Consider the following 57,671-nt stretch of genomic DNA (forward strand, 5'->3'; position numbering starts at 1 on the left):
AGAACGCTTCTTCAATCGCATCAAACAGATGCGGGGCCTAGCAACCCGATATGACCGACGTGCCGACAACTATCTCGCCGCTCTCAAACTTGCAGCGACGAGGATATGGATCGCATCAGCTAATGAGTCCGCGTCCTAGATGGAGCGCGTCACAGACGGCTCGATAAAACCGCCGGCTCCTTTCGAGATCTGACACCCGAAGATGCACATGATCAATCACGCGGCCTAGATGATACATCATCGTCCCCTGAAGCTAATGGATTAGGCGTTCATCGCGCTCATAAATCCACTATGAAAAGCCTGGATCATGCCAAAGTTCCTTCGGGGCGGTCAGGATGGCTGTCTGCGGCCGCCGTCAAAGATCGGTGCGGTGTCGAAGCCTTGCGTTCTACCATTGTTTCAAGAACCATCATTAAAGTATTGGCCGATCTTCCGCCTTGGAGTGGCCGCCGCGGCATAGGCGTTCAGCAATTGATAACCTTCTTTATTACGCCCCTCGTTAAATACTAGGTGTGGTGCCTGCCGATGTCAGGGCGGTTAAACTTGGACATTTCTTCCTTACCCCACGGAACTACCCCAGTTTGGATTAGTTACTGATCGCCCACCTGTTCGGGCTATGGAGACGAGGGCTCGCCATCTACCCTGGACGAGCCTTTGCCTTCCGAAATTAGCCCAATGTTTGGGCTGCCGAAACCGCAGGCCCAAGGCTTACCCCTCTGCGGGAGAGGTCAGCGCTCCGACCCGCCGTCGTCGCTGGCCTCGTTGTAGGACGTGGATGTAAGGGAGAATGGGGCGCCCCCGCTCAGTGCAACTACGCCCCCGCGCTCCATCACCGGGAGCATCCAGAACGACCGTGACAGCGATCTGAAACTAGATACGCAGCTGGGCGGCAAAGCCATGGCGGACAACCAGGAATAATGATGATGTCCGGACGGTGTTGCTTTGAACAAACGGATAGCTAGCACGTAGCGACTGTGCGAATGATGATTTTTATGGAGACTCCCATGCGCATTCCTGCACTCCTTGCTATCTTGGCAACTGCGACTCCTGTTGTAGCAAAAGATCCAGCCATAGAAGTGACGCAGACCGACGGGGTTGTGCATTCCTTCCGGGGTTTGTCCCTGAAGGGTGACAGAGTGACTTACGCAGTTAAAGCGTCAGATACTGGCTCGATACGGTTTGAGTTTGGCGGGAACAATGAAAATTGCGGAGCTGAAATCCAGACCACTTCACAGCTAGGGTACCTTCCTAAATTGGATCGCTTTCCAAGTGAGAGAGCTTTCAAGACGATCCATGGGGAGACCTTCACTCTTTCCTTCTTCCAAAACCGCATTGCCCGGATGAACGGAGTCGAGTGTGCATTTTCTTTCTCTGTTGAATGAGAAATCACTCGCTCTGATCGAGACCCTCCGGGCGGTGGGCTACTTCACATCGGAGCCCCAAGCTTATGGCCGATGTATCATCTGCGACATACCTGGTCGTGCCGGCCGCGCCAGACGCCATCCGCACGAATACGGAGGGAATTTCCCGGATCGTCGCATTGTAGCGATGCGGATCGCGACGCACCCAGAAGCCGTCGGGGATCAATGTAGATGTGGCGCTCTGATGAACCTGCGCTGTGCCATCGTCGCCAGTGGTTCTTGCGATCGCGCCGGTAGGAGCGGGTGCCGTCTATCGTGGTTGCGCTTCACGGTCTCGATTGTTGATGTCCCAAAGGGAGCGGGTTGCCGTGGTGCGGTATACGGTGTTTCGCCACCAGGATGTTCGGATCATTGTTGGTCCCGGCGCATATCTCGCCTGAGTGCTGGTAGGTAGAGGTCGCGAAGGCCTAGCGCCTAAGCCTTCCCATCTGGCCGTCTTGCAGGCTTGCCACGGCGGAGTGTTGCTACGGTACTTGTGTGGGCCTTCTCGCCGGTCTGCCGATCAGCGGCTTGATGGCAACGAGCGGCTTAATCGTCCTGAGCTTCGTCAACGACGATCTCGTTCTCGATAGTGAGCGGTGATGCTTGGCCAGCTCGGAACACTAACGAGAAACCAGCGGCACGAAACTGACGGCTGACGCATTAACTCCTACGCTTCTCTAGCCGTGAACTTTGCAGTCGCTGATCAGTTAGATTCTTCTTCTAGGAGGAGACCGCGATGAAGCTCGCTCTGGCAATATTGATCTTAGCCGTACTCGTTTCAGCAGTCATAAAGTTCGGGCTACCGGACCATGAGGCAGAGCAGCAGCCATCGCCTCGTGCGATCGACCAAAACAGATGACCAGCTGAAATGCTCTCGTTCGAGCTCTTACGGAGAATGGCACGGCAACGTTTTCAAACAGATTGTGACGTCCACTCCCCATATGGTTGTCGGCAACACTCCGCAATTTTTCGAGCCTCCCGACGTTTCTGAAAGACGAAGCCCTGATTGCAATGGCCGCGGAGCAAACGCTTGCCGCTGCGCAAGTCGGCGAGCCGAAAAGCCTAACATCCTGCGCTGGGGCGATGAAGTGGCTGGAGAGCACCAATATGCCGGAATGTCGCCGTCATCGAAATTTTCTTGCGAGAAAGTGAATGTGATGAGGTGGCAGAGATCCTCGTGGGAGGTGGTGTCCAGAGGATCATTCACGCTGGACGCAAAGCCACGGCGAGCGACAGCGATCGCGTATTCTTCAATGGGACCCGGATCTGCAAACCCTGAGCCCCACAAAACCTGGCAGCAGCTGTGAAGGCTGACTTCAGGGTTCGCCTGTCGCCGCAGCTTGAGCGGTGCCCTAAGACGGCCAGCGTCATCCCCGGACCTTTATTAGGGCTCGTAACGCCTCATGCTCAGGCCCAATAGGTCTAAGTTCGAGGAAGGCCTCGACGGCGCTGGTTGTCTCGTGTCCGCCCGACGCAGGATTGGAACGATGCAGCACAAAGCGGCCACCGTGCTTGCCGTCCCCGCACAAGAACCAACGGTCGCCGTTGGAGCTCGCTGCAAATTCGATCTGCGCTTTCGATTTTTCGCTTTCCGACACAGGATCGTTCAGCGAAGGCGCCTGCTCGGACGAGATCGTTACTTGATCCGTCGGCTCACTTTTCAGGCCGGTGGTACGGGCGGCCGGGTAGTCCTCCAGCGCGATCATCCCAGACCGGATCTGCTCGATGAGAACGGTCTCGGCTAAGTGGTTCGTCCCCACCTCGGGCTTCAGGTCGAGCGTGGCATAATCCGCTCGCCTCAGAAGCCTTCGCAAAAGTGCTTGCTTCAGGTCGGATATGTTCACCAAAGCCAGCCCTCCCCCATCAAGAACATGACAAAAACAAAGCTGATCACGGTGACGGCTACTGGAGCCGCATTGGAATAGCCAGACAGAAGATTTGTAGGAGTGGCAGTCATATCCGATCCTTCCGATTTATGCGCCGAGACTGCACTGGTCCGACCAAAGCGGTGTTGCCACACCAGCTCCGGTCAAAGGTTGCAATCAAGCCGCTATTGCTGTCTTTCGGCGTCGCGTTGGGCGGACTGGCTTCGGCTCGATCGGCTGCGCCTCGCGCAACTGGCGCAGACGCGCTGTTTTCCGGGTCCGGTCGGCCGCTTCCGTTTCAATGATCTGGCGAGCGACCTCACTCGTGGTCGCGGCCTTGTCTCGTGCGGAGATCTTTTCGGGCTTGAAGAATGCCTGCTTCGTCATGTTCATGATGATCTTCTTTCGGTCTGGTCCTCGGACGTATCCAAGAAGCCGGGTAGCATCAGAGCCTTGGCCCGGTCCAAAAACAAAAAAGGCCGGGCGCTAACCCGACCTCTCACAGTCACTCAGCTCTGCTGCCAGTACATCCGTGGTCAGCGGGGCGAATGAAAACTTTAAGCTGCCTGAAGATTTTCGGCGGAGCTTTTCCCGGACTTGCGGTCGGTGCGCCCGACGGCGGATGAATGGACGAACACGTCCGTGCTGCCATTGTCAGGTCGGATGAAGCCGAAGCCCTTGGTGGTATTGAACAATTTGACGGTGCCAGTAGTCATGACGATTTCCTTTCAGAACAATCGTTGTGGTTCCCGAGATGCTTTGCGGGATAAGATCGATGATTTGAGAGGAAATCCGACGGGAGCCAAGCTCCGGACCAACGTCACAACCAATGGTCGATGATCAATATATGGGCACAGGTTCTGGTTTTACAAGGGACGCATCGGATTTATATCCTGTTCGCGTGTGATCACAGCATTTCCGCCTGTCGTTCAGGTTTCATCAGCCAATGAAGGCGATGTCCATCGATTGAAAGGCGCCCGTGGGGTCGAGCCTCCCGGCGACGAACCGACGAGGGTATGCGTCGGGTCGTAGAGATATCAGGACACGATCCTCGCCCCGAGGCCAAGAACCCGGACACTTTCGGCAAAGAGCGTCGCAAGATCCCGACAGCTCCCGCACCGCAATGAGATGGTCTCCAGCGGAGGCTGCGTTTCTCCTGTATCGCGCGCATTATAGGCGACACCGTTCGAAACCCCGGCACTAAGATCCTTCAACAGCGACAGCGTATCGGTCGAATTTTCCATGTCGAAGCCCTTGACCCACTGCTGCAATACGCCAAGGATCGGGATACTGGACACCCCTGAGGGCGCCAAGGTCTTTCCAATCCTATCCTCGTAGCGGAAGGGATAGCTTGCGCCCGACGCAGCGATATCGAACACGGGCCAGGCTGGTGATTTCAGATCGACATCCGCATGGCTGACGATCTCGAGCTGTTTGGTCGGCTCCGAGAACGTCACGGTCGCATCTGCGTTCCCGAACACATCGGTTGTCCAGAAAACCCTGTTTCCGGGAGAAGCTGCAATCTGGTGCCTTTTCAGCAAGAGCTCCGGCCCCTCGCGCGGTCGCAGCAGTAGTCGGTAAGGAGAGAGCTGAACGGGGCTACGGTAGCTGTAAGTCGTCCGATGGCGCGCGATGGCCCTTCTCTTTAACTTGTTGATGGGCCAATTACTCGCCTGACGCTGCAAACCGATGCGGTAAACAGGTCGGTGCTACTTGACGTCCTTTACGGGGCGGCCGTGCCGGTCTCGGCCAAACTCGGCCTGGGAAAGCCAACAGGTACTGTAACAAGTGCTCGCTGCGAATTACCAGTGAATCCTGTCGTGGGCGTTATCTAGGGCATGATCCTGGTCAAACGCGTTTTTCTCCCCATATAAGGTACTCGCTGTTCTTGTGCATTAGCAACGCCCTCGTGAGCGGATGCTGGCGGTCCCACGAAACCTCGTCTGGACTGGCGCTTGGCACAAGAGAGAATAATTCATGCGTATTGCGCAAGTGGCACCCCTAGCGGAATCCGTTCCGCCTCAACTCTATGGCGGCACCGAGCGTGTCGTCTCCTGGCTCACCGAAGAACTTGTCGAACAGGGCCACGATGTCACGCTGTTTGCCAGCGGAGACTCGGAAACCTCTGCTGAACTCGTACGGGCTGTCCCCCAGGGTTTGCGACTACGAGGCATTCGGGATCACACTGCTAGCCTCCTCGTGATGCTGGACGAGGTTCGCCGCCGGGCATCGTCATTCGATGTCATCCATTTCCATATTGATCTGCTTCAGTTTCCTGCTTTTCGGGATTCCTCCACACGCTGTCTAACGACATTACACGGCAGGCTCGATCTACCGGATTTTCACCCAGTCTATCGCGCATTTACAGAAATGCCGCTCGTTTCCATCTCCAATGACCAGCGTTTGCCGCTTCCCAACGCGAACTGGTTGGCCAACATTCAGCATGGTCTTCCAGAAGGGCCTGCGCCTTCCAATGCGCATAGGCGTGATTACCTAGCCTTTCTGGGCCGCATAGCGCCTGAGAAACGGCCGGATCGAGCAATTGAAATTGCCAAGCGGACGGGCATTCCGCTGAAGATCGCTGCAAAAATCGATCCAGCGGACCAAGACTACTTCGATCACGTGATTCGTCCGCAGCTTGACGACCCGCTGATCGAGTTCATTGGGGAGATCGGCGATCACGAAAAGCGCGACTTCCTCGGAAACGCGATTGCTCTGCTATTCCCGATCGATTGGCCCGAGCCATTTGGCCTGGTCATGATCGAGGCCATGAAAGAAGGCACGCCCACCATTGCTTGGCGTCGGGGCTCGGTTCCAGAGGTCTTGGATGAGGGGGCGTCAGGGTTTATCGTGGAGTCAATCGAAGAGGCCATTGTAGCAGTTCGCATGGCTGCTATTCTTGACCGCAAGACAGTGCGACAACGGTTTGAGAATCGGTTCACGTCCACTCGGATGGCGTCGAATTACGTCGCCGAATACGAACGCCTGACGGAACAGTCAGCGACGATTCCACATCACCATCGGGTTGAACACGATCTCTCTATACCTTTAGCGCCACTGGCTTCTACCATAAAGTCTACTGGTGGCGTCAGCCTATCCTCAGTTCATAGGTCCATCTCATGACGGTAGCTAATGTTGCATTAAACGATGGAGCGCACGCCTTCGACACCGCTCGCTACGATATTGAAGTGGAGACCTCGCTTGTCGGTGGGTCGTTACAAAACCTTAAAGACGGGAATAGCTTTGCCGTCCTGAACAGCCACGGCGATATTGGCGGTACGGATGCTGCAGAAGGCTTGTTCTACCGCGACACGAGATTTCTGTCGAAACTGGAGCTTCGTTTTCAGGGACGGAAACTTTTACTGCTCAATTCGTCCAGTCACGACGACAAGGCGGCGCTTTCTGTGGATCTCACGAATCCTGAAATCGATCAGGATCTAGAGGTTGTCCCACGAGAAGCAATCTTTCTCGAACGCACCAAATTTCTGTTCGAGGGGGTGTGTTACGAGCGGCTCAGCGTACGAAACTTCACGGCCTCCCATCGCACGCTGACAATCGACTATACTTTTGATGCCGACTTTCGCGACCTGTTTGAAGTTCGCGGCATGAAGCGGGAAAAGCGTGGGCAGGAGACGTCCCAAGTCGTCGCGCCGGATAGAGTTGAGTTTCAGTACACGGGCCTCGATGCGGTGAAACGGCGAACGTCGATCGTCTTCGCACCAGTTCCGAAACGTCTGGAGCAAAACCGTGCGACGTTGGAGCTTGTGCTCGGACCGGGTGAAAAGAGCTCGATCTTTATGACTGTTGCTTGCGAGGAAGGCGGGCAGGCGCTAGTGCTGGATTTCTTCCGCGCCTATCGTGCTAGTCGTCGCGCCCGACGCACCCAGACGCGACGTATTGCGACGGTGGAGAGTTCAAGCGATCTCTTCAACGAGGTCGCGTGTAGAGCCACCTCCGACGTCTATATGCTGATCACCTCGACCCCACTAGGCTTATATCCGTACGCGGGCGTTCCGTGGTTCAGCACGATTTTTGGACGCGACGGGATTTTCACAGCAATGTTCATGTTGTGGATGGACCCGACGATTGCCAAGGGCGTCTTGTGTACGCTTGCTGCGATGCAGGCCCAGGAAGTTGATCCCGCAGCGGATGCGCAACCGGGCAAGATCCTTCACGAGATGCGCCATGGCGAGATGGCAAATACTGGCGAGGTTCCTTTTGGCCGCTACTACGGCAGTGTCGATTCAACACCTCTTTTTGTTATGCTGGCGGGCATGTACCTGGAGGCGACTGGTGATTTGGAGACGATCGCCGAGATCTGGCCGAACATCGACGCTGCGCTGCGCTGGATGGACGACTATGGAGATCGCGACCGTGACGGTTACGTTGAATATCAAGCCGAAACGAACGGCAGCCTCAAGAACCAGGGCTGGAAGGACTCCCACGACTCCATCTTTCACGAAGATGGTACCGACGCAGTTGGATCGATCGCCTTGTGCGAGGTTCAGGGGTATGTCTTTGCAGCCAAGCGGTTTGCAGCGCAGATGGCTGAGAGGCTTGGGCACCACGTTTTGGCAGGAAATCTGAAACAAGGCGCCGAAGACTTGCGTCTCCGGTTCGAAGCCGACTTCTGGGACGAGGAGCTAGGGACTTATGTTCTGGCGCTCGACGGGATGAAAAGACCTTGTCGCGTGCGCAGCTCTAACGCCGGGCATGCCTTGTTCACGGGTATCGCTTCGCCGGCAAGGGCGAAGCGGGTCGCGGCCGCACTTCTGAGCAAGGAAGGATTTAGTGGCTGGGGCATCCGAACCCTTGCCCAGGGCGAAGCTCGGTTCAATCCAATGTCCTACCATAACGGCTCTGTATGGCCGCACGACAATGCCGCCATCGCCATTGGCCTCGTGCGTTACGGTCTTAAGGAAGACGCGGCGCGCGTTTTCCAAGGTCTTTTCGATGCGGCCAAAGAGCAAGAGATGCGGCGTCTGCCAGAGCTGTTCTGCGGCTTCATCCGGAAGCCGGGTCGAGGTCCGACGCCATATCCGGTTGCCTGCTCTCCGCAGGCATGGGCCGCCTCAGCTATCTTCGGCGTTCTGGGGGCGTGTCTTGGTCTTGAGCAGGCTCACAGCGATGATGAGATCCGTTTCCGCAATCCGATCATGCCTGCATTCCTCGACGAGATCGTGCTGCGGAACATACAGATAGGCTGCTCTCAAGCTGATTTTCGGATGCATCGATACGGGAATGACGTAGCGACGAATGTTCTGAACCGAAGAGGAAACGCCAGGATCCTCATTGTGAAGTAAGCCGGTCATTGAACGGCAAGTTTTATATTAGGCTCCCCAGCCGCTGGCGCGGCAATAGGAGCATCGCTTCAAAGGCAGTCCTTGCGGCGGTGGAGCAGTAGAGCAGGAGCCAACCATGACCAAACCCTGCTTCCGCTTGGTGCGGGTTCTGAATTATTCTTCAGATCCGAGCGGCCTGTGGTAAACGACGCCTTCCCGACGTAGCCCCGCTTTTTGGATGAAGATCGTGGCCATAGAATAATCATCACGCACGAGTCCGTGCTAGTACAATTTTGCGTTAGAGGAGATTAAATCATGGTAGGCAGATGGGATGTTTCTTTTGAAGAGTGGCACGCTCTTCTGCATCTTTTCAGAGCTGAAGACGTGGCGCTCTCTACGGACAGCGAACAAAGGCTCCTTCGTCTCGGGTTGATCGATCAAGGCGACGGCACCGGACTCAGCGCGGCTGGGAGGACGCTTATAGAGCACGAGCTTCTGTTGGAGCGGAGAAACCGCCTTCAGTACTGATTGCGGTCTGGTCTGAGCAAAAGTTCCAACCGCCTGAAATCCATGTTCGATGGCGACCAGCAATCGCTCGCCCCTCCCTTCAAGAGGGGACGCTTCAAAGCATTCAGCTATGACCAGCCGCTAGAGCCCAGCATTCGCGCCATTCCAAGCCCCGGCCATACGCCGTGTCATAGTTTTTTCGCCGTCGAAAGCGAAGGACAGAAGCTGCTTTTATGGGGCGATGTCGTGCATGTCGCGCCGGTATTGTTTCCCGATCCGGCCGTCACCGTCGCCTATGACAGTGATCCGGCTGAGGCAAGTGCGGAGCGAGCGAAGATCTATGCGGATGCGGCGCGTGAAGGCTGCTTGATTGGCGCGGCACATGTCTCCTTACGGGCCTCGGCCATGTCGTGGCCAACGATGGTCACTTCCTCTGGCTTTCGGGGAAACTATTCGGCAGCCCCGATAAAGACCGACTGACAAGTGGGAGCTAATACCTGAATGGCGAAAAAATACCATCGCCATTCGGGCCAAGCAGGTCTTGAATAGACACGAACCTAAGACCCTTCAATGCCGATTTTCACTTAGTGCTTGATTGTCTATCCTGGAATTTGTTCCCCTCTCAAAGTGGTATCATCGCCTATATTCGGTCGTGACTACAGACGTTGTGAACCGCGACATGGCCCATTGCCTGTGAATACTGTTTATAAAAATACGGTAGCGCACAGAGATGTGCTTTCAGACGTTGAACCGCTGCAGCTACCGTCGCATTCGATTGGCCGGCAAGCCCTTTCCCGGAAAGCACCCCAGATTTGACGCCGGCACTTAACAGCACGCTTAAGGTTACGCCAACCATATCGGCGACATCAGAGGCGACATAAAGAATCTTATAAAAACTACCCTGTAGGCTTTGACGTAAGGCAGGCAGAGCAATGCAAATCGATTTACAAACCCTTTGGTACCTAACCGTCGGAACGCTGCTGGTGTCAGCGTCGCTTCTCCTTTGGGAAAGGCAGGCACATCCAGGTCGCGCACGTGTGCTCGGTATTTTGGCCGCGGCACTCTTCGCGTTCGTTCTCGGGTGCGTGCTTGCAATGAACCGCACCCACTTTGAGGCCGCGCTCGGCATGGGGGCGGTCAACATCCTAATGATGTTGGGCTACCTTCTGGTCCTTAACGCCGTCGCCGGCCTCGACGGTCACCGGTATCTCTGGTCGTCAGTCGCAGCCCTAAGCTTCCTAGCCACCGCCTGGGCGATCGCTGGCACGCACTTCCCGGCCGCCTTCTGGAACCATGTCTCGTCTATTCCCATCGCGCTGACCTGCGGCCTGACAGCATGGATACTTCTGCGCAGCCGCACAGCCCAGCGATTGCGCTCACGTCCGATCGCAGTATCGATCTCGGCCGTCCATGCCGTGTTCTACCTCGGCCGAGCGTTCATTGCCCCTGTTCTCCTTCAGCGGTACGGGCAAGATATTATCTCCATCGTCGGGAAGGCGACGATGTACGAGGCCGTCTTGTACTCGGTAGCGATGCCGATGTCCTTTCTGATGATTATTCGAGAGGAGGAAAAGCTCCATCTGCTCCGCATGTCACAAACCGATCAGTTGACCGGGCTTGTAAACCGTCACGCCTTTTTTGAGCAGGCATCTCGGATCCTCCGGGCGCGGCATTGTGACCCCGTCTCATTGCTCGCCTTCGACCTCGACCACTTCAAGGCGATTAACGACCGTCATGGGCACCCGACCGGAGATAAGGTTTTGCAGCTGTTCGCCGAAACCGCCCGCGAACAAGCGGGGCCCGACGCGCTTATTGTCCGGCTGGGCGGTGAGGAATTCGCTGCGCTTCTGCCGCGGTGCGACCATTCCCAAGCTCTCAGTCGCGGCTCGGCGATCGCAAGCCGGTTCGCCGACGCAGCTGCTCGGGCAGAGGGTTTGAAAACCGGGGCCACCGTCAGTATCGGCCTTGCTGCACCGGACTGCCACGACCTCGCCGGGATGCTTGCAAGCGCCGATGGCGCGCTGTACCGGGCGAAAGCCCTTGGGCGGAATCGCGTTGAGACCGCACGGCCAAACGAATTGCCGCTGCACCCCTCAGCCGATCCCTCGCATCATCAGTTGCGGGTAGCGGCGATGGGGGCGTCCTGATTCGTAGCGTTTTTGGACAAGCGCGCCTTGAAGGTATCGTAACCAACGACCTGCAATCCCTCGATTAGATGAGGCGTAATGGTTAGATTGTTCGCGCTCGGATGTATTTCAGCAATGAACCGAGATTGCCGCCCGAATGGCGGCAATCTCTATTGATCACGGGTACGCCGTCGAGCCATCGGGCTTGCGGGTTACTTTTCGTTCCCAGTGAATATAGTCGTCACTCTTCAGCACTTTCTCGTCGATCTCGACGCCCCAGCCGGGGCGATCCGGTCGAAGCTCTATATGGCCGTCGACGGGCATGTAGGGATCGAGCGCCCAGGGAGCATGCACATGCGGCTTGAACTCCAGCACCTGGAAATTCGGCTGCGCCGCGCAGAAGTGCACATTGACGGCGGTTGCCAGCGGCCCCATCGGGTTATGCGGGGCAACCGTGACGTAATGCGCCTCCGCAATTGTAGCGATACGCCGCATTTCCGACACGCCGCCGACAACGCAGATATCCGGCTGAATGATGTCCGCACCCTGATTGGTGAGGAGGTTGAGGAATTCGAAGCGATTGTACAGCGACTCGCCGGTGGCAAGCGGTACGTTTACCTTCGACTTCAACTCCTTCCATGCCGGGATATGTTCCGGACGGATGGGCTCCTCATAAAAAAACGGATCATTCGAGGCGATGGCGGCGGCGAGCTGGACAGCCTTGTAAGGCTCGAAGATTTTTGCATGCGCATCGAAGGCGAACTCGAATTGTGAAGGCGTGATCTCGCGGATGCGACCGAACCAGTCGCCGGTCTCCTTCACCAGTTCACCCCAGCGGCCTGAGTGCAGGTCGCGGCGATAGGGACTGAGTTTAAAGGCGGTATAGCCATAATCAACATTGAGCTTGAGCGTCTGCTCAAGCACCTGTTCGGGATCAGGCGCTGTATAGACACCGCAATAGACCCGCACCCGATCACGCACGCTGCCGCCGAGCAGCATGTAGACCGGCAGACCTGCAGCCTTGCCGGCGATATCCCACAATGCGTGATCGATTGCGGAAATCGCGGCAAGGCCCAAGGCTCCGGGAGGAAAACGGCATTGCTGGTTAAGCTTCAGTACAAGGAATTCGACCCGGCGCGGATCCTCCCCCTCGATCTGGTGGAAGAGGTAGTCGAGAAGCGGTGGCAGCGCCCAGTCGGGGCCGTGATTGTAACATTCCCCCCAGCCAGAAATGCCTTCGCTCGTCTCGATCTTCAGAAGAAGGCGCGGGCGCTCGTCCACGCGCTGCATGTAGGTCTTAATACCAGTAATATGCACGTCGTTTCTCCGCTCAGGCAGCCAAGGCTTCGGCTTTGACACGATCGACGATGCCGCGAAGAATGTTTCGCTCCTCATCGTTGAGAGCGACCACACCTGGAAGACGCACCGGACCGACATCGGTGCCAAGCATGCCGAGCGCTTCCTTGACGACCGTGACATTGGCGCCGTTGTTATATTTAGTCCGCAATATCTCGAAACCGGCAATGCCGTCGATCAAACTACGGGCACGGGCATAATCACCCGCTTCGAGGGCCTGATGGACGGCATGCGAGCGTTCCGGAAAGACGTTGACCAGGCCGGATGTGAAGCCGCGGGCACCCATGGCGTAGAAAGCAGGCGCCCAGCCTTCGGCGAGACCGCAGACCCAGATGGCTGGCGCATCCTGGTTCGAGCGAATGACCTCCGACAGAAGCATGAGGTTCTGCGATGCGAACTTGATGCCGGCGATGTTTGGATGAAGGGCGAGTTTGCGAAAATCGGCAACAGAAAAGGCGTCACTGCGCACATAGGCAATGACCGGCACTGTAGAGAAATCCGCCAATTCGAGGAAATAATTGGCCTGATAGGACGGCCCTGCAAACGGATCCATCGGATGATGCCCCATGATGGCATCGGCACCGGCGGCGATTGCATCCTTTGCCAGTGCTTTCGCCTCTGTCAACGAGCGTCCAACCGCCGCGCTGACGAGAGACTTACCTGCAGCAGCCTCGACGGTCGCCGCATGCACTTCGCGCACTTCATCCATGGTCAGGGTGAAAAACTCACCCGTATTTCCGGCAGCCATCAGGTTATGCACTCTAGCTCTGGCAAGCCCCTTGATGAGGGTTTTCAGTCTTGCGGAATCGATGGAGCCGTCGCCTTTGTAGGGGGTAACCGGCACACCGGAGATCCCGGTCAGCGCCTTCCTCACGGCCTGAAGTTTCTCACTCACGTCAGATTTCTCCCTTTTTCTTGAAAATAATGGCGAGATACGTGTCGCCCGATCGGACAACGTGATCACGCATGGTGCGCTCCGCCTTATCGGCGTCTCCAGCGGCAATCGCCTCCGAGATTGCGACATGCTCATCGAGCGCCTTTTGCCGTTCGCTTGGGTCAAGATGGATGACCCGGCGAATGCTCGCATCATAAAATTGCTGGCGTTCGATCAGCTTGGCGAGATAGCTGCACTGCGAACTCCGGTGGATGTGATCGTGGAACCTCTCGTTGAGAGTGATCAGGCTATCCGCATCTCCCGATACGGTTGCTTCCTTCATCCGGTTGGCGATCGACAGAAGCTCCGTCCTGCCCTTCTCATCGACGCGTTTTGCCGCGAGGTGCGCGATCATCGATTCCAGTGCGGCACGCGCGAGGATCATCTCCTCCGCCCATGAACTGCTGAATCTGATAACGACGCCGCGCCGCGGGAGAGCCTCTACCAGACCTTCCGTTTCAAGCTGGCGCAGAGCCTCCTTGATCGGGGTCGTGCTGACACCGAACTGCTCTGCGAGATGTCGTTCATTGATTTTCTGGTCCGGCGCAAAGCGACCGGAAATGATCGCGCTACGCATCGCACGATGCACGTGATCGCGCACCGTCATCTGAAAGCTGGCGTCGATCTTTTCAAACTCGGCATTGCCTGAAGCAGGCATGTTAGCAGTCGCCATATTTCGAAAATCCGTTGACCAGGATCAATTTGTGTGAAACTTGATATATCAGATTTGATATCCGTGTCGATATGAAATTTCGAATTGGCGAGGTTGAGGAGCCTTGGGAGGCTTATATGAAAACGCTCAAACGTACGCTGCTGACGTGCGCCCTTACGGCTGCGGCCCTGCAGCCGGCTACCGCGGCGACACCGAAAGACGAGCTGGTTGTTGCCATCATGATGACGACCATGAGGGGCCTTGATCCGCATGAGATCAACCAGTTGGAGGCTGCAGAGGTCGTGGCAAACCTCTATGATCGGCTGATTTCACTGCCCCCGGACGACATCACCAACCCGCAGCCGTCTTTGGCTGAGAGCTGGACAATCTCCGAGGATGGAAAGACGTTCACTTTCAAGATTCGCCGAGGCGTCACTTTTCACTCGGGCAACCCTGTCACGGCACGAGACGTGGAATGGTCATTGCATCGGCTGGTCAAACTCGGACTGGCACCTTCTACCGATCTGCGTCAGTGGGGATTTTCGGCAAAGAATGTCGATCAGCTTATCCGGGCAGCCGACGATCAGACACTCGTTTTAGAGACGCCCGAAGTCTGGAACCCGAACCTCATCCTGTATTCGCTGGCCAGCTTTTCCACGTCGATTGTCGATAGCGCCTTCCTTGCTGCCAAGGAGAAGGATGGCGATTGGGCGAGAAACTATCTTCAGATCGCCGACGCCGGTTCAGGCCCCTATTCGCTTGTTACCTGGCGCTCCAACCAACTTCTGATCGCCGATGCCTTCAAAGATTACTGGAAGGGCGTACCCGCCATGAAGCGTGTCTACTTGGGGCACGTGCCGGAATCCTCTGCTCAACGCCTGCAGATCGACGCGGGCGATGTCGATGTTGCGACACGTCTGTCATCGACGGATCTTTCCGGCCTCGAAAGAGATGGCAAGGTGACCGTGCAGAAAGTGCCAGGCTTCGGATTTTATTATCTGGCGCTCAACCAGAAGGACAAAATCCTCTCGAACCCGAAGGTGCGCGAAGCGTTCCGTTACCTCATCGATTATGACGGCCTAGCCGGTTCGGTGATGAAATATTACGGGATCAAGCAGCAGACCATTATTCCGGGTGGGCTTCCCGGCGCATCCACTGACATGCCTTATAAACTCGATATCGAGAAGGCGAAGGGGTTGCTTGCCGAAGCGGGTTACCCTGACGGTTTCTCGAAGGTCTATTTCGCTCAGCCTGGCACCCCGGAATCCGAAGTCGGCGTTTCGCTCCAGAACAATGCCGCGAAAGCCGGCATCAAGCTCGACCTTCAGATAGGCGACCAGATCGGAAAATTCAGGTCCCGTCAGTTCGAGTTATTCTCATCGCGAACAGGCGAGCGGTTGCCCGATCCGCATGCCGTCCTTCTATCATACGCCACCAATGCCAACAATGCCGATGACGCGAAACTGGCTGGCCTGGTGGCTTGGCGATCCGCATGGGACGTGCCCAAGGAGATCCAGAACATGGTCACCGCGGCAGCACACGAGACCGATCAGGAAAAGCGCGATGAACTCTATGCGCGGATCAACGAAGCCTATCTGCGGTCTTCGCCGGCACTCGTCACATCATTTCAACGCACCGACCCGAAAGCGGTCCGCAACGAGGTGAAAGGTTATGTCGGGCACCCGACCTGGCTTACCCGCTGGGACACCGTGACCAAGGGCGAGTGACGGTAAAAAAATTCAAGGACAGTGGCATGAGCATTACACAAACCTCCGATGCCCCACCGAGCAGGAAATCGCCGCTTCCTAAAGCTGCGGCCAAGATCGCAACATCCTTTGTCGTGATCCTGACAACGCTGCTTGGACTGATGATGATCACCTTCACGGTGGGCCGAATGGTTCCGGCCGATCCCGTAATCGCGGTGATCGGCGATCAGGCGGACCAAGCGACCTACGACCGCGTCTATAAGGAGATGGGCCTCGACCGGCCGATCTATGTACAGTTCGGCAATTATCTGAATGACGTGGTACGTCTGGATTTCGGCCAGTCGATCATCACAAAACAAGCCGTTTCGAAAGACCTGGCCCGCGTCTTCCCGGCGACCATCGAGCTGGCCACCCTCGCGACGATCATCGGCGCTGGCCTCGGGATCCCGCTCGGTGTGGTTGCGGCGGTGCGCAAAGGGACATGGGTTGACCATCTCGCCCGCGTGGTTGGTCTTTTGGGTTATTCGACTCCGATCTTCTGGCTCGGCACCATCGTTATCCTTGTCTTCTACGCCTACCTGGGAGCAATTCCGCCAGGTGGCCGCATCTATCTTTACGACGAAGGCATTGTGCAGGCGCGCACCAACTTCATCCTGATCGATTCTGCGCTGGGCGGTCACTGGAATGTCTTCTGGAGCGCGCTTCACCACATCATCGCACCGGCCGTCATCCTCGGTTATGCTTCCATGGCCTATCTCAGCCGTATGACGCGCAGCTTCATGCTGGAACAGCTCCGCCAGGAATACATTCTGACCGCACGTGCCAAGGGTCTCGGACAGAGACCGATCGTCTGGCGGCATGCGTTTCGCAATATTCGTGTCCAGCTCCTGACTGTTATTGCGCTTGCCTATTGCGGCCTGCTCGACGGTACGGTGCTGATCGAAACGGTGTTCGCCTGGCCCGGCCTCGGCTCCTACCTCACATCGGCACTCTTCTTCGCCGACATGAACGCCGTGCTCGGAAGCGTGCTTTTGATCGGCATCATCTCGATCGCCATCAACCTGCTCTCCGACATCGCTTATCGCTTCATCGATCCGAGGACCCGCTAATGGCCAAGTCCGGTACTTTTTCAAACCTCCACGACTGGCTGATCAGCGAAGACTTCACATCGTCTCGACAGTCACGTCTGCACAGCATCTACCTTGGCTGGCTCAGCCTCGTCGCCAATCCGCTCGCCTTCGCCGGGTTCGCCGTTGTCCTTCTGCTGATTATCGTCGCCGCAGTGGCGCCGGTTATCGCGGTGCATGATCCGTTTGCGCAGGACTTCCTGACGGCGCTAAAGCCACCGTCCGCCACTCACTGGTTCGGGACCGACGAATTCGGACGCGACGTCTTTTCGCGGCTCATCTATGGAGCACGCACCACGCTCTACATCACCATTCTGGTCACGATTATCGTAGCCCCTATCGGTTTCGTGATCGGCGCAACGGCCGGTTATCTCGGCGGATGGATCGATGTCGTGCTGATGCGCATTACCGACATCTTTCTCTCCTTCCCGAGCCTAGTCCTTGCGCTGGCCTTTTCGGCGGCACTCGGTCCCGGCATAGAAAATGCGGTCATTGCCATCGCTCTCACCGTCTGGCCGCCGATCGCCCGCCTTGCGCGCGCCGAAACGCTGACCTTTCGCCACGCCGATTTCGTCATCGCCGCCGAACTTCAGGGCGCCGGTACGGGACGCATCCTGCTGCGCCATATCGTGCCGCTCTGCGCGCCTTCCATCATCGTGCGACTGACCCTCAACATGTCGAGCATCATCCTGACGGCCGCCGGCCTCGGCTTCCTCGGGCTTGGCGCACAGCCGCCAATGGCTGAATGGGGCGCAATGGCTGCTTCTGGCCGTCAATACCTTCTCGACGCATGGTGGCTGACAACGGTTCCAGGCATTGCGATCCTGACCGTCAGTCTTGCCTTCAACCTGCTCGGCGACGGGCTGCGCGACATCATGGATCCCCGCAATGGCTAACACATTCGATACCATTCTGACGGTCGAAAACATGTCCGTCGAGTTCCCGACCCTTTCCGGCGTTACCACCGCCGTGCGTGACGTATCCTTCACCCTAGGCCGCGAGAAAATCGGAATTATAGGCGAATCCGGGTCCGGCAAGAGCACGACGGGCCGCGCCATCATGCGCCTTCAGCCGCCGCAGGCGATCGTCAAAGCCAACCGCATGCAGTTCGAGGATGTCGACCTCATGACGGCAAGCGAGGAGGAGATGCGCTCCATTCGCGGACGGCGCATCGCCATGATCCTGCAGGACCCGAAATATTCACTAAACCCGGTAATGACCGTGGGCGAGCAGATTTCCGAAACGGTGATCTTGCACGAACGCGCTACTCAGCAGGAAGCGCGCAACCGCACGCTTGCAATGCTGGAACGTGTCAACATTCGCGATCCGGAACGTGTGTTCGATCTTTATCCGCATGAAGTGTCTGGCGGCATGGGCCAACGCATCATGATCTCGATGATGCTGATCGCCAAGCCATCGCTGATCATCGCCGACGAACCGACTTCGGCACTCGACGTGACTGTCCGCCAGCAAGTCCTATCGATCCTCGACGACCTTGTTGTGGAACGAAACATCGGCCTGATTTTCATCAGCCACGATCTCAATCTGGTGCGCAGTTTCTGCGACCGTGTCATCATCATGTATGCCGGCCGTGTCGTCGAAACGATTTCCGCAGCCGATCTCGATCAGGCGCGACATCCTTATACGCGCGGTCTTTTGAACGCCCTTCCAAGCCTCGATCGTCCCAAGGACAGGCTGGAAGTTCTGCGTCGCGACCCGGCATGGCTGGAGAATTGAACATGACCATGATCAAGGCCCAACATCTGGCTGTTTCCTACGGACATGGCGAAACTGCCCTGAAGGTTGTCATGGACGTGTCTTTTGAGGTGCAGAAAGGTGAAACCTTCGGCCTCGTCGGGGAAAGCGGCTGCGGCAAGTCCACCATACTCGGCGCGCTTGCCGGCCGCAATAAGCAATGGACCGGCTCGATCCAGATCGACGGCGAAGCAATCGGCCAGAAACGCACCAGCGCTCAGCTAGCCAAGCAGCAACTGGTGTTTCAGGACCCGTTCGGCTCCATCCACCCGCGCCATACGATCGGCCGCACCCTTTTGGAACCGTTGGAAATCCACGGCAAGGACCGTCGGCAGGAGCGTATCGAAAAAGTGCTGACCGATGTCGGCCTGCCGCTAAATTTCCGCTACCGTTATCCGCACCAGCTTTCCGGCGGTCAGCGGCAGCGCGTGGCGATCGCTCGCGCCCTCATTCTCGAACCAAAAATCCTGCTGCTCGACGAGCCGACTTCCGCACTCGACGTCTCCATTCAGGCCGAAATTCTGAACTTGCTCAAAGACCTGCGGGAACGCGAGAAACTAACATATATCCTCGTCAGCCATGACCTTGCGGTCGTCGCACATCTCTGCGACAGGGTTGCGATCATGCAGAGTGGCGGTTTTGTGGAGATTGCCACCAGGCAGCAACTGCTCGAAAATACGGTGCAGCATCCCTATACGCGCGTTCTGATGGACGGCAGTCGCGGTTACGTGGCGACAAACAGGCAAGACCAGTCTCAGCTCCGCTCGCAATCCCCGGTGAGGACCTAGATTTTGCCCACAGATTGCCGCCCGCCCTGGCGCAGCTCAAAGCTGATTTCCCCTGATCCGTTAACGAATGATCCAGAACCCAATCCTTCCCGATTTTCACCCCGACCCTTCGATTTGCAGGGTGCGCGATGACTATTTCATCGCGACATCCACCTTTGAGTGGTACCCCGGCGTACAGATTTACCGCTCGACGATCTCCAGTCATGGAAGTTGGTAAAACGTCCTCTTGAGCGCGCAGACCAACTCGATCTGCGCGACGTAGAGAATTCGTGTGGCGTCTGGGGCGCCGTGCCTTACTCATAAAGATAGCCGCTTCTGGGTCATCTATACCGTGGTCAGGCGCAAGTCCGGTTCGTCAGGGATTGTCACAACTACCTTGTCACCGCAGAAACGATCGAGGGGCCTTGGTCGGCGCCGATCTATCTCAATTCCTCCGGTTTCGATCCTTCACTGTTCCACGACGACAATGGCCGCAAGTGGCTGCTGAACCTGACATGGGACTACCGCGCACGGCCGACACCGTTGGCGGGATCGTGCTTCAGGAATACGACGCGACACAAGGCAAGCTGGTGGGACCGATCACCAACATATTCCAGGGATCGTCGCTTGGTCTTGCTGAAGGTCCGCATCTTTATCGACGAGATGGTACCACCTGTTGGTTGCAGAAGGCGGAACCGGTATGCGCCATGCAGTCACCATGGCGCGATCAAGGGAGATAACAGGCCCATACGAGGTTCATCCTGACACTCATGTCTTCACAAGCCGCTTCAACCCGGACGTCGTTCTGCAGCTCTCTGGCCACGGTGACATCGTCGACACCCCGGACGGTGAAACCTACATGGTACATCTTTGCAGCAAACCACTGCCGGGCGTCAGGCGCTCGGTCCTCGGCCGAGAGACCTCCATCCAGAAATGCGTCTGGGGTGAAGATGGATGGCTTCGCCTACACGCAGATCCGACTGATCCGGAAACATCAGTGCCAGGCCCCGTGGATTGAAGGCGAGTGACGCGGAGGCGACTCCAGTTCGCTATACTTTCGATGCGCCACAACGACTGCCAGCCGATTTCCAATGGTTGCGCAGCCCCCTGCCCGATCGACTGTTTTCGCTTTCCGATCGTCCGGGCCATTTGCGGCTGACCGGGCATGAATCCATCGGATCAACGTTCGAGCAGGCACTTGTGGCACGCCGTCAGACCGACTTCGACTTCGATGTCGAAACCGACGTTGACGCCGAACCCACCAGCTATCATCAGATGGCGGGACTGGACGACTACTATAACGGCTTTGCATACCTGCAGATACTTTCCTGCCCGGGCGGATGGCCCCAAGGCAACACAGAACTGATGCTCGAGCAATCCGTGGCAGCACCGCAAGAACCTGTCCGCATGAAGCTTGAAGTCCGCGGCGCCGCGTCACGCTTCTACTACTGGCATGACGGCCGGACAAGAATCGGCCCTGTTCTCGATCAGTCTGCGTTGTCCGACGAAAACGGCGAAGGTGAATACGCCAACTTCACCGGCGCATTTTTTGGCATGGCCGCAAACGATACGAGCGGTCAGGCAATGCACGCGGATTTCTCGTATTTTTCTTACTCGTCTTGGTCTTGAGCGGAATGGAACTGGTGACCCGTGTTTTGCGAGCTAATTCTTAAGCATTACATCGGCTTTGGGCCTCCGCATCGTGCTGTATTGAGAACAGCTTTTGCCAAGTTTCAACCTCAGCCGCTGAACCCTGCGACCGCCATAGGTCAGCGGCAGGTCTGTTGCTGACATATCGCTAAGCGCGATTGAGAAAAGCGTTGAGCATGCTTATTGCTCCAAGAGTTCAATGAAGGGTCGCGCCGACGGGATAGCCCAGATAAGGCGATGTGGTATCTCGAGAGAAGCTCAATTGCTGTGGCGGATACATCTTCTGCGATAGATAGCTCAGACTGTGCAAGATCCCCCGCGATAGTCAGAATAGCGGATCCAACTGCGCGCATTGTCTCTTTGACCAGCCCTTTATCTTCCTGCGCGGCTCCGCTCTGTGAGGTAAAGCCGCTTTCTTGCAAAAACTCATCAATCAGCCCGGACTCATCACCGACATTTTTCTCAAATCTCATGGAACCATCGGGCCGCAAGCGCGTTACGCGGCGTGATGTGAGACATTATCAAGAAAAGATCGGCATTTCGAATGTTGCAAGCGAACCCGGAATACGGGAAAAGCATCCGTATTTCCAGGAGCGCTAGCCTAAGGCCAGTACCGCACGTCGATACAGCGAGACGTTCATTCGTTTACGCTAAAGCCACCAAATCATCTCTCATTAGCCCCGCTCGACACAGGTTCGGTTCCTGTATCAACTTGACGGGCCAGGGATCAGGCTCAAGAGCCCCATGATCCGCAATATTTACTCCCAATCGAGAAATACATGACAACCTACGCCACCGCGCCCTCCAAGCGAACCCTAGGTCTCGACCCTGCGGTCGCCTTCAGTCTGGCTGGTGCACTGGCGTTCTTCGTCATCAGTGCCGCCGTTTCCTGGTATAACGTGCAGACATTGCGTTCCAACAATGAGCGTGTCGTCCATTCACACGAAGTCATCGTCGGGCTTTCAGATCTGCTCTCCCTGATCCAGGACGCAGAGACAGGGCAGCGTGGGTTTGTTCTAACCAACAGCGAGCGGTATCTTGAGCCATATAACGCGGCGATCACCGCAATTCCCAAGCGTGTCGAGACAATCGGGGACATGATCAGCGACAATGCATCTCAACAACAACGTTTGGCGATGCTCCGGTCTCATGTCGATGCAAAGCTCTCCGAACTGCGCGAGAGCATCGACCTGAGACGGACACAGGGCGTCGATGCGGCTCTTGCTGTAGTCAACTCCGACCGCGGCAAGGCCGAGATGGATGCGGTTCGCGCTCAACTGACTTCCATGCGGCAGGAAGAAGCCCGCCTGCGAGCTCAACGTTTAGCCGAAATGGAAAGTGCCTACACGACGGCTTTTGCTAGCAGTATTCTTGCTGGCCTCCTTGGTATACTTCTTACTTTGGCGATCGCCGCCCTGTTGCGCCAATCAACCCTTTCGAGAAGACGTCAGGACTGGCTACAGTCTGGTGAAGTAGGCCTCAATGCCGCGGTCACCGGTGATCGGCGCATCGAGGAGCTCGGCGACAACATTCTGGAATTCCTTGCTCGCTATACAGGTGCCGTCGCCGGCGCAATCTTCGTCCAGGGCGAAGATGAGTTTGAGCTCGCCTCCACTTGGGGTGTTCGGGAAAACGCAAGCGTGCCAGATCGATTCAAACCGCGTGAAGGCCTTTTGGGGCAGGCGGTTTCGGGAGCCAAACCGATCTTGGTCTCCGACGTGCCAGACGGCTATCTCACCTTCGGATCAGCACTCGGGACCAACAAACCCAAGCATCTCCTGATTTCGCCTGGCGGTGTCGATGGGGCAGTAAACTCCGTGATTGAACTGGGCTTCTTGCGCGCAATCGATGAGAAGATCCTTACCCTTCTCGATCAGGCATCTGCGTCGATTGCCACTGCTGTTCGCTCAGCGAAGTACCGCAGCGACCTACAGAATTTGCTGCGCGAAACGCAAAGGCAAGCCGAGGAGTTGCAGGTCCAGGGCGAGGAGCTACGAGTCTCCAACGAAGAGCTGGAAGAACAGGGCCGGGCGCTGAAGGAATCGCAGGCCCGGCTAGAACAGCAGCAGGTGGAACTCGAGCAGACCAATTCCCAGCTCGAAGAACAGGCCCAGCAGCTGGAAGGTCAGCGCGACGATCTCGAGAAGGTCAATGCCTCGGTTCAGCTGAAGGCGCGCGAACTCGAGCAGGCGAGCCGTTACAAGTCGGATTTCCTCGCCAACATGTCTCATGAGCTGCGCACGCCGCTCAATTCCTCACTGATCCTGGCCAAACTTCTCGCCGACAATCCGGACGACAACTTGACCCAGGAACAGGTCAAATACGCCCAGACCATCCAGTCTTCCGGCAATGACCTGCTGACCCTGATCAACGACATCCTCGATCTGTCGAAGATAGAAGCCGGTCATGTGGACATCACTCCGGAGCCGGTTTCCCTCGAAAGGATGGCGGGAAGTATCCGACAGCTGTTCGATCCCGTGGCCAGGTCGAAGGAACTCGAGTTCGATATCGAAATGACCCCGGAGGCACCTGCGGTCATTGAAACCGATCCGCAACGGCTCGAGCAGGTTATCAAGAACCTGCTGTCTAACGCCTTCAAGTTCACCGAAAAGGGCAAGGTCACCCTCGCCCTTCGCAGCGCTGGCGACGGGCAGCTGGCACTGGCTGTATCGGATACGGGCATCGGCATTGCCGAGGAGCAGCAGAACAGCATTTTCGAAGCCTTCCATCAGGCAGACGGAACAATCAGCCGCCGCTTCGGCGGCACGGGATTGGGACTGTCGATTTCGAGAGAACTTGTCCGGTTGCTCGGCGGCACCATTCACCTGACCAGCCGTCACGGCCAGGGAAGCACGTTCACCGTCATCGTGCCAGTTTCCTATGATCCCTCCCGGGTTCTCCCCCGGAATATTCGAACGGCCGAAACGATCGCCGCACCACGGCCTGTTGTCGAGGAAGCACGCCCATCCAGCATCAGTCGCCATGAGATCGTCGAGGACGATCGGGCAGCGCCGAGCGATGGCAGGCGTACCCTGCTGGTGATCGAAGATGACGATACGTTTTCGGCGATCCTCCGTGACCTCGCCCGCGAAATGGGTTTCCGGGCGCTTGTTGCGGGCACGGCCTATGACGCCCTGGACCTTGCAAGGCAGCATATGCCAAGCGCCATCGTCCTAGATGTCGGTCTGCCGGATCAGTCGGGACTGTCGGTGCTCGACAGGCTCAAGCGCGACGTGCGCACACGCCATATTCCAATCCACATCGTCTCCGCCGACGACTACGCCGAGACCGCACTGTCGCTTGGCGCTGTCGGCTATGTCATGAAACCGGTTCAGCGCGAACAGCTCGTCGAGGTTCTGCAGAAACTGGACGCCAAGCTGTCGCAAGGTGTCCACCGCGTTGTGATCGTCGAGGACAACGAGGTGCAGCGACAAGCCGTGGCGAAGCTGCTCACCTCCCATGATGTCGAGACGATCGGGGCGGGCACGGCGGCCGAATGCCTGACGCTTCTGAAGGAGCAGACGTTCGACTGCATGGTACTCGACCTCTCGTTACCGGACGCGTCCGGCTACCAGCTTCTGGAAACCATCAGCGCCGACAGCAGCCATTCCTTCCCGCCTGTGATCGTCTATACCGGCCGGGTACTGTCTGCAGACGAAGAACAGCGACTGCGCCGCTACTCAAAGTCCATCATCATCAAGGGTGCGAAATCACCGGAACGGCTTTTGGACGAGGTCTCGCTGTTTCTGCATCAGGTGGTTTCGGATCTGCCCGATGAGCAGCAGAAGATGATCCGCAAGGCGCGCAGCAGGGATGCGTTGCTGGAAGGCCGACGGATCCTGATCGTCGAAGACGATGTTCGCAACGTGTATGCTCTGACCAACATTCTCGAACCGCGCGGAGCCGTCATAGAGATCGCCCGCAACGGCCAGGAGGCGCTCGACAAGCTTGGCCAGTCGCAGGGCGATGCGGCCAAGGCCATCGATCTCGTCCTGATGGATGTCATGATGCCCGTCATGGACGGACTGACGGCTACCCGCACGATCCGAAGAAATCCTGACTGGAAGAAGCTGCCGATCATCACGCTCACCGCCAAGGCGATGCCTGACGACCAGCAGCGCTGCATCGAGGCCGGAGCCAACGATTACATGGCAAAGCCCCTCGATGTGGAGAAGCTGCTCTCACTCGTACGTGTGTGGATGCCGCGGTGATCGAGACCTTCGAAAAAGTCGAGGACATTGAAATCCGGCTTCTGCTAGAGGCGCTTCATGTCCGCTACCACTATGACTTCCGCAACTATGCGATGGGGTCGATCAAGCGTCGGTTGAGGCAGGCCCGTGATCAGATGGGTTTTGCGACGATCTCGGCCCTGCAGGAGCGTGTGCTGCATGACGAGACGATGCTTCCGCGTCTCCTTGGCTATCTTACGGTCCAGGTCAGCGAGATGTTTCGAGATCCCGGCTATTTTCGCGCCATCCGCGAAGATGTCGTTCCCCATCTAAGGACCTATCCATCGCTGAAGATCTGGGTTGCCGGCTGCAGCTGCGGCGAGGAGCTTTATTCGCTGGCGATCCTGTTTCGCGAGGAGGGTCTTGAAGACCGGACCATCTTTTACGCCACCGACATCAACCAGGATGCGCTGCGAATGGCCGAGGCCGGCGTCTATGAGTTGGACCGGATCCAGCTGTTCACGGAGAACCATCGCAAGTCGGGCGGCAAGTCCTCACTTTCCGACTATTACAGCGCAGGGTACGGCCGGGTCTCCTTCGACCGAACGCTTCGAGAACGTGTCGTTTTTTCCGACCATAGCCTCGTCACCGATGCGGTATTCGGCGAGATGCACCTAATCTCCTGCCGCAATGTGATGATCTATTTCGACCGGCCGCTGCAGGATCGAGCGGTCGGTCTTTTTAAAGATTCGTTGGCGCGCAAGGGTTTCCTGGGGATCGGCGCGAAGGAAAGCCTTCGATTCTCGGCGCATGGCGAAGAGTTCAAAGAATTCGTGCGCGAGGAAAAAATCTATCAGAGGGTGAGCAGATGAGCGCTGCCTGCCCAAGGGCAATCGTCATTGGCGCTTCGGCTGGAGCACTGGAGGCGCTTACCGCCATCCTGCCGGATTTGCCAGGCGATTTTCCGTTGCCAATCATTATCGTCGTGCATATCCCGCCCGACAAGCGCAGTGTTCTTGCCGAGCTGTTCGGGGCGAAATGCCGGATCGGGGTAATCGAGGTTGAGGACAAGGAACCATTGCGGGCCGCGACCGCCTATTTTGCACCGCCGGACTACCATCTGTTGGTCGAGGACTTCGAAACGCTGGGCCTCACCAATGAGGAGCCGGTTCTTTTCTCCAGGCCGTCGGTCGATGTCTTGTTCGAAAGCGCCGCCGACGTCTTTGGTGCGAGTTCAGTCGGCATCCTGCTGACCGGCGCCAATCAGGACGGCGCAAGGGGCCTTTTGGCGATTGCGAACGCCGGCGGGCACGTGATCGTCCAAGACCCTGAAACTGCTTTTGCTGCTGCCATGCCCGAGGCAGGCCTGGCGCTCTGCCCCGATGCGACAGTCATGTCGCTTGACGGAATATCCCAATACTTGAGGAGGATCGGCTGAAATGAGCCAGGTTTCGTTTCTGTTGGTCGATGATCTCGAAGAGAACTTGATCTCTCTCGAGGCCCTGCTGCGCCGGGAAGACCTGAACCTGCTCAAGGCTCGCTCCGGCGATCAGGCATTGGAGCTTCTCCTAGAGCATGATGTCGCGCTGGCGCTGATTGACGTCCAGATGCCAGGCTTGAATGGCTTTGAGCTTGCCGAACTGATGCGCGGGAATGAGCGCACACGCCGGGTGCCGATTATATTCGTCACGGCCGGCAACACAGCGGACAGCCGCTGGCGGTTTCAGGGATACGAGGCGGGCGCCGTCGATTTCATCCAGAAGCCGATCGAACCTGATATCCTTCGCAGCAAGACTGAGGTTTTCTTCGAACTCTACCTACAGCGGCAACAAATCGCCGCCCAGCGTGACGAACTGCAACTGCAGGCCGAAGCATTGAAGGATGCCGATCGACGCAAGAACGAGTTCCTGGCAACACTTGCCCATGAACTGCGCAACCCGCTGGCTCCCCTGCGCAATGGGCTAGACATTTTGAAACGCAACCCGAATGGTGAGAATGCAGGCGAAATCCGCAACATGATGGACCGACAGTTGGTTCATCTCGTTCGGCTGATCGATGATCTTCTTGACGTGTCACGCGTCAGTCAGGGAAAGATCGAACTTCGAAAAGCTCCGGTCAGGATCGACGAGATCGTCAACTCCGCGACCGAAGCCAGTCGTCCTCTGATCGACGGGGCAAGGCACGCCTTGACGATCGATTTGCCGGTCGGCGCGCAATGGGTTGATGGCGATCAGGTCCGCCTGTCCCAAGCCCTGTCAAACCTGTTGAACAATGCCGCCAAATACACTCCGCGGGGCGGGAAGGTCACCCTCACCGTGCGAACGGAAGGCGACCAAGTGGTCATCGTGGTAACCGACAACGGGGTCGGGATTCCGGAAAACATGCAGGCCAAGGTCTTCCAGCTTTTCACCCAGATAGACGACCATCTAGAACGCTCCCAGGGCGGGCTCGGCATCGGCCTTGCCCTCGTCCGGCAGCTCGTCGAAATGCACGGTGGCTCGGTGGAGGCATTTAGTGCGGGGCCGGGGACCGGCAGCCGTTTCACGATCAGGCTCCCCTCGTTGCCTGCATTGGAACTTCCCGCAGAAACGGAACAGCTATCGACCGGCATCCCTTCGTTCAGACCGCTGAAGGTGCTTGTCGTTGACGACAATCCAATTATCGCGGACACGTTGGGGATGATGTTGGAAGATATCGGCCACGAATTCGAGGCAGTCCACGACGGTCGGGAGGCGCTTGATGCAGCCAGGCACTACCATCCTGACGTCATTCTCCTCGATATTGGTCTCCCCGGCATGAATGGCTATGAGGTTTGCCGCGCGTTTCGCAGCGAGGCTGAGTTTCTGACCACGCCCATAATCGCGCAGACCGGCTGGGGCCAGGATCGCGACAAGGAACTAGCGACCGAGGCCGGCTTCAATTTCCATCTGACGAAACCCGTCCCACTGGAACAGTTACAGAAGGTGTTTTCGAGACTTGCAAATTAGTTGGAGGCATCACCCGCAGAATAATTGCAGGTCGTATTTAAGCTCTTGATGAAGATCGAAATTTTGGCCCACCTATTCTTCATGAACTGAGAGGTAGAGGATCGGTGCCTTCGCTCAGGATTGCAAGATACCGTCTATAACTAAACACACGGGCACGCTTGCGGCCAGTGACCTCATCAACGATGCCCAATCGCTCCAGATCTGCGAGCGCGGCGTTAACCGCGGTGCGGACAGACCTGTTATCTGAACAATCTGGTTCGCCGTGTGAAAGGGGTTTTTCTGGAATAGCTCGTGAATGCGAAGGACCGACCCTGCTCTGTCACTTTCCATCGTGATCTTCTCCCGATCTTCCTTGAAAAGATCGACGATCTGCGTGGCAGCCTCAAATGCCTGATTGGCAGTGTCGGCGACGCCTGCGAGAAAGAAGTCCAACCAAGCTTCCCAGTTTCCGTTTTCGCAAACCTCCTGCAGCAACCGATAATATTATCTCCGATGGGACTTCAGATAGAGGCTGAAGGTAGAGAAGCGGCTTTTGCAGCGCGCCGTTCATGCAAAGATACAGGGTTACAAGCCCGGCGGCCGATACGACCATTACCATCGAGAAACGGATGGATTGTGTCGAATTGCACGTGCAACAGGCCAGCCTTTATCAGCTAAGAGATCAGATTGGATGAAACGCATGCCGCCCCCGCGGAATAATCTGATCGATCATCTTTCTATCGACAGCGCGGACACAAATCCAATAAATGGGAGTAGCAATTTTCAGAAGTTTAAAGTCTGAAATGAGACCTGACAGCAATGAGCGACCCAAAGCCGATGACGACCACAGGCAGACAACGTGCCACCAATTTCGAACTGAGGCATTTGAGATACTTCATCGCTTTGGTTGAGGAGCGAAATTTCGAGCGCGCGGCAGCAAGGCTCGGCATTGCACAACCCGGACTCAGCCAGCAAATCATCGCTCTGGAGGCAATCGTAGGCCTGCCGCTGCTCGATCGCACCAAGCGCGCTGTCAAACTGACCCCCACCGGGAATGCACTGTTCGAGGATGCGGTGAAGATCGTGGCGCAAGCCGATGAAACGCTTTCCCAGCTCAAGCGCCTCGGCCGCGGCGAGACGGGCAGGATCACCATCGGCTACGTCGCGTCTGCGGCCTATTCTGGCATCCTGACGGACACGCTCGCCTCCTTCCGGCGTGCCCTGCCGGATATCGAACTCCACCTACTGGAACTGGAAATGCGCCAGCAGCTGGAGAAGATTAGGCAAGGCGAACTCGATTTCGGCTATATCCGCCCGCCCGCGCCAATCCCTTCGGAACTCAACGCCACGGTCGTCCTGAAGGAGCCACTGGTCGCCGCGCTGCCGGCCACCCATCCACAATCATCCAGGGCTGCAATCCGCCTTCGCGATCTTCAGGAAGAAACGTTCATCACGCCGCGCCAGCCGAGCGATATCGGCTTCCATGCCAATACGCTTGATGCCTGCGGCGAGGCGGGTTTCAAGCCGAAGATTAATTCGAACGGCCGCGACTTCACGACCATCGCCAGCATGATCGCCGTCGGTATCGGCATCGCGCTGGTGCCGAAGAGCATGGATTGCTTTCGGCTTCCCGGCCTGCGCTACGTGCCGCTGATCGACAATGACGTGACGACCGATCTCGCCGTCGTGTATCGAAAAAGCGACGTCAATCCGTCGGTTAGGGCTTTCATCGCCCACCACAGAAGTCTTATGCGCGGACAGGGGAGTTCTGGGGACCGTAGTGAGGATTAATGCTCTTGAGCCAAACCGAACCTTCGACCCGGCATCGCAGATCTGCTAAGTATCTGCAAATTTCTGAATTTAGAGCGAAAACAGGACTCGGCGTAAGGCATTTTATGAGACCTCGAGGTCTCGGGAGCAGACGTTGCAGACTGACTTCTCAACGAACCGGTCATGGCGCGTCCTTGACTGTGTAATCAGACTGGTTTGACGCTCACCAATCACTCCGTTCCGGGCATCACGGGCCTAGCTGCCACCCTCACTTTATGAGGGCGGCAGCGATGACGGAAGCCTCGTTCGACGTTGCGTCGAGGACGCATGGTGTCATCAGCGCGGCCAGAATGAGGAGGGCAGCCATCAGCATACTTGTCAGAGGATGATCAATCCTCATGCGAGATTGAGCTCTACGTCGATATTGCCACGAGTGGCCTTCGAATAGGGGCAAAGCTGATGGGCATCATGAATGATCGCCTGTGCGACATCCCGATCCATGCCCGGCAGGCTGACATTCAGGCGGGCCTGCAGAAAGAACTCGCCCTCGCTCGTCCCGAGGTGAACCTCCGCATCGACGGCGACATCCGCCGGCAGCCGCAATTGCCGCGTTCCGGCAGCGCGGGTCATGGCGCCGATGAAGCATGCCGACCAGCCGGCGGCGAACAGCTGTTCCGGGTTGGTACCGGGGCGACCGCTTCCCGGAGAAGAAAGCTTTACCTCCAGCGCGGCATCGTCGCTGCGTGCGAAACCTTCGCGTCCACCCGTGGTGTGGGTCCGTCCGGTATAAAGAACATTGTCGATCTTCGGCATGGCAAAACTCCTTTTAAGCCAGGCCAGCGTTGTTCGCTGACAGGGAGGTTTTTGGCCCGCTGGAGTATCTGCGCTGTTTCAGGACAACCGGTGAAATGTAACAAACAGTATATGGGACCCGGCAGATCCAAAAATGAGCGCCGGAACACCGGCGCCAGTCATCATCGCAATGTCAGTTCCACGGCAAGCCCGCCGCCGTCGCGATTATAAAGCTTCACTTTGCCGCCAAGGGCCGTGGCCAGTTGCTGGGCGATCGCAAGCCCCAGTCCCGTGCCACCGGTCTCGCGATTGCGGGACTGTTCCAGCCGCACAAAAGGCCGCATAGCGGCCTCCAGCATCTCGTCAGGTATGCCCGGCCCCCGATCGCGAATGCTCAGGACCGTTTCGCCATTTTGCTTCCGCTCGACGCTCAGCTCCGCCGCACCGGCAAACTTGACCGCGTTATCGATGGCATTGGTCAGGATACGTCGCAACGCATGCGGCTTGGTCGTGATCGTGCCCTGTACGGGGCCGATCACTGTCACCGCCTTGCCCGTATCCTGATAATCATAGGCAATGCTGTCGATGAAGGACGAAAGGTCGATGCGCGACGTCTTCTCGCCATTGCCATGCGAACTTCGCGCATAGGCGATCCCATCTTTTACCAGCATTTCGATCTCGCGCAGGTCGCTGACCAGCTTGTCGCGTTCCGGGCTCTCATCCGCCATGTCAACGCGCAGCCGCATACGGGCGATCGGCGTCTGAAGATCGTGGGAAATGGCTGCAAGGATCTGCACCCGCTCCTCGAGATGATGGGCGATCCGGTCGCGCATGGCGTTGAATGCCCGCGCCGCATGGGCCACCTCGCGCGGACCGGTCTCGCTGATCGGCTTGCCCTTGGCATTCGGATCAAGCGCATCGGCGGCGGCGGCGAGATCGCCAAGCGGCCGGAATGCCTGACGCACAACAAGCCAGGTGCAGAGGACGAGCAGCAGCATCTGCACCGTAAAGACATAAGGCAGCCAGCTGGCCAGCGGCATCACACCGCGCGGTGTCACGTCGATCGTAAGCGGGGAACCGTCGGAAAGCGTCAGATGACCCTGTAGCCTGCCATTCTCACCGGGAATGGCTTGTACGGTCAGTGGGAATTTTTGACCCGCGGCGTCCTCGATCCGAGCGGCGATGTCGGCTCCACGTCCCGACATGTCGGGGACACCAGGAACACCGGTTCCAAGCTCCAGCCGATAGTTTCCGCGGCTGAGACGATCGAGCCATGCCGGACGTTCTGCCGCCGGCAGCCGGTCGATCACCGCGATCGAGGTTGCAAGGTCGCTTTCGAGCGTACCGAGCATCACGGCCTTGGCAGATGTATAGCGCTCGAAAAACAGGATGCTGAAGGAAAGGCCGTACGCAATAGCAAGGCCTGAAAAGAGGATGAGAAACAGGCGCGCGCGCAGGGTGCCCGGCCAGAAGGCGAAAGACCGGCTCGCCTCGTCCGCCGCCGGCTCTGTCATGTCCTGGGCTCCGAAATTTCCACCGGCACCGCAAAGACATAACCTTCTGCACGTATAGTCTTGATATAAGTCGGCTCGCGCGCGTCGTCGCCCAGCCGCTGGCGGACGCGGCTGACGAGAAGATCGATCGAACGGTCAAACAGTTCCGCATCGCGGCCCTGCGTCAGGTTCAAGAGCTGGTCGCGGTTGAGAACACGCTGCGGATGGTCGATGAAGACGCGGAGCAGCCGATATTCGGCACCGCTCAGGGCAATCTCCGTGCCTTCGGGATCGAGCAGATGGCGGCCGACGGTATCGAGGCGCCATGTTCCGAAGGTCAGGATCTGGCCCGCCTCGCTGATCTGCAGGTTTGGTGGCAACATTCTCGTGCGGCGAAGAACGGCCTTGATGCGGGCCAGGAGCTCGCGTGCAGCAAAAGGTTTCGGCAGATAGTCGTCCGCACCCATTTCCAGCCCGATGACACGGTCCATCTCGTCGTCGCGGGCGGTCAGCATCAGGACCGGCGTCGCCTTGTGCTTGCCGGCCCGCAGCTCCCGGCAGAGAACAAGCCCGTCATCGCCCGGCATCATCACGTCGAGCACGATCAGATCCACCGCATTGGCATCCAGGAAGCTGCGCATCTGCCGGCCATCGGCCGCGACGCTGGTGCGCAGGCCGTTTTTCTTCAGATAGCTCGACACCAGTTCACGGATCTCGCGATCGTCGTCGACGATCAGGATATGGTCGATATGCTCCATCTCGGGTTCTCGCATCCTTTGTCTTTGCTGCGTGTCGAGGCATTTCCATTTAGCGCTGGATGCGGCCGCCGCGAAGCCGGGAAATGCACCGCAGCAACCTGTTCAGCCGGAAATTCGTGGCGTCTAGAATTTCGCGACGTCGAGCACCGCGCGGGCGAATTGCGCCGGCGCTTCCTGCGGCAGGTTGTGACCGATGCCATCGCCGATCGTGCGATGTTCGTAGCGTCCTGAAAACCGGGCGGTATAGGCGGATGGATCAGGATGCGGGGCACCATTGGCGTCACCTTCCATGGTGATGGTGGGAATGGTCACGACCGGTGCCTTGGCAAGCAGCGCCTCATAGGCATCGTATTTCGCCTCGCCGGCAACCAGTCCGAGCCTCCAGCGATAATTGTGGATGGTGATATCGACATGGTCGGGACTGTCGAATGCGCTGGCGGAGCGGTTGAAGGTTTCGTCATCGAACTTCCAGGTGGGCGACGCCGTCTGCCAGATGAGACGCGCAAAATCATGGGTATGCGCGGCGTAACCGGCACGGCCGCGTTCGGTGGCGAAATAGAACTGGTACCACCAGGCAAGCTCGGCCTTGGGCGCAAGTGGAGCGCGATTGGCTTCCTGGCTGCCAATCAGGTAGCCGCTGACGGACACTAGCGCCTTGAAGCGTTGCGGCCAGAGTACGGCCATGATATCCGCAGTCCTCGCACCCCAGTCATAACCGGCAACGATCGCGGTCTCGATCTTGAGCGCGTCCATCAGCGCGATCATGTCGACCGCAAGTGCAGCCTGCTGCCCATTGCGGGGCGTTTCGGCAGAGAGAAACCGTGTCGTGCCATAACCGCGCAGATAGGGAATTATGACCCGATACCCGGCATCGGCAAGGATCGGCGCAACATCGACATAGCTGTAGATGTCGTATGGCCATCCGTGCAGCAGCAGGACGACGGGACCATTTGCCGGGCCATCCTCTGCATATCCGATATTGAGGACACCTGCATCGACCTGCTTCAGGGCAGCAAATTTCGTATGGCCACCCGGCCTGCCTTGCGAATTGCCAGATGATCCGGCTGCGGCGGATTGAGCATTGGCCAGCGAAGTGGCGCCGAGCTCGACGGCTGCGACGGTCATGGCTGCCAGGCCAAAGAAGCGGCGGCGTTGAAGCTGAAACATATCGGTCATGGGTTTTCTCCGGTTCGCGTTGATGACGATCCCCAAGAAACAGCCTGTGTGTATTGTCGATATGTCCTGCGACCTGCTCAACTGCAAGCAACTGTAGCGGCACGCCGCCGAGATACAGTTCGATACAAAGACCTCGCCTCGCCTGCGCGAAAAGACGACGAGATGGCCGGTCCCGCCCGCCTGATCGTTTCTTATTATGGCGGCGGGGTCGCCTCCTACACTCCGATACATTTCTTCCTGAAGCCGGACACATCCCGGATACCTGCGCCCGACCAGATTGGCGCAGTTGCCGATCACGCCCATGTCGGCGGCGCCAAGATCCACCAAGGGCTTCAGAGGACATGATCATGACGCTTCTCGTCATTGCCTATCTCGGAGGGGCGCTCACCATCCTGAGCCCCTGCATCCTGCCGATCCTTCCCTTCATCTTTGCCCGTGCGGGACAGCCGTTCCTGCGCAGCACGCTGCCCATGCTGGCAGGCATGACCGCGACATTTTCGCTCGTCGCGACACTCGCTGCGATCGGCGGCGGCTGGGCCATCGAGGCCAATGAATTCGGGCGGCTTGCCGCGCTGTTGCTGCTTGCGCTGTTCGGCCTCGGCCTCATCTCTCCCCGCATCGCCACGATCCTGAGCCAGCCTGTGGTCGGACTCGGCAACCGCCTGATGAACGCGGCCGGAAAGCCGGGCAGCGTTCCCAGGGCCGCGGGCTCTCTGCTTCTGGGCATTGCCACAGGCCTCCTGTGGGCGCCCTGCGCCGGGCCGATCCTCGGTCTCGTGCTGACCGGTGCCGCCCTGCAGGGTGCCAATCTTGAAACCACTGTCCTTCTCGTCGCCTATGCTGCAGGGGCTGCGACCTCGCTCGCCCTCGCACTTTTCGCAGGCGGGCGGATCTTTGCCGCCTTGAAGCGGTCTCTGGGTGTCGGCGAGCGTATTCGGCAAGTCCTTGGCGCAGCTGTCATAGCAGGTGTCGGCGTCATTGCGCTCGGCCTCGACACCGGCCTCCTCGCCAAGCTTTCATATGCCAGCACGTCTTCCTTCGAACAGGCGGTTCTCGATCGTCTCCACACCCGGCAAGCCGAAGGCGGCATGGAGGTCGCAAGCGCCGACAATTCCATTCTCGCCCGCAACGGCAAGCTGTTTCACGCCGACCTTCCCGTCGAAGGACGCGCACCTTCACTGGGCGGTGCCGTGGAATGGCTGAACTCGCCGCCGCTTTCCACCGAAGCCCTGAAGGGCAAGGTCGTGCTCGTCGATTTCTGGACCTATTCCTGCATCAACTGCATCCGCACCGTTCCCTATGTCCGCGCCTGGGCCGAAAAATACAAGGATCAGGGTCTCGTCGTGATCGGCGTGCATGCACCGGAATTCGCCTTCGAGAAAAAGATCGACAATGTCAAAAAGGCAATCTCCGACTTCAAGATCGGCTATCCCGTCGCCATCGACAATGATTACAGGATCTGGCGTGCCTTCAATAACAGCTACTGGCCAGCCAGCTATCTGATCGATGCCAAGGGCAATATCCGCTACCACCATTTCGGCGAAGGCAATTATGGTCGGACCGAACAGGCGATACAGGATCTGCTAAGAGAAGCCGGCAGCGACGTAGCCACCACTGCGCCCGTCAAGCCTGAGGCAAAAGGCGCAGAAGCGAGTGCCGACCTGAAGGATATCCGCTCCGGCGAGACCTATATCGGTTACCGGCAGGCCACCGGCTTTGCCTCGAACGAAGGCCTTCGTCCCGGCTCTTCCGGTACCTATTCGATTGAAACGCCAAGCCTCAACGAATGGGGTCTCTCCGGCAGCTGGACTGTCGGCGCGGAAGAAGCGACCCTCGACAAGAGCGATGGCGCGATCACCTACCGGTTCAGCGCCCGCGACCTGCATCTCGTATTGGGGCCGGACGGCTCTGGAAAACCGGTCCGTTTCCAGGTGATGATCGACGGCCACGCGCCCGGCGCCGACCACGGCACGGATACCGATGCCGACGGCAATGGCACGGTCACCTCCACCCGCCTCTACCAGCTCGTCCGTCAGTCCGGCGACGTCACGCCCAGAACCTTCACCATCCGTTTCCTCGATCCGGGCGTACAGGCCTACGCTTTCACCTTCGGCTGAACCCCTTCCCTCACCTATTCCAACAACAAAGGATCACGACATGAACCGCCGTTTTATCTCCATGGCAGCCATCGCATTTGCCACCAGCGTCATCGCCTTGGCCGCACAGGCGGCGGAGGTGAAGAACATCGTCATCGTGCATGGCGCCCTTGCCGATGGCTCCGGCTGGCGCAAGGCAACCGAAATCCTCGTGGACCGCGGCTTCAACGTCACCATCTTGCAGGAGCCGATTACCTCTCTTGCCGACGATGTCGCCGCCACCAACCGCGTGCTGGATCTGCAGGACGGGCCGTCGCTCCTCGTCGGCCACAGCTATGGCGGCATGGTCCTCACCGAGGCGGGCAACAATCCGCATGTCGCTGGCCTCGTCTACGTGGCCGCCTTCCAGCCCGATACGGGAGAAAGCCTGTTTGATCTGGCAAGCTCAAAACCTGCCAGTGGAATGAACATCCGCGAAACGAAGGACGGGAAATATCTTTACCTGGACCCCGCGGCATTCGCGGGTGACTTTGCCGGCGACCTTCCGAAGAAAGACGCCGAATTTCTCTCCAGATCGCAGGTCTTCGCCGCCAAGCAGGCTTTCGCGGCGAAGATCAGCGAGCCGGCCTGGAAGACGCGCAAGAGCTGGGCGGTCGTCGCCACCCATGACCGTTCGATCAATCCCGATCTCGAACGCGACATGGCCAGACGTGCCGGCAGCGACGTGACCGAGATTGAGGCAAGCCACGCCGTCTTTGCATCCCAGCCCGAAAAGGTTGCCGATGTGATCGAGAAGGCAGCAAAAGCCCTTTCACACTAAGACCCCGCAGATCTCCGATCAAACTGAGCCGCGCCCAAAAAGGCGCGGCTTTTGTTACGCTCCGAGCGGCGCACCAAGCAGAAAACGCCGAGTAATGCCGATGGCCTCGAGGAAAGCCTCGTCATGGCTGACCACCAGAAGCGCACCGTCATAGGCGACCAGCCCCGCCTCCACGGCGGCGATGGAGTCAAGATCGAGGTGATTGGTCGGTTCGTCGAGAACAAGCAGTTGCGGCGGCCTTTCTCCACCGAGGACACGGGCCAGGCCGGCGCGCAGCATCTGCCCACCCGACAATTGTCCCACTTGCCTGAGGCTGGCATCGCCACGAAACATGAAGCGGGCGAGAGCCGCCGGCAGGCATTTTCGCTGGCTCCCGGATTGAGCCGCATGAAATTGTCCCGGATCGACAGCTGCAGGTGCAGCAGGCTGACCTTCTGGTCGAGAAAGGCGCATGGCAACTCGACCCTGACGGACCCTGAAAACGGTGCCAGGCCTCCAGTGATAACGGACAGCAGCCTCGTCATGCCCGTGCCGACCGAGCCGATGACGGCAAGCCGCTCGGGACCAGTCATTGTCAGCGAAACATTGGAGAGGACTGGGGCATCGCTTGCATAACCCGCAGTCACCTTGTCCAGCCGCAGCACCGTCCTCGACGCCACAAGACCCGTGGATGGCAGCGAAACCTTGAAGGGATCGAGAACCTCCAGGCGGTCGCGGGCAGCAGACACATCGGCCCTCGCCTCTCCCGCCATTCGGCTTGCGGCCTCGGCTTTTTCGCCACCAGTCTGCTCCGCACGCATGGCGCGGCCGGCAGCCGAGATTTGCGGCATGCCGCCCTCTGCCGCCTTCCTTTTTCCTGCGCAATCGCGACGCGCCTGCCGCTCCGCTGTCTCCTGTGCTTTGCGCTCGACGTCGCCGAGCCGCTTCTGTGCGTCGGCCAGATCATGCCGGGCCGCGGCAAGCTCAAGAGCCTTGCCTTCCCGGTAATGGCTCCAGTTTCCGCCATAACGGCTGATGGCGAGCGATGTCAGCTATACGATCGCATCGACAGTTTCCAGAAGCTCCCGATCGTGGCTGTCGACGATCGCGCCCTGGCGCCAGCCGGCGAGAAGTTCGATCACTGCCGCCCGCCCGTCCCGGTCGAGATTGTTGGTCGGCTCGTCGAGGATCAGGAAATCAGGTGCGTGATAGACCTGGGCAGCCAGTGCGGCACGGGTGCGCTGGCCGCCGGAAAGCCGAGCGAGCGACGTCGACAAAGGAATGGAGAGGACGAAACGCGCAAGCGCCGCTTCGATAGTCGGCTCCAGCATCCAGTCGATATCGGCCAATTCCTCGAGCGTTGCGTGCCTGCCTGAGCGCGCTCGAGTAGTGCCAGCGCATGACGGACACCGAAGAGATCGGCGACGGTGGCCCCTTCCGCGACCTGTACGCTCTGACGCAAGATGTGGATGCCTGCGGGTGCCGTGACCGATCCCGAAGCCGGCGGCAGTTCACCGGAGATCAATTTCAAAAGCGTTGTCTTGCCGACACCATTGCGGCCGACGAGCCCGGCCCGTTCGGGACCGAAAACGATATTCAGATCGGAGAAAAGCGGACGACCGTCAGAAGTGGACCAGGACAGATTGGAGAGGATAATGGAATGCGGCATGGACAAGGTTTTCCCGTATGGCAAGGCAAAGCGGCGTTGCGATCGGGTTGAAATCCATTGTCGACCATCCTGTTGGTGCTGCAGGCGGTGGTGATCTAGCGCGTAAAGACGGTGGGTTCACGGTATACGGCGACGCTAGTCCCAGGCGACCTCCCTGACCAGATCGACCAGCGCCCGCAGCTTGGCCGGAATATGGCGCCGGCCGGGATAATAGAGGCAGAGACCCGGATAGGGAGCGATCCAGTCGTCCAAAACCTCAATCAATGTGCCATCAGCAAGGTCCGCGGCGACCTGCCACGCATTGAGATAGGCAAGGCCGGCGCCTTCCCGTGCGGCCCGCAGCATCAGGTCGCTCTCGTCAAGCGTCAGCAGGCCCGGAACATCCAAGGTGAAGGCCTCGCCGTGCCGTTCGAATTCCCAGTGATAGAGAGAACCGCTCGCCATACGCGCCCGGATGCAATCATGGTTCTTCAGATCGGCCGGCACTTTCGGCCTGCCATGCCGCTCGAAATAGCCGGGAGAGCCGACGATAACGGGGCGAACGGAGCGGCTGATCGGCTGGATGATCATATCCGGCGGCACGGTTTCGCGAATGCGAATACCGGCATCGAAGCCCTGCGCATTGATATCGACCAGCGCGCCCTCCGTGACGATTTCGACCGCCATTTGCGTGTGGCGCCGCCTGTACTCCAGGAGAACTGGATTGAGCACAATGCGCGCCGCACCGACGGAGGTGTTGATCCGCAGCGTGCCGCTCGGCTCGGTGCGATGTTCATCCGCCAGATCGACCGCCTTGCGGATTGCCGCCAGCGCCGGTGCGATCTCGGCCACGAACTGCTCACCGGCGGAAGACAGGACGACGCTGCGTGTCGTCCTGTTGAATAGCCTCACGCCGGTGCGGGCTTCCAGAACCGCGATCTGCTGGCTGAGTGCGGAGGAGGATATGCCCAGTTCACGCGCTGCGGCGCGAAAACCGCCATGCGTGGCCACAGCAACGACCGCCTCGAGTTCGGCCAGTGTCCCACGCAGCATTGTCCGCTATTCCTTATCAGATTGTCCTTTATCGCCCAGCTTATCAGATCAATGTCGAACCGCCAGATTAAGCCCATCATTTTCAAGGAGAAGACGATGCGTATCATCGACAAGATCTATATCGACGGCCAGTTCATAACCCCGCATGGCACGGAGATCGCCGATCTCCAAAATCCTTCGACGGAGGAAAAGATCGGCACGGTGCGTCTCGGCGACGTCGAAGATGCCAAGGCCGCGATCGCCGCGGCAAAGCGCGCCTTTCCGGCCTTTGCCCGGACAGGCAAGCGGGAGCGCATCGCCATGCTTGAACACCTGAGCGACGCCGTTGCCGCACGAAATGCGGAACTAACTGAGGCGATGGCGACGGAATATGGCGCCCCGCAATATTTCACCGGTTTTGCCGTCGTTCATGCAGCATCCAGTTTTCGGCACATGGCCGAGGTGCTCAAGGATTACAAATTCACGCGGCGGATCGGACGGGCTGAGGTCACAATGCAGCCCATCGGAGTAACGGCCGCGATTACCCCCTGGAACAGCAATTACGGCTTCATCTGCGCAAAACTCGCAACCGCAATCGCGGCCGGCACGACGATCGTGATCAAGCCGAGCGAGATGAGCGCGGTCCAGACCCAATTGCTCACCGAATGTCTTCATGAAGCAGACCTTCCGATGGGTGTCTTTAATATCGTCAATGGTCGCGGCGACGTTGTAGGAGCGGAATTCAGCCGGCATCCCGATATTGCCAAGGTGACGTTCACCGGCTCGACGGCCGTTGGTAGACAGGTGCTGCGTGCCGGTGCGGAAACCCTGAAGCGAGTGACGCTTGAACTCGGCGGCAAGGGGCCAAATATCATCCTTGACGACGCGGATCTCAACCGCGCCATTCCCACGGTCTTGCAAGTTGGCCTGATGAACAGCGGCCAGGCCTGCATTGCCGGCACCCGCGTTCTTGTGTCGGAAGCAAGAAAGGCCGAAGTGATCGAGCGACTGCGGGTAGAGATCGCAACCTTCAAGCCGGGTATGCCATCCGATCCGGCCGTGATGATCGGCCCGATGGTAAGTCAGAAACAGTATGAACGGGTACAAGCTTATATCAGACTGGGGGTCGATGAAGGAGCAGAGCTCATCGCCGGCGGCCCCGGCCGCCCACAGGGCATCAGCCATGGCTGGTTTTCGCAGCCGACGATTTTCGCGAATGTGACGAACGATATGCGGATCGCTCGCGAGGAGATCTTTGGACCGGTGCTTTCTGTCCTGTCTTACCAAGATGAGGAAGAAGCAATCCACATCGCCAACGACACGAGCTACGGGCTTCAGGCATATCTGCACGGCACGGACATGGAGCGAATGCAGAAACTGGCTAGCCGCCTGGATTGTGGCCGCGTCGTCATCAATGGCGCGCCCCACGAGCCGTTGGCCCCGTTTGGCGGTATGAAGCAATCTGGCATCGGCCGCGAGTTTGGCTCTTTTGGGCTGGATGCTTTTCTGGAGCCGAAGGCGGTATTGACTTAAGGCCGCACGGCGATTTTGTACGGCAGAAGCACCACTCGGTCGGTTGGCCCGAGTGGTGCTTCTCTTTGGCCTTGATAGGAATCGAACTCTATTTCCAGAACGATATCAGGTAACTTATTTGTTTTGGCGATGAAATGAGCTAAGGACAGTAATTTATATGACTTTCAGCGCTGTGAACTCACAAGGTTCGCCGCGGCTTCGTTGGCCGCAAAAAGTGCTGTTTTGACCGAATTTTCCTGAAGCAATCTTGCGGCCAATACGCCGATAAATTCGTCGCCTGCGCCATGCGTGCTGACCAGTTTGACTTTGATTGCCGGGATCGACGCCTCTTCGCCGTCGCGCATCGCGTAGGCAACGCCCGCTCCACCAGCCGTCACAACGGCAACCGGAAATGATTTTGCAAGAACGCGCGCTGCCGCGATCGCAGCGTCGAGCGTGTCGACCTCGGCATTACCGGCCAGCGCTTCCGCCTCGACCGCGTTGACGACCAGAACGTCGATTAACTCCGCCAGTTCAGGCGACAGGTCCCTCACCGGCGCGGCATTCAGAACAACCTTACCGCCTGCTTTTTTCATCGCTGAGGCAGCAAGCACATTTGCCGGATCCGGCACTTCGTTCTGCAGAACGAGGATATTGCCCGCCTGAAACAGCGATGCAGCCTGCTTCACATCGGTTTGCCCGAGCTGAAGATTGCTGCCCGAGACGATGACTGCGCCATAATCCCCTTCGGAATCGAAAATTGCCACGCTCATGCCAGAGGCGGCGCCTTCGATCACCCTGACATGATCCAGTTCCACCGCGTTTGCGGCAAGATTGGCGGTCAGAGTGCCGCCAAAATCATCGTCACCCACGGCACCGATCATTACAGACCGCACGCCGGCCTTCGCGGCAGAAACCGCCTGGTTTCCACCCTTGCCGCCGCAGGCCGGGTTCCAGGCGGAACCGGTCACCGTTTCGCCCTTGCGCGGGCGCGCCGGACCTTTGACGATGATGTCGTAATGCAAGCTGCCGAAGACGACGACGGCGGGGATGGATGCAGTCATAGAAATTTGTCTTTCCGTTTGGAGGCGACGGCCGCCATGGTCTTTTCGAGATGGTTTTCTGCAGCGGTGTAATCGCGCTGCGCAACAGCCACGAATACGGCGTCGAGAATATTGAGCTGGGCGATGCGGGCGGCGGCGTTCTCGCCCATCAGCGGCGAACCCTGCGCTGTCGAACAGAGAACGACGTCGGCATGCTGCGCCAGCGGCGATTCATTATAGTTAGTGATTGCAATCGTGCGGGCACCGTTGCGTCTGGCGATCTGCATCGCCTCGATAACCGCCATCGTATTGCCGGAATGCGAGAACCCGACAGCAATATCGTCATTGCCGAGCAGCGATGCGGACATCAGCATCATGTGGGAATCGTCATAGACGCTGGCGCGCACGCCGATCCTCAGAAACTTGTGGGCCGCATCGCGGGCGATCTGCGCCGAACCGCCGACACCATAGAAATCGCGCTGACGCGCACCATGAATCAGGTTTGCAGCACGATCGAACGCTTTGACATCCATGATCGACAGGGTTTCTTCCAGCGCCTGGATCGACGTCCTGAACACTTTCTGGATGATTTCCTGGGACGTGTCCTCGATGGACAGTTCCTGGTGCATTTCCGCCGTTGGCAACCGGTTATACTGGGAAACCGCATTGCGGAATTCGCGATAACCCGCGAATCCCAGTTTCTTGGTGATCTTCACGACCATGGCTTCCGAGACGCCAGCATCGGTTGCGATCTCCTTCAGCGACGTGTCGTCATTGAAGCTGCGCAGTGCAAAGACGGTCTCGACCACCCTTGCTTCCAGCGGCGTCAGCAGTGGCAAGCGCATGCGAATGCGCGGGCCCACTGCCTTCGGATCCATGTTGTCGGAATTCATCCCCGTCCCCTTGTCGCGCGATCGATCATCATTGCGACAAGAATTATAAGGCCGGTTGCGAGAAGTTGATAGAAAGCCTGAACGTTCATCAACGTCAAACCGTTGCGCATGGCACCGAGAATGATGGCGCCGAGGATGGTGCCGACGATCGATCCCTTGCCACCCATCAGCGACGCACCACCGATGGCGGCAGCTGCAATCGCATCGAGTTCCCACAGATTGCCGAGGATAGGCTCTGCCGCGCCAAGGCGGCCGATCAGGATGAAAGAGGCCAGCGCGGCCAGAACACCGGAGATCACATAAGCGGTAATCTTGGTGAGCGCGATCGGCACACCGGCGACATAAGAGGCTTCTTCGTTGCCACCGACGGCGAGAAGATATTCACCAATCGGCGTCTTCTTGAGCAGGACCCAAGCGCCGAAGGCGACCACCGCAACGATGATGACCGAGTTCGGGATGCCGGCGACATTGCCGTTGAACAACGACCGGAAGCTATGCGGCACGCCGAGAACCGGATTGCCGCCCGTATAGATCAGCGCGATGGCGCGGTACGTGCTGAGCGTTCCGAGCGTGACGATGAACGGCTGAAGGCCGACATAGGCAACCAGCACGCCGTTGACGAGACCGCAGAAGGCACCGATGCCGAGACCGGCAAGCAGCGCCACCGGCACGGGCACGCCCGTGACAAGAAGAGCGGCCGTCAGCACGGCGGAAATCGCAGCCGTCGGGCCGACTGAAAGGTCGATGCCGCCGGAAATGATGACCAGCGTCATGCCGAGCGCGATGCAGGCATTGATGCTCGACTGCTGCAGGATGTTGATGAGGTTACGCTCGGACAGGAAGCCCGGCACCAGCGCCGCAAACACTGCCATGATGATGATCAGGCCGATGAGCGTACCGGCATCACGCAGCGAGAACGAGCTGAAGAGTTTCGAGGAACGCTTGGGCGTTTCGGCGGCGATATCAGACATGGGTGTGCTCCTGCGTCGAGGAATAGGTATTTGGCTCGGCATCGCCGACGGCGTGCGAGACGATGGCCTGTTCCGTCAGCTCGTGTCGTTCCAGCTGGGCGGCGATGCGGCCGTTGCGCATGACGATGACCCGGTCCGACAACCGGATAACCTCGGGAAGTTCCGAGGAGACGACGATGACGGACTTGCCTTCGGCGGCAAGGTTTTCGATCAGATGATAGATTTCGGACTTGGCACCGACATCGATGCCGCGTGTCGGTTCGTCGAACAGCAGGATTTCAGATCCGGCGGCCAGCCAGCGGGCGATGATCGCCTTTTGCTGGTTGCCACCGCTGAACAGCTTGATCGGACGATCGATCTGGAACGGCCGCAGGTTGACCCGCTTCAGCAATGTTTCGGCAGTATTGTTAACCGTCGAATGGCTAACGACGCCGACCTTTGCGAATTTCCGCAAGGACGGCAGCGCCATGTTCAGCGACACCGGGCGCATGGGGATAATGCCCTCGCGCTTGCGCTCTTCCGGCAACAGACCGATCCCGGCAGAGATGGCGGAGCGCGGGTTTGTCAGCTTCAGCGCACGGCCGTCGATGCTGATCTCGCCGGATCCGATCTTGTCGACGCCGGCCAGAAGACGCAGAAGCTCGGTACGGCCGGAGCCGACCAGGCCGGCAATGCCGACGACTTCGCCGCGTCTTACTGTGAAGGAGACGTCGCGGACATGCGTGACCGCGGAGGAAAGGCCCCGCACTTCAACGCGAACGTCCTCCTTCACAAACGAATTATGTTCTTCCTGCATCAGCTCGCGGCCAACCATCATCGCGATCACGTCCGACTGGGCGGCGGTGCGCAGGTTGACCGTGCCAACCACATTGCCGTCACGCATGACGGTGCCCTGGTGGCAGATGCGGAAAACCTCATCCATCTTGTGCGAGACATAGATGATCGCCACGCCGGAGGCCGCCATCTTCTCGATGATAACCGCGAGGCTCTCGAATTCGGCCGGCGTCAGGCTGGACGTCGGTTCGTCCATTGCGACGATCTTGGCGTTTTCCAGCAGGGCGCGGGCGATCTCGACGATCTGCCGCTGCGCCACCTTCAGGTTCTTGATCGGCGTCGAAGGGTCGATCGACGGGTCGATCATAGCAAGCGCTGCGGCCGCGCGCTTTTCCTGCTCGCGACGATTGACCAGCAAGCCGCCGGCAGTCTTCAGCGGATGGCCAAGAAACATGTTCTGCGCCACGGTCAGATTGGGGATCTGCTGCAACTCCTGATGGATCATGGCGATGCCGGCGCGGCGGGCATCCTCGGGGCTCTTGAACGTGGCAAGCATGCCATCGACGTAAAACTCGCCGCTGGTCTGGCGCGACACACCGGACAGAATGCGCAGCAGCGTCGATTTGCCGGCGCCGTTTTCGCCGAGAAGAGCGCGAACTTCACCGGGCTTTATGGAAAAAGTCGCGTCCGAAAGCGCCTTTACGCTTGGAAAGGTCTTGGTGATGCCCTTGAACTTGAGGCGAGCCGTTGTCGTCATCTCGGTGCTTTCATCAAAGGAGGGGAACCGGTCTCGGGAGGACCGGCTCCTGTTGCGATTACTGAGCGGACGCAGCATCCTTCATCAACACGGCGCGGACATCGACGCCGTCGCCCTTATACTTGGCAAGGTTGTCCTTGGTGATCAGCGCCTGCGGCGTGGCGACGACACGTGCCACTTTCTGGCCTGCGACGAGACGAAGTGCCGTTTCCATCGCCACTTCACCGGTCAGGATCGGGAAGCTGTCGACCGTACCGGTCAGCTCGCCGGCTTCGATCGACTTGTAGGCGTCGGAAATGCCATCCGTGCCGAACACGGCGACCTTGCCGAGCAGGCCCGCAGCCTTGACCGCCTCGATGACGCCGAGTGCCATGCCGTCATTGTTGCAATAGAAGCCGACGAGGTCGGGGTTCTGCTGAAGAATGTTGGTGGCGGCATCGTAGGACTGCTGGCGATCCCAGTTACCCGGAACGCTGGCAACGACCTGGAACTTGGAGTTCTCGCCGATCGTGGACTTGAAGCCCGCCGTGCGCTGGACAGCGGCAAACACGCCGGCCTGGCCTTCGATAATGGCGACCTTGCCGCCTTCGGGACGGTTGTCGATGAACCACTTGGCAACACGTACACCGTTGTCGCGCTGGACGTTGCCGACATAGTGCTCGGCCTGCGGCACGACGGCATCGTTCACGTTGACGACGGGGATGTTGGCTTCCTTGGCCTGTTCCATGACCGGCTGCAGGTTGGCATCGGTCTGCGGTGACACGAGAATTACGTTGAAGCCGGTGGTGACCATGCCTTCGGCAATCGTCAGCTGACCCAGCTGATCGCCTTCGCTCTGCGCTGCCTGATAGGCAACGGTCGCGCCGGCCTTCTCACCGAACTTCTCGTAACCTTCGCCGAGTGAACGCCAGTATTCGTTGGTGAGCGTCTTGGAAACGCCGCCGGCGCGCGTGCCCTCCGGAATTTTCGGAAACGCGCCGTATTTCGCTTCAAGCTGCGACCAGTCAACCCGGTCCTTTTCGGTATCCGAGTTGAGCGGTGCAAGCTCCTGCGCGAAGGCCGCGCTTGCCATCAGCGCCAGCGCCATGCCGGCAATCGCAGATTTCAGGTGTCTGTTCATGGTATCCTCCCAGGTGTGGTTGTTGGAATAGAAGATGTCTCTTGGAGCCTCTTCAAGCGACGTCGCCGAGCATTGCCTCCTGAATAATCGACTGCGCGGTGACGGCATCCTGACGGTCGATCGCGCTGCCGAGGCGGTTGTCGCCTTCGAGGCGATCAACGACCTTCAGCATGCGCTTGACGGTCTGAACGTTGACTTCGCATTCATGAACCGGATCGAGGCCGGTCATGTCCGGGAAAGTGTCGAAATAAATCGCACCATCGTAGCCGTCACGACGGATCTGGCGCAGCAGTTCGATGGTCTGGATCGAGTGCACCGCACCGACCATCAGACCGTCATCGCGCTTGGCATAACCGTCATTGAGGTGAACGCCGAGCAGACGGCTGTGGCGGGCGATCATGGCAGCGGCGAAAGCCGGCTGCTCGTCGGCATAAAGCACATGCGCGAAATCGAGCGTGACGCCGAGGTTGGCACATCCGGTTTCTTTGATGGCCAGAAGCGTCGTGGCGCAATCCGGCATCAGGCTGTAGGAGCGCGGCTCGTTGGGCTTGTATTCGATCGAGATCAGGCAGTCGGCGTCGTGCTCGCAAACTTCACGAATTCCGTCGATTTCGTGTTGCCAGATGCGATCATAGTCCGCCTGGAAGGCGTAATCGAAACCGTCTTGGCCAAGCCAGATGGTCATCAGGTTGGAACCTGCTTCGCGGGCGGCATCGATGCCAGCCTTGGTCAGGTCGATCGCTTCACGGCGAACCGATTTGTCGGGATGGGTGAAGGCGCCGAGCTTGAACGCCGGATTGGTGTAGTAGCGCATGGCAAAGCCGTTGATTGCCAGGCCCATGTCTTCGAGCTTGCGCTTTAGCTCAGTCGGCTTTTCACCAACGTGATCAGGATAATTGAGGTCCAGATCCGTCAAGCCATCAACCTTGGCGGCACGCGCTGCCATCTGCAGGACCGTCGGCTTGCCCTTTAGGTCCGGCCATTCGCCGGCAGGGTTCGAAGCGAAGGAGTTGAGGCGGGTGGCAAAACGGAGGTTCGACAATGTCTTTGGCCCTATCTAAAATGATCAGATAGCCAAACTTCACAAATTCATTATGATTTGTAAAGCGAAATAGTTTCTGCAATGCAACATGCGTGTGCGGATTGTGTTCTTAAGATGCAACGCATGCCCGCAATTCAAGCAATTATGTGCGGCATTTCGTGCTGACTGTGGTCTTTTCCAGCGAGAGGCTGGTCACGAGTGGCTGAGCCACGAGAGCTATGCGTTGACGAGATAGTTCCGCTACTGGACTGCCTACGGAGAGCTTCGCCATGCGGCCTTCAAAGGCTTGCGCGAGTTCCCCTCCACTTACCGTAGCGTGATTTGAATGGGGTTGGCTTGAAAACCGGCCATTTCTACGCGCCGCTTAAGGAGTGGCGCTTTGCCACCAACACCTTGGGCAGGCGGCAACGGACGATCGAAGTAATGCAGGGCATGCTCAAGTGGAACCCGAACGACAATCAGGGGACTCGCTTTTTGATAACGTCAGAGTATCTGCGCGCCGGTGAAGCCACGCGCGCATCCCGTATCCTGAAAAAGGAAGGGGATCACTTTCCGCCCTATCAATACGAGGCCGCGCTGATCGAAATCGCTGCCGGCCGCATGGTACAAGACGCAACGACCCTCAGACGCGCCTTTATTGCCACCGGCTACATCGCCGAGATTCTCTGCGGGATGACAGACCCATTGCCGCTGGCGATCTGGCTTGGCTCGAACCTGGCGGAGCCGGAGGTTGCGCGATCTTATGCCGAGCATTAGGCAGATCTTTGGCACATGACCCCGTCGGCCTCCAGTTCCTGCGTTGGGTACACATGCATGCCAAGATAATGTCCGAACGCGCAGCAATCCTCGGCATTAAGGAAGCTCTCCTGTGGGAGCGTGACGGAGAAGCGAGACGGAAGCTCCTCGACAGGGAAGACATGCTGCGGGATTGGATTGACGACCGGTTGTCGTTGGGAATCGTTCCCAAGCGGCAAGACCGGCACAATCGGCTCGTAGAACCTTGGGTCTACCAACATTAGAAAATTCGGCCGTGTGTTTTCCCCTGCCTTTCAGAGAAACGAATCCTCGGCTCGTTGTTTGAATTCGCTATGCTTTGATCTGCCTGCTTGACCGTCCATCATCGATCCCTCTCATTGTTGGTGTGACGGCAACACCATGAACGAAAATTGACGCAACGACGATTAAAAGCACGGTCGCCCAGACGGTCTCCGCACCTTGGAATTCCGCATGAGCAGTCGCATAGACAAGATAATAGATAGACTTAAGACCGCGGATGCCGGATACAGCGATTATGATCTCCTCTTCGTGAAATTGGCCTGATCCTATAAAAGATATCCAACCCAACAAAGGGCGAACCAGAACGCGCGAGAACAGCGACAACGATCAGCCGCCAATGATGGTGAGCCAGAAGCCGGCCACGTGCTGCAATGGATCCAAGGCAGACCAGGAGTACCATCACGAGCAGTTGCTCGATCTGTTCGGCGAGGTCATGAAGCAGTTAGGGGGAATGCAACGATGCATCTGCTCTCCGTGAGTGTTAAAGGTGATAACTCGGCCTGGACCTCACAAACCGCATCGGTGATCGATGACTATATTTTCCGTCCGACACATCACGTCTTATCGCTATAAGCGGCCGGTCGAGTTCGGAGACCACAAGCTGCTTTTCAGACCAAGGGACAGTTTCGATCAGACATTGCTCAGTTCCCGTCTCCTGATTGACCCGGAACCAAAATACATTCGCTGGATCCACGACGTGTTTGGAAACTGTGTCGCGGTGATCGGGTTTGCGCAGCCCGCAGATGAGCTTCGTTTCGAAACCATCATTCGGCTTGACCATACGCCTTACGTCGCAATCGATCTGCAGATTGACGAGGAGGCTTTGACCTATCCTTTTTCATACGACACAGACGAAGCGCTTGACCTAGAGCGAACCATCCAACGCCACTATGCCGACCCGGATGACCAGGTAAGCAAATGGGCGCGGCAATTCGTGCGGATCGGACAGTCCACCGACACTGGTCATCTACTGATGACGATGTGCTACGCCATTCATGAGGGTTTCGTCTATGCCCGACGACACGAGCATGGAACGCAAGCGCCGACCGAGACACTTAGGCTTCGTCGAGGGAAATGCCGCGACTTTGCGCTTCTGATGATGGAGGCCGCAAGATCACTTGGGTTCGCGGCAAGATTCGTCACCGGCTATATTTACGTTCCAGACCGTGACGGATCGACCACTCTCGGCGGCGGCTCCACCCATGCGTGGTGCCAGATTTATTTGCCCGGCGCAGGTTGGGCGGAGTTTGACCCCACCAATGGTATCGTCGGCAACCGTGATCTCATCCGTGTTGGCGTGGCGCGCGATCCGAAGCAAGCGATGCCTCTGTGGGGAAGTTACGACGGAACAGCCGCCGACTACGAGAGCATGTCCGTCCAAGTCAATGTCACCACGGACGCTCGTATCTTAGCCGAGATCAGCTGATCGGAACGCATTGCTCACCCCAACGTTGCAGCACAACCCAGTCTCACGGCAATTCGCCGGCGCGAAGGAATTTTATGATGAAAATACGTGCCGGCTTCCATCTTGGATATGAGTGCGACCGACCCACCCCAATGTTACTTGTCCTGAATATTCATCCGTCCCGGCGCGCGGATCTACTGACCGAGCAGACATTGAATTTCGACCGAGCGATCGAGGCATGGGGTTATATCGATGGCTTCGGCAATGCCTGTAGCCGAATTGTTGCGCCAGCCGGGCTTACGACGATATCGACTGAGTTCGAGATCTATGACGGCGGTCTGCCGGATCCCATTCCGCAAAATGCCTTCCAGCATGAGATCAAGGATCTGCCCGACGACGTCTTGGTCTATCTACTTGGCAGCCGCTATTGCGATACCGATCATCTGGCTGACTTTGCGTGGGCGCAATTTTCTTCCACCCCGTTCGGCTGGCCACGAGTGAAGGCAATTCTCGATTTCGCGCACGGCCATATCAAGTTTGATTATAAGAAAGCTGATCCCCTTCGGACGGCTTTTGGTGGATATACGGACCGCGTGGGCGTTTGCCGTGACTTCGCCCATCTCGCCATAACGCTGTGCCGTTGCATGAATATACCAGCCCGTTACTGCACCGGATATCTCGGCGATATCGGCGTGCCAAAGGACCCGAATCCGATGGATTTTAGTGCCTGGTTCGAAGTTTACTTGGGTGGACATTGGCATACAGTCGATGCCAGACATAATACGCCGCGCGTCGGCCGAATTCTGATGGCGACCGGTCGTGACGCAACCGACGTGGCACTTACAACCGCGTTCGGAACAGCGAAATTATCCCGTTTCGAAGTTAAAGCCGAGGAGGCTCTCTGAAGGTGAGCAGACATAATATAAAATCCTGGTTGACCGATATGGACGGCGTACTGGTGCATGAAAACAAGGCAATCCCAGGCGCGGTCGAACTCATACAGCACTGGCGAGCGACCGATACACCGTTCCTGGTCCTGACCAACAATTCGATCTATACGCCTCGCGATCTTAGTGCCCGGTTGCACAACAGTGGACTGGAGGTGCCGGAAGAGCGCATCTGGACCTCGGCGTTGGCAACGGCTGCTTTTCTTAAGGACCAGACCCCTGCCGGCAAAGCATTTGTTATCGGAGGAGCCGGGCTGACCACTGCCATCCACGAGGCGGGCTTCATCATGACCGACACCGATCCCGACTATGTCGTGCTTGGCGAAACCCGTTCCTACTCGTTCGAGGCAATCACCAAAGCCATTCGTTTGATCAATATGGGTGCCCGGTTTATCGCAACAAACCCTGATGCCACAGGACCGAGCGCCGAAGGCGCTCTTCCCGCAACGGGCGCCGTCGCGGCACTGATCACGCGTGCGACCAGCCGCGAGCCTTATATAGTCGGCAAGCCAAACCCTATGATGTTCCGTTCTGCCCTCAACAAACTCGGCGTGCATTCAGAAGGTACCGGCATGATTGGCGATCGCATGGATACGGACATCGTTGCCGGCATCGAGGCAGGCTTGCACACCGTGCTCGTCCTCAGTGGCATTGCCGACAGAGCAGAAATTGCGCGCTACCCGTTCCGGCCAAAGCTAGTGATTGATTCGGTTGCGGATTTGCTCGCCCACGTCTCGTAGCACGGGATGGGCACGCGTCTAATAATAAAGGGTTCATCCTCACTTTCTGCAATTCAGCGGCATCATTCTCGCCCTCATCAGTTCCGGGCCGGCGCGACCGTACATTGCTCGCTTCAGTACCTTGAGGCGGTTGATCTGACCTTCGGTTTGACCGTTGCTCCAGGGGAGTTCGATTGCATTTTTTACGGCATCAATATCATGGCGCAAAACGCTGGCGAAACGCATGATTGCCGTTAACTCGGTGTCGATGGCATCGTCGGTCCATTCATCCAGTGCCTGCGAGCTCGTGCTGCGCAAGATGCCGTTGAAGCGCATAGCCAAGCCACGCAAAATCGCGAACGCTCGAGAGCCCTGCTTCAATGCATTGACCTTTCTGGCCTGAAGATCTGTCAGCAGGCCGCGCGGTTTTATGCACAAAGCTGCGGCCACCACGGAGGAAATCATATGGCCTGTATCAGGATCGCGGACGGGTTCTGAAACATCCATTTCCGGAGGCGGCTCGTCGAGATGAATGTTCTCGGCCTCGCGCCACACCTTCAACAGCCGCTCCAGATTGGAGCGGCTGCCGGTATAACCGCGGTTCTTGATGTCGTAAAACAGATGGCGCCCAACCCGATTTCCATCTTTCCAGCATTCAGCCAGGAAAGCTTCAAAATAGAGTGGCGATGTCTGATTCAGCGCTGCCCGGTTTCTGTCTCGAGGTGCGCTGGAAGTCAGCCAATTCGCGATGCTGCGACGCTCATATCCGGTCCGCCTTGCGATCTCACTGTAGGTGAGTCCCTGCTGCCGCAAAGCTTGAAGCATCTCGAATATCTCCTGACGAGATTGCCTGTGCGCCAAGCGGGCACGGCGTTGTTGTGACCTCGCGCTGGCGATAGCATCTTCGGAGAGTATCGGCCTAACATGGGCGTGACCATAAACGCTGATCTGCTCCTTGATTGCCTCCCTCAGATTTTGAACCAGATGAAAACGGTCAGCTACTTGGCGGGCCTGAGGCGCGCCCTCTCGCGCTGCCTGAGCATACAAACCACAGCGATCTCGGCTCACGACCTTGATTGTCGGACGCTCTTGCAACCAAGATCTTGCGCTCTCGACGCTGCGGTCTTCCAAACATCGACAACCGAATGACGCTGAACAGCGACATCTTCGAGAAACGAATTCACAGAGCCATCACTAAGGACTATATTATCTTCGCGAAAATAGTATAGCTTGCGCCCAGATATGGGCTTCCCGCGGCCGGGTGCGCGCAAGCCTCACTATACTAGAATTGCATAAATGATATAAAGGCAGCACCATGAAACAAATCGACATGGTCTTCCGCACTATGATCGCGGAGCTTCAACAAAGAGCGTTCGACGACGCCTGGTCCGAGGATTTCCCACCAGTTGGTCGTTTCGTCTCCGTCAAAGTCGACGATCGCAAATACTGGTATTTCGATCAACCAAATGGTGAGGGCGGGCAAAAAAGAAAGTACGTAGGTCCCGCCGATGATCCCGACATCTCGGCGCGGGTTGAAGACTTTAAAAGAGAGAAAGCCGACTACAAGGGCCGCCGAAAGATCGTGTCCGTTTTGACACGAGATGCGGGTTTGATCGCTCCGGATCCCTTCACTGGTGATGTCGTTGAGGTGCTCGCTAAAGCCGGCCTATTCCGACTGCGAGGTATCCTCGTTGGAACAGTCGCGTTCCAGTGCTATTCATCCTATCTGGGTGTCCGTCTACCAATGGCCTCAGTCCTTACCGGCGATGCTGACATTGCCCAGGATTATGCGATCTCCGCGGAAGTCTCGGACACGCTCCCCCCAATCCTTAGCCTCCTGCAAGATCTCGATCCCTCATTTCGAGCCGTCCCCCACATCTCTGGTTCGCCGCGATCAAATGCTTTCCGAAACCTGGCCGGCTATCGCGTCGAGTTTCTAACGACAAACAGAGGGAGCGAGGAATATGCCGACGAGCCGGCAAAAATGCCCGCCCTCGGGGGCGCCGCGGCGGAACCTTTGAGATTCATGGATTTCCTGATCCGTGATCCGGTACGCTCAGTCCTTTTATACGGTCCCGGCATCACGGTCGTTGTCCCATCGCCCGAGCGATATGCCGTGCATAAAATGATTATTGCAGGTCGGCGCCAAAATGATGCTGGTGGCGAAGCAAAGCGCCAGAAAGACATCAAGCAGGCTGAGCTTTTGCTGCTTGGTATGCGACAATTCTACAGGCGGGACCTCATCGCGACGGCATTCGGTGAAGCCTGGGGGCGGGGTCCGTCATGGCAGGCGGCAATCATCGAAGGCATGGGCATGATGACGGAAGAAGCACAGCTTGTAACCCAGTTCAATCTGAAGCACGGGCGGGAAATGTTAGCGTCGCCAGAAGCCAGGGAACGCTATGGCCTCGGGCATGATGAGGATTGACCTTAAACCAAGCCAGCAAGACCGCTGGCTTCTTCGTTTCAAGTGAAGCCGGACGTCGGCTGCTGGGGGTCGGGGACCGCGCAGGTACCCGTCGCATGGCCAACCGACACTACCAAGCTTTCCGCTATTAGAAATCCTCCCTTCAGCCCGCATGTCTCATAAGCGGGCGATGTCACTTTAACTTGAATTCGGATGCGTGGGAGACTTCTGCCTTGAGGATCGATCTCAGGCCACGGCTTCGGCTGCAACTTTCCACTCTGCGATCGCCTGGATACGGTGAACGCGGTTTTGGAATGCGGAGCGTTGCGAAAGGGTTTGGACGAAGTGGTTACGAACGGAGGAGAAGACAGACACGAAGCGCTGAAGGCCTCCTGGTGATCGGAAACCCTGCATCATCCGCTCCCGCCTTCGCAGCGGCACATGAGAATTCTCGGCCCGGTTGTTCAAACCTTTGTGGGATCGGTGTTCGACCTGCGGCATGACCTGTCGCCGGGCTGCTCCATAGGAGCGCAATTTGTCCGGTATCATACGCTTCGGTGCGATACCCTGCTTCTTCAGAAGGCGGGTCAGCAATCGCCTGGCGGCCTTGGTGTCACGTCGGGGCTGGACGATTTCGTCAAGCACATACCCATCGTGATCGACGGCCCGCCAGAGCCAGTGTTTCCTGTCAGCAATGGTGATGACGACCTCGTCCAGATGCCACACATCGCTCCCGTTGGGCTTCTTGCGGTGAAGGCGACGCGCATAATCCGGGCCGAACTTCTTTCCCCAGCGGCGGATCGTTTCATAGGAGACGGCGATGCCGCGCTCCAGCAGCAATTCCTCGACAAGGCGCAGGCTTAGCGGAAACCGAAAGTAGAGCCAGACCGCGTGGGCGATGACCTGGGGTGGGAAGCGATGGCGCTTGTAACTGACTGGCGAGATGGTCATGCACGTGCGTCTATCGCAACCGCTCCTCACAAGGCGTTACGGTGACATCGCCCTTCCCGGATGTCTGTCTCGATAACGCCCGGCGCGACGGCATTGGCCCGAATACCACGGCTGCCGTACTCGACGGCAATCACCTTTGTCAGTTGCGTGATCGCGCCTATGCTGGCGGCATAGACCGCCGTATCCTTCATAGCCACTAGAGCAACGATCGATGCGACGTTGACGATGACACCGCCATCGCCTTTGATCATGGCGCGCACAGCCTCTCGTGCATGCAAGCCGGCTGTGCCGGCTTTGCCCCGAGAGTTCCCGGAAATCACCTGGACATTACCCTTGATGACAACGTCAAAGATCACGTCGCAGCAGGCTTCGACTTAGCCATAACGATCGGTGAGGTGATCGCTCAGGATATGATCGCGGCTCCGCTGGGAGGCGAGTTAAGACAAATCGTCGTGGCATCACCCGCGTATCTCTCTCGTCATGGCGTGCCGGCTCATCCTCGCGCCCTTCTATCGCACGAATGCATCGGCTGGCGCTGGCCTGGACAACAGCACCCATTTACTTGGGAGTTTTTCGAGGATGGCCGATGGTTTTCGGTCAACCCAACCGGCAGTCTTATCGTCAATGATAAGCCTTTGGCCCTGCGGATGGCTTTGGTCGGCCATGGAATAGCCTTTGCCATAGAAGATACCTTGATCGCAAGGACCGGCATATCGCCACCGTATTGACCGGGGTCCGTAACAGCCATGCCCCCGCCGGTCCAGGAGGAGGCGGTGATGGCGACCGACATCGTCGCCATGCTCGAAACGCTCGATCGTGGCACCCTTGGTGGCCCGCAACGGTCGCGGACGTCACCGATAGTATTCGCGACGAGCGGTAGCACGTCCTTCCACTCCATTTCCACAAAGGTATCATCCAGCCGGCGACGTCCCGGCTTCGGACCGTGTTCGAGCCAGCTTTTGCGGACGGCCGGTTTCAGGATGCGGGCACGATGGCGGAACACATTCGTGAAATTGCCAAGGATCGGAGAGGATTCAGGATCGGCGGGGTGTGGGCGAATGTCGAGATGTTCTCCGTCCCACCGCGCCGAAAACGCGCCCCAATGTGCCGCATGGGAAAGATAGTCAGACACGGGCAACCTTTCATCAGATCGTACCGGTAAAATCGGCGCCTCTATTACTTGGTTGCAGTCTGGTCGACGGGGATCGATATGACCAGTATCCGTGTATCATCAAATTGATAATTATAACCTATCCAATGGCACAACTCAGACAGACGATGAGCTTGTGTATCTGGCACTCACCACTTCTTTGCAGGTTGCCCCGAGCGAATATCAGAGATGTTTTATTTTCTCGTAATCAGCCAGATCAAATAGGGCGCTCCCACCATGGCGGCAAAGAGACCCAGCGGAAGCTCATAGGGGAAGGTTGCCGTGCGTGCGCCAAAATCGGCGAATGCCATGATGACGGCACCCAGGAAGAAGGAAGCTGCAAGATGACCCCTCGCCCTGATGAACCCCGCCCGCGCGGCAATATGGGGCGCGATCAGGCCTACGAAACTTAAAGGGCCGACAAGTACCGAAGCTGCTCCGGTCGCCAGCCCACAGAGCGCGAGCGTGACGACGCGGCTTGCGGCGATCGGAACGCCGAGACTGCGTGACATTGTTACGCCGAGGGGCAGAAGGGTGAGCCATCTGACGAGAAACATCGATGCCATCATTACGATAATCGAAAGGCTGGCGAGAAAGATGGCCATTCCCGGCGTGACCGACGCTGCGCTCCCGCCAATCCATGCCAGGATCTGCCAGGCTCTCTGATCGCCGGCGGCTATCAGCACGGCAAGGACTGCCGAACTCAGGGAACTGATGGCGATGCCGGCGAGCAGCAGCTTATCCGATGGAAGGGTTTGTCGACGGGCAAAAGCCAGTACCGCCGAAATGGCCGCAAGCCCTCCAAGGGCCGCGCCTGCCACCATCGAATAGGGCCCGCTCATGGGAAACAGCGTCAGGACGAAGGCGAAGCCAAGACCCGCACCACCGCTGACGCCGATGACTTCCGGGCTCGCCATGGCGTTGCCCGTCAGGCGCTGAAGAATGGCACCGGAGAGCGCAAGCAAGCCACCGGCCCCTGCCGCGGCAACCAACCTTGGCAATCTCAACGAAGATAGATCGGCCGCCGTCTGGAGGGTAAGCAAGGTCCAGCCATGCCCGTCATTTCCGACCAACAAGGCGATTGTAACGACAAAC

The 57,671-nt window shown here is 58.0% G+C and carries 47 protein-coding genes and 7 pseudogenes (1 of these 54 running past the window's edge); 28 read left to right on the forward strand and 26 right to left on the reverse strand.

Annotated features, from left to right (window positions below; all coding sequences use genetic code 11):
* Together MRBLMR1_RS08645 and MRBLMR1_RS08650 are read left to right on the forward strand one after the other, a co-directional pair.
* Positions 1-139 (forward strand): annotated as a pseudogene (locus MRBLMR1_RS08645) (IS5/IS1182 family transposase); the annotation flags it as partial.
* Positions 140-1,004: 865 nt separating this feature from the next.
* Entirely contained in the window at positions 1,005-1,382 is a 378-nt protein-coding gene (locus tag MRBLMR1_RS08650; protein WP_183686984.1) for a hypothetical protein, read from the forward strand.
* A gap of 1,388 nt (positions 1,383-2,770) precedes the next feature.
* Here MRBLMR1_RS08650 and MRBLMR1_RS08655 read toward each other — a convergent pair.
* The 4 genes from MRBLMR1_RS08655 to MRBLMR1_RS08670 form a co-directional block, all read right to left on the reverse strand.
* Positions 2,771-3,247 carry a hypothetical protein gene (locus MRBLMR1_RS08655; protein ID WP_500064111.1) on the reverse strand — a complete coding sequence of 159 codons (477 nt, stop codon included), beginning with the start codon at positions 3,245-3,247 and terminating at the stop codon, positions 2,771-2,773.
* Between the two features lie 198 nt (positions 3,248-3,445).
* Positions 3,446-3,661 (reverse strand): hypothetical protein, encoded by a 216-nt coding sequence (locus MRBLMR1_RS08660; RefSeq protein WP_500064112.1) that lies wholly within the window; start codon positions 3,659-3,661, stop codon positions 3,446-3,448.
* Positions 3,662-3,825: 164 nt separating this feature from the next.
* Positions 3,826-3,984, reverse strand: coding sequence for a cold-shock protein (locus tag MRBLMR1_RS08665; protein ID WP_500064113.1), 159 nt, complete (start codon positions 3,982-3,984; stop codon positions 3,826-3,828).
* A gap of 321 nt (positions 3,985-4,305) precedes the next feature.
* Positions 4,306-4,953: a transglutaminase family protein gene (locus MRBLMR1_RS08670; protein WP_500064114.1), complete on the reverse strand. Its 648-nt coding sequence runs from the start codon at positions 4,951-4,953 to the stop codon at positions 4,306-4,308.
* 292 nt (positions 4,954-5,245) lie between these two features.
* Between MRBLMR1_RS08670 and MRBLMR1_RS08675 the strand changes: the two genes are divergently transcribed.
* The 4 genes from MRBLMR1_RS08675 to MRBLMR1_RS08690 all read left to right on the forward strand — a co-directional run bounded on the left by MRBLMR1_RS08675 (position 5,246) and on the right by MRBLMR1_RS08690 (position 11,204).
* Positions 5,246-6,391, forward strand: a complete 1,146-nt coding sequence (locus MRBLMR1_RS08675; RefSeq protein ID WP_500064115.1) for a glycosyltransferase family 4 protein — start codon at positions 5,246-5,248, stop codon at positions 6,389-6,391.
* Positions 6,388-8,571 (forward strand): amylo-alpha-1,6-glucosidase, encoded by a 2,184-nt coding sequence (locus MRBLMR1_RS08680; RefSeq protein ID WP_500064116.1) that lies wholly within the window; start codon positions 6,388-6,390, stop codon positions 8,569-8,571. The genes MRBLMR1_RS08675 and MRBLMR1_RS08680 overlap by 4 nt, the downstream gene beginning before the upstream one ends.
* Before the next feature lie 549 nt (positions 8,572-9,120).
* Positions 9,121-9,537 carry an MBL fold metallo-hydrolase gene (locus tag MRBLMR1_RS08685; RefSeq protein ID WP_148147906.1) on the forward strand — a complete coding sequence of 139 codons (417 nt, stop codon included), beginning with the start codon at positions 9,121-9,123 and terminating at the stop codon, positions 9,535-9,537.
* Between the two features lie 452 nt (positions 9,538-9,989).
* Positions 9,990-11,204, forward strand: a complete 1,215-nt coding sequence (locus tag MRBLMR1_RS08690; protein ID WP_148147907.1) for a GGDEF domain-containing protein — start codon at positions 9,990-9,992, stop codon at positions 11,202-11,204.
* Between the two features lie 156 nt (positions 11,205-11,360).
* On the opposite strand, the gene MRBLMR1_RS08695 is transcribed toward MRBLMR1_RS08690, so the two are convergent.
* From MRBLMR1_RS08695 to MRBLMR1_RS08705, 3 genes are read right to left on the reverse strand one after another with little or no spacing between them, the layout of a single operon-like run.
* On the reverse strand, positions 11,361-12,500 hold the full coding sequence (locus MRBLMR1_RS08695; protein ID WP_500064117.1) for a mandelate racemase/muconate lactonizing enzyme family protein: 1,140 nt from the start codon (positions 12,498-12,500) through the stop codon (positions 11,361-11,363).
* A gap of 13 nt (positions 12,501-12,513) precedes the next feature.
* A complete protein-coding gene (locus MRBLMR1_RS08700) occupies positions 12,514-13,434 on the reverse strand; it encodes a dihydrodipicolinate synthase family protein (RefSeq protein WP_500064118.1) in 921 nt (306 codons plus the stop codon).
* A gap of 1 nt (position 13,435) precedes the next feature.
* Entirely contained in the window at positions 13,436-14,146 is a 711-nt protein-coding gene (locus tag MRBLMR1_RS08705) for a GntR family transcriptional regulator (RefSeq protein ID WP_500064119.1), read from the reverse strand.
* Positions 14,147-14,262: 116 nt separating this feature from the next.
* Here MRBLMR1_RS08705 and MRBLMR1_RS08710 point away from each other — a divergent pair, with 116 nt between their 5' ends.
* From MRBLMR1_RS08710 to MRBLMR1_RS08735, 6 genes and pseudogenes are all read left to right on the forward strand, one after another.
* Complete coding sequence (locus MRBLMR1_RS08710) at positions 14,263-15,852, forward strand: ABC transporter substrate-binding protein (RefSeq protein WP_500064120.1); 1,590 nt, start codon at positions 14,263-14,265, stop codon at positions 15,850-15,852.
* A 26-nt stretch (positions 15,853-15,878) separates the two neighbouring features.
* Positions 15,879-16,940 (forward strand): ABC transporter permease, encoded by a 1,062-nt coding sequence (locus MRBLMR1_RS08715; RefSeq protein WP_500064121.1) that lies wholly within the window; start codon positions 15,879-15,881, stop codon positions 16,938-16,940.
* A complete protein-coding gene (locus MRBLMR1_RS08720; protein WP_500064122.1) occupies positions 16,940-17,854 on the forward strand; it encodes an ABC transporter permease in 915 nt (304 codons plus the stop codon). Before MRBLMR1_RS08715 ends, MRBLMR1_RS08720 begins: the two co-directional genes overlap by 1 nt.
* On the forward strand, positions 17,847-18,695 hold the full coding sequence (locus MRBLMR1_RS08725) for an ABC transporter ATP-binding protein (RefSeq protein WP_500064123.1): 849 nt from the start codon (positions 17,847-17,849) through the stop codon (positions 18,693-18,695). The genes MRBLMR1_RS08720 and MRBLMR1_RS08725 overlap by 8 nt, the downstream gene beginning before the upstream one ends.
* A gap of 2 nt (positions 18,696-18,697) precedes the next feature.
* Positions 18,698-19,501: an ABC transporter ATP-binding protein gene (locus tag MRBLMR1_RS08730; protein ID WP_500064124.1), complete on the forward strand. Its 804-nt coding sequence runs from the start codon at positions 18,698-18,700 to the stop codon at positions 19,499-19,501.
* A gap of 67 nt (positions 19,502-19,568) precedes the next feature.
* Positions 19,569-21,109: pseudogene (locus MRBLMR1_RS08735) on the forward strand (glycoside hydrolase family 43 protein).
* A gap of 140 nt (positions 21,110-21,249) precedes the next feature.
* On the opposite strand, the gene MRBLMR1_RS08740 reads toward MRBLMR1_RS08735, so the two are convergent.
* Positions 21,250-21,603, reverse strand: coding sequence for a hypothetical protein (locus tag MRBLMR1_RS08740; RefSeq protein ID WP_500064125.1), 354 nt, complete (start codon positions 21,601-21,603; stop codon positions 21,250-21,252).
* A 306-nt stretch (positions 21,604-21,909) separates the two neighbouring features.
* Here MRBLMR1_RS08740 and MRBLMR1_RS08745 point away from each other — a divergent pair, with 306 nt between their 5' ends.
* From MRBLMR1_RS08745 to MRBLMR1_RS08760, 4 genes are read left to right on the forward strand one after another with little or no spacing between them, the layout of a single operon-like run.
* Positions 21,910-25,341 carry a response regulator gene (locus MRBLMR1_RS08745; protein ID WP_500064126.1) on the forward strand — a complete coding sequence of 1,144 codons (3,432 nt, stop codon included), beginning with the start codon at positions 21,910-21,912 and terminating at the stop codon, positions 25,339-25,341.
* The gene (locus MRBLMR1_RS08750; RefSeq protein WP_353654275.1) at positions 25,338-26,171 is read left to right on the forward strand and encodes a CheR family methyltransferase; all 834 of its coding nucleotides are present in this window, start codon (positions 25,338-25,340) and stop codon (positions 26,169-26,171) included. Before MRBLMR1_RS08745 ends, MRBLMR1_RS08750 begins: the two co-directional genes overlap by 4 nt.
* A complete protein-coding gene (locus MRBLMR1_RS08755) occupies positions 26,168-26,737 on the forward strand; it encodes a chemotaxis protein CheB (RefSeq protein ID WP_148147911.1) in 570 nt (189 codons plus the stop codon). The genes MRBLMR1_RS08750 and MRBLMR1_RS08755 overlap by 4 nt, the downstream gene beginning before the upstream one ends.
* 1 nt (position 26,738) lies before the next feature.
* Positions 26,739-28,286, forward strand: a complete 1,548-nt coding sequence (locus MRBLMR1_RS08760; protein ID WP_500064127.1) for a response regulator — start codon at positions 26,739-26,741, stop codon at positions 28,284-28,286.
* A gap of 79 nt (positions 28,287-28,365) precedes the next feature.
* Here the strand turns inward: MRBLMR1_RS08760 and MRBLMR1_RS08765 are convergent.
* A pseudogene (locus tag MRBLMR1_RS08765) lies at positions 28,366-28,939 on the reverse strand (Fic family protein); the annotation flags it as partial.
* A gap of 145 nt (positions 28,940-29,084) precedes the next feature.
* Here MRBLMR1_RS08765 and MRBLMR1_RS08770 point away from each other — a divergent pair.
* Positions 29,085-30,056, forward strand: a complete 972-nt coding sequence (locus MRBLMR1_RS08770; RefSeq protein WP_500064128.1) for a LysR family transcriptional regulator — start codon at positions 29,085-29,087, stop codon at positions 30,054-30,056.
* Between the two features lie 375 nt (positions 30,057-30,431).
* On the opposite strand, the gene MRBLMR1_RS08775 is transcribed toward MRBLMR1_RS08770, so the two are convergent.
* From MRBLMR1_RS08775 to MRBLMR1_RS08790, 4 genes are all read right to left on the reverse strand, one after another.
* Positions 30,432-30,848, reverse strand: a complete 417-nt coding sequence (locus MRBLMR1_RS08775) for an organic hydroperoxide resistance protein (protein WP_148147914.1) — start codon at positions 30,846-30,848, stop codon at positions 30,432-30,434.
* A 161-nt stretch (positions 30,849-31,009) separates the two neighbouring features.
* A complete protein-coding gene (locus MRBLMR1_RS08780; protein ID WP_500064129.1) occupies positions 31,010-32,341 on the reverse strand; it encodes a sensor histidine kinase in 1,332 nt (443 codons plus the stop codon).
* On the reverse strand, positions 32,338-33,078 hold the full coding sequence (locus tag MRBLMR1_RS08785) for a response regulator (protein ID WP_206829066.1): 741 nt from the start codon (positions 33,076-33,078) through the stop codon (positions 32,338-32,340). Before MRBLMR1_RS08785 ends, MRBLMR1_RS08780 begins: the two co-directional genes overlap by 4 nt.
* 123 nt (positions 33,079-33,201) lie before the next feature.
* Positions 33,202-34,254: an alpha/beta fold hydrolase gene (locus tag MRBLMR1_RS08790; protein ID WP_148147916.1), complete on the reverse strand. Its 1,053-nt coding sequence runs from the start codon at positions 34,252-34,254 to the stop codon at positions 33,202-33,204.
* 162 nt (positions 34,255-34,416) lie between these two features.
* Here MRBLMR1_RS08790 and MRBLMR1_RS08795 point away from each other — a divergent pair, with 162 nt between their 5' ends.
* Genes MRBLMR1_RS08795 through MRBLMR1_RS08805 form a run of 3 tightly spaced genes read left to right on the forward strand, consistent with a single transcriptional unit; the run spans position 34,417 to position 37,170 of the window.
* Positions 34,417-34,599, forward strand: coding sequence for a hypothetical protein (locus tag MRBLMR1_RS08795; RefSeq protein ID WP_500064130.1), 183 nt, complete (start codon positions 34,417-34,419; stop codon positions 34,597-34,599).
* Between the two features lie 2 nt (positions 34,600-34,601).
* Positions 34,602-36,371, forward strand: a complete 1,770-nt coding sequence (locus MRBLMR1_RS08800; RefSeq protein WP_500064131.1) for a cytochrome c biogenesis protein DipZ — start codon at positions 34,602-34,604, stop codon at positions 36,369-36,371.
* A gap of 40 nt (positions 36,372-36,411) precedes the next feature.
* Positions 36,412-37,170: an alpha/beta fold hydrolase gene (locus tag MRBLMR1_RS08805; RefSeq protein WP_500064132.1), complete on the forward strand. Its 759-nt coding sequence runs from the start codon at positions 36,412-36,414 to the stop codon at positions 37,168-37,170.
* Between the two features lie 54 nt (positions 37,171-37,224).
* Here the strand turns inward: MRBLMR1_RS08805 and MRBLMR1_RS08810 are convergent.
* Positions 37,225-38,818 (reverse strand): annotated as a pseudogene (locus tag MRBLMR1_RS08810) (ABC-F family ATP-binding cassette domain-containing protein).
* A gap of 135 nt (positions 38,819-38,953) precedes the next feature.
* A complete protein-coding gene (locus MRBLMR1_RS08815) occupies positions 38,954-39,850 on the reverse strand; it encodes a LysR family transcriptional regulator (RefSeq protein ID WP_500064133.1) in 897 nt (298 codons plus the stop codon).
* A 96-nt stretch (positions 39,851-39,946) separates the two neighbouring features.
* Here MRBLMR1_RS08815 and MRBLMR1_RS08820 point away from each other — a divergent pair, with 96 nt between their 5' ends.
* Positions 39,947-41,362 (forward strand): aldehyde dehydrogenase family protein, encoded by a 1,416-nt coding sequence (locus tag MRBLMR1_RS08820; protein WP_500064134.1) that lies wholly within the window; start codon positions 39,947-39,949, stop codon positions 41,360-41,362.
* 164 nt (positions 41,363-41,526) lie between these two features.
* Here MRBLMR1_RS08820 and MRBLMR1_RS08825 read toward each other — a convergent pair whose 3' ends face one another.
* From MRBLMR1_RS08825 to MRBLMR1_RS08850, 6 genes are read right to left on the reverse strand one after another with little or no spacing between them, the layout of a single operon-like run.
* Positions 41,527-42,405 carry a ribokinase gene (locus MRBLMR1_RS08825; RefSeq protein WP_183686959.1) on the reverse strand — a complete coding sequence of 293 codons (879 nt, stop codon included), beginning with the start codon at positions 42,403-42,405 and terminating at the stop codon, positions 41,527-41,529.
* The gene (locus tag MRBLMR1_RS08830) at positions 42,402-43,277 is read right to left on the reverse strand and encodes a MurR/RpiR family transcriptional regulator (protein WP_148147921.1); all 876 of its coding nucleotides are present in this window, start codon (positions 43,275-43,277) and stop codon (positions 42,402-42,404) included. Before MRBLMR1_RS08830 ends, MRBLMR1_RS08825 begins: the two co-directional genes overlap by 4 nt.
* Complete coding sequence (locus MRBLMR1_RS08835; protein WP_500064135.1) at positions 43,274-44,248, reverse strand: ABC transporter permease; 975 nt, start codon at positions 44,246-44,248, stop codon at positions 43,274-43,276. The genes MRBLMR1_RS08830 and MRBLMR1_RS08835 overlap by 4 nt, the downstream gene beginning before the upstream one ends.
* Positions 44,241-45,779: a sugar ABC transporter ATP-binding protein gene (locus tag MRBLMR1_RS08840; protein WP_500064136.1), complete on the reverse strand. Its 1,539-nt coding sequence runs from the start codon at positions 45,777-45,779 to the stop codon at positions 44,241-44,243. The genes MRBLMR1_RS08835 and MRBLMR1_RS08840 overlap by 8 nt, the downstream gene beginning before the upstream one ends.
* Positions 45,780-45,837: 58 nt before the next feature.
* On the reverse strand, positions 45,838-46,899 hold the full coding sequence (locus tag MRBLMR1_RS08845; RefSeq protein ID WP_183686953.1) for a sugar ABC transporter substrate-binding protein: 1,062 nt from the start codon (positions 46,897-46,899) through the stop codon (positions 45,838-45,840).
* 52 nt (positions 46,900-46,951) lie between these two features.
* Positions 46,952-47,941: a sugar phosphate isomerase/epimerase family protein gene (locus MRBLMR1_RS08850; RefSeq protein ID WP_500064137.1), complete on the reverse strand. Its 990-nt coding sequence runs from the start codon at positions 47,939-47,941 to the stop codon at positions 46,952-46,954.
* A 336-nt stretch (positions 47,942-48,277) separates the two neighbouring features.
* Here MRBLMR1_RS08850 and MRBLMR1_RS08855 point away from each other — a divergent pair, with 336 nt between their 5' ends.
* The 4 genes from MRBLMR1_RS08855 (at position 48,278) to MRBLMR1_RS08870 (ending at position 52,089) form a co-directional block, all read left to right on the forward strand.
* The gene (locus MRBLMR1_RS08855) at positions 48,278-48,697 is read left to right on the forward strand and encodes a hypothetical protein (protein ID WP_500064138.1); all 420 of its coding nucleotides are present in this window, start codon (positions 48,278-48,280) and stop codon (positions 48,695-48,697) included.
* Positions 48,698-49,526: 829 nt separating this feature from the next.
* On the forward strand, positions 49,527-50,423 hold the full coding sequence (locus MRBLMR1_RS08860; protein WP_500064139.1) for a transglutaminase family protein: 897 nt from the start codon (positions 49,527-49,529) through the stop codon (positions 50,421-50,423).
* 77 nt (positions 50,424-50,500) lie between these two features.
* Positions 50,501-51,307 carry a transglutaminase-like domain-containing protein gene (locus MRBLMR1_RS08865; RefSeq protein ID WP_183686944.1) on the forward strand — a complete coding sequence of 269 codons (807 nt, stop codon included), beginning with the start codon at positions 50,501-50,503 and terminating at the stop codon, positions 51,305-51,307.
* A gap of 38 nt (positions 51,308-51,345) precedes the next feature.
* Entirely contained in the window at positions 51,346-52,089 is a 744-nt protein-coding gene (locus MRBLMR1_RS08870) for an HAD-IIA family hydrolase (protein WP_500064193.1), read from the forward strand.
* A 39-nt stretch (positions 52,090-52,128) separates the two neighbouring features.
* Here MRBLMR1_RS08870 and MRBLMR1_RS08875 read toward each other — a convergent pair.
* Positions 52,129-53,231: pseudogene (locus tag MRBLMR1_RS08875) on the reverse strand (ISL3 family transposase); the annotation flags it as partial.
* Positions 53,232-53,383: 152 nt separating this feature from the next.
* On the opposite strand from MRBLMR1_RS08875, the gene MRBLMR1_RS08880 reads away from it, so the two are divergent.
* Entirely contained in the window at positions 53,384-54,496 is a 1,113-nt protein-coding gene (locus tag MRBLMR1_RS08880; RefSeq protein ID WP_148147929.1) for a nucleotidyltransferase family protein, read from the forward strand.
* Positions 54,497-54,721: 225 nt separating this feature from the next.
* On the opposite strand, the gene MRBLMR1_RS08885 is transcribed toward MRBLMR1_RS08880, so the two are convergent.
* Both MRBLMR1_RS08885 and MRBLMR1_RS08890 read right to left on the reverse strand, forming a co-directional pair.
* Positions 54,722-55,426, reverse strand: a complete 705-nt coding sequence (locus tag MRBLMR1_RS08885; RefSeq protein ID WP_500064140.1) for an IS6 family transposase — start codon at positions 55,424-55,426, stop codon at positions 54,722-54,724.
* A 26-nt stretch (positions 55,427-55,452) separates the two neighbouring features.
* Complete coding sequence (locus tag MRBLMR1_RS08890; RefSeq protein WP_500064141.1) at positions 55,453-55,686, reverse strand: SDR family NAD(P)-dependent oxidoreductase; 234 nt, start codon at positions 55,684-55,686, stop codon at positions 55,453-55,455.
* A 12-nt stretch (positions 55,687-55,698) separates the two neighbouring features.
* On the opposite strand from MRBLMR1_RS08890, the gene MRBLMR1_RS08895 reads away from it, so the two are divergent.
* Together MRBLMR1_RS08895 and MRBLMR1_RS08900 are read left to right on the forward strand one after the other, a co-directional pair.
* Positions 55,699-56,154, forward strand: coding sequence for a LysR substrate-binding domain-containing protein (locus MRBLMR1_RS08895; RefSeq protein WP_286195187.1), 456 nt, complete (start codon positions 55,699-55,701; stop codon positions 56,152-56,154).
* A pseudogene (locus tag MRBLMR1_RS08900) lies at positions 56,115-56,269 on the forward strand (integrase); the annotation flags it as partial. The gene MRBLMR1_RS08895 and the pseudogene MRBLMR1_RS08900, both read left to right, overlap by 40 nt.
* A 178-nt stretch (positions 56,270-56,447) precedes the next feature.
* Here MRBLMR1_RS08900 and MRBLMR1_RS08905 read toward each other — a convergent pair.
* Together MRBLMR1_RS08905 and fhuB are read right to left on the reverse strand one after the other, a co-directional pair.
* Positions 56,448-56,558 (reverse strand): annotated as a pseudogene (locus tag MRBLMR1_RS08905) (hypothetical protein); the annotation flags it as partial.
* A gap of 212 nt (positions 56,559-56,770) precedes the next feature.
* Positions 56,771-57,671, reverse strand: partial view of a Fe(3+)-hydroxamate ABC transporter permease FhuB gene (gene fhuB, locus MRBLMR1_RS08910; RefSeq protein WP_500064142.1) — the end only. It continues 1,058 nt past the right edge of the window; only the last 901 of its 1,959 coding nucleotides appear in the window; its start codon lies beyond the right edge, outside the window; it ends in the stop codon at positions 56,771-56,773.

This window comes from Neorhizobium sp. LMR1-1-1.1, from assembly GCF_040675795.1.
Taxonomy (GTDB): Bacteria; Pseudomonadota; Alphaproteobacteria; order Rhizobiales; family Rhizobiaceae; genus Neorhizobium; species Neorhizobium cellulosilyticum.

Bases quoted from the DNA above. Each gene is read 5' to 3' on its own strand.
- MRBLMR1_RS08830 (WP_148147921.1), bottom strand. From the start codon at position 43,277: ATGAATTCCGACAACATGGATCCGAAGGCAGTGGGCCCGCGCATTCGC.
- MRBLMR1_RS08660 (WP_500064112.1), bottom strand. From the start codon at position 3,661: ATGAACATGACGAAGCAGGCATTCTTCAAGCCCGAAAAGATCTCCGCA.
- MRBLMR1_RS08870 (WP_500064193.1), top strand. From the start codon at position 51,346: ATGGACGGCGTACTGGTGCATGAAAACAAGGCAATCCCAGGCGCGGTC.
- MRBLMR1_RS08770 (WP_500064128.1), top strand. From the start codon at position 29,085: ATGAGCGACCCAAAGCCGATGACGACCACAGGCAGACAACGTGCCACC.
- MRBLMR1_RS08775 (WP_148147914.1), bottom strand. From the start codon at position 30,848: ATGCCGAAGATCGACAATGTTCTTTATACCGGACGGACCCACACCACG.
- MRBLMR1_RS08825 (WP_183686959.1), bottom strand. From the start codon at position 42,405: ATGACTGCATCCATCCCCGCCGTCGTCGTCTTCGGCAGCTTGCATTAC.
- MRBLMR1_RS08710 (WP_500064120.1), top strand. From the start codon at position 14,263: ATGAAAACGCTCAAACGTACGCTGCTGACGTGCGCCCTTACGGCTGCG.
- MRBLMR1_RS08665 (WP_500064113.1), bottom strand. From the start codon at position 3,984: ATGACTACTGGCACCGTCAAATTGTTCAATACCACCAAGGGCTTCGGC.
- MRBLMR1_RS08815 (WP_500064133.1), bottom strand. From the start codon at position 39,850: ATGCTGCGTGGGACACTGGCCGAACTCGAGGCGGTCGTTGCTGTGGCC.
- MRBLMR1_RS08690 (WP_148147907.1), top strand. From the start codon at position 9,990: ATGCAAATCGATTTACAAACCCTTTGGTACCTAACCGTCGGAACGCTG.
- MRBLMR1_RS08840 (WP_500064136.1), bottom strand. From the start codon at position 45,779: ATGACGACAACGGCTCGCCTCAAGTTCAAGGGCATCACCAAGACCTTT.
- MRBLMR1_RS08740 (WP_500064125.1), bottom strand. From the start codon at position 21,603: ATGAGATTTGAGAAAAATGTCGGTGATGAGTCCGGGCTGATTGATGAG.
- MRBLMR1_RS08865 (WP_183686944.1), top strand. From the start codon at position 50,501: ATGAAAATACGTGCCGGCTTCCATCTTGGATATGAGTGCGACCGACCC.
- MRBLMR1_RS08760 (WP_500064127.1), top strand. From the start codon at position 26,739: ATGAGCCAGGTTTCGTTTCTGTTGGTCGATGATCTCGAAGAGAACTTG.
- MRBLMR1_RS08790 (WP_148147916.1), bottom strand. From the start codon at position 34,254: ATGACCGATATGTTTCAGCTTCAACGCCGCCGCTTCTTTGGCCTGGCA.
- MRBLMR1_RS08785 (WP_206829066.1), bottom strand. From the start codon at position 33,078: ATGGAGCATATCGACCATATCCTGATCGTCGACGACGATCGCGAGATC.
- MRBLMR1_RS08835 (WP_500064135.1), bottom strand. From the start codon at position 44,248: ATGTCTGATATCGCCGCCGAAACGCCCAAGCGTTCCTCGAAACTCTTC.
- MRBLMR1_RS08680 (WP_500064116.1), top strand. From the start codon at position 6,388: ATGACGGTAGCTAATGTTGCATTAAACGATGGAGCGCACGCCTTCGAC.
- MRBLMR1_RS08880 (WP_148147929.1), top strand. From the start codon at position 53,384: ATGAAACAAATCGACATGGTCTTCCGCACTATGATCGCGGAGCTTCAA.
- MRBLMR1_RS08800 (WP_500064131.1), top strand. From the start codon at position 34,602: ATGACGCTTCTCGTCATTGCCTATCTCGGAGGGGCGCTCACCATCCTG.
- MRBLMR1_RS08860 (WP_500064139.1), top strand. From the start codon at position 49,527: ATGACTATATTTTCCGTCCGACACATCACGTCTTATCGCTATAAGCGG.
- MRBLMR1_RS08745 (WP_500064126.1), top strand. From the start codon at position 21,910: ATGACAACCTACGCCACCGCGCCCTCCAAGCGAACCCTAGGTCTCGAC.
- MRBLMR1_RS08685 (WP_148147906.1), top strand. From the start codon at position 9,121: ATGTTCGATGGCGACCAGCAATCGCTCGCCCCTCCCTTCAAGAGGGGA.
- MRBLMR1_RS08755 (WP_148147911.1), top strand. From the start codon at position 26,168: ATGAGCGCTGCCTGCCCAAGGGCAATCGTCATTGGCGCTTCGGCTGGA.
- MRBLMR1_RS08725 (WP_500064123.1), top strand. From the start codon at position 17,847: ATGGCTAACACATTCGATACCATTCTGACGGTCGAAAACATGTCCGTC.
- MRBLMR1_RS08730 (WP_500064124.1), top strand. From the start codon at position 18,698: ATGACCATGATCAAGGCCCAACATCTGGCTGTTTCCTACGGACATGGC.
- MRBLMR1_RS08820 (WP_500064134.1), top strand. From the start codon at position 39,947: ATGCGTATCATCGACAAGATCTATATCGACGGCCAGTTCATAACCCCG.
- MRBLMR1_RS08805 (WP_500064132.1), top strand. From the start codon at position 36,412: ATGAACCGCCGTTTTATCTCCATGGCAGCCATCGCATTTGCCACCAGC.
- MRBLMR1_RS08705 (WP_500064119.1), bottom strand. From the start codon at position 14,146: ATGGCGACTGCTAACATGCCTGCTTCAGGCAATGCCGAGTTTGAAAAG.
- MRBLMR1_RS08885 (WP_500064140.1), bottom strand. From the start codon at position 55,426: ATGACCATCTCGCCAGTCAGTTACAAGCGCCATCGCTTCCCACCCCAG.
- MRBLMR1_RS08895 (WP_286195187.1), top strand. From the start codon at position 55,699: ATGCAAGCCGGCTGTGCCGGCTTTGCCCCGAGAGTTCCCGGAAATCAC.
- MRBLMR1_RS08720 (WP_500064122.1), top strand. From the start codon at position 16,940: ATGGCCAAGTCCGGTACTTTTTCAAACCTCCACGACTGGCTGATCAGC.
- MRBLMR1_RS08650 (WP_183686984.1), top strand. From the start codon at position 1,005: ATGCGCATTCCTGCACTCCTTGCTATCTTGGCAACTGCGACTCCTGTT.
- MRBLMR1_RS08780 (WP_500064129.1), bottom strand. From the start codon at position 32,341: ATGACAGAGCCGGCGGCGGACGAGGCGAGCCGGTCTTTCGCCTTCTGG.
- MRBLMR1_RS08795 (WP_500064130.1), top strand. From the start codon at position 34,417: ATGGCCGGTCCCGCCCGCCTGATCGTTTCTTATTATGGCGGCGGGGTC.
- MRBLMR1_RS08715 (WP_500064121.1), top strand. From the start codon at position 15,879: ATGAGCATTACACAAACCTCCGATGCCCCACCGAGCAGGAAATCGCCG.
- MRBLMR1_RS08675 (WP_500064115.1), top strand. From the start codon at position 5,246: ATGCGTATTGCGCAAGTGGCACCCCTAGCGGAATCCGTTCCGCCTCAA.
- MRBLMR1_RS08845 (WP_183686953.1), bottom strand. From the start codon at position 46,899: ATGAACAGACACCTGAAATCTGCGATTGCCGGCATGGCGCTGGCGCTG.